This is a genomic window from Amycolatopsis sp. NPDC102522, assembly GCF_055584485.1.
Genome location: NZ_JBVJLY010000035.1, coordinates 1 through 53031, shown reverse-complemented (window position 1 = coordinate 53031; position 53031 = coordinate 1). Strand labels below are relative to the sequence as shown.

Below are 53031 nucleotides of genomic sequence, written 5' to 3'. Positions count from 1 at the left end.
ACGGACCTGCTCCAACTCCACCGGTTTCACTCCAGCAGCAGATCACACCAGCACCCTGACCAGCCACAACGACACACCTAACAAAGCACTACTAGTGCCCGTGAGGAGGTTGAACCGAGGGGAGAAGCGACCGCACCGGCCGTGCGAGTGCCTGGGCGATGGAGGCGGGGAGCCGCAGCGGCGCCAACCGGTGCAACTCGTCTTCGAGGCCGGGGTCGACCCAGGCGCAGTCGCAGTCCAGGTAATCCACCACACCGTGGCAGCGGACGGCCAGATCCGACTCGAAGTCCGGGTGCGCGAGCTTGGCCAGCAGGCGGATCATCGGTGCGGTGACCGAGGCAGGCCGGACGCGAAGTTCGCCTGCCATCAGCCGGGCCAAGAGATCCACCGTCTCACCCTCGTCGGGGAACGAGACGCCGTGCCGTTCGCAGACGGCGTCGACCAACGGCGCGGTGTCCCATCCGCTCGCCTGACTGTTCAATCCGGCCAGCACGGCGATCTCTGGATCTTCGTTGCCTTCCAACAGCATGGCGACCGCCACGTCCGGCCAGCCGCCCGGCGCCAGGCGGCCGCGGCGTTCGGCCGCCCTCGCCACCGAGAGCGTCATGCGTACCGAAGCCTCGTCCACCTCGCCGACGATAAGGCTTCAGACCGGCGCGGACACCCGGGTTTCTTCGTTGAACATCCCACGCCGGGCGTCGCCGAGGCCTAGGATCTGCCCAGCCCGGACGTCTCGATCTCCGGCGGAGAGCACTGGAAGGCAGTCATGTCACCCCTTGTGTACACGAGCATCGAAGCCGTCCCGCGAGTGTTGCTGCTCGTGGTGGGCCTGCTTGGCCTGATCTTTTCGATCAAAGGGCGCGCCAGGGGAGTCTCCGGCCTGATGGTGGGCGCCTTCGTGGTCATGCTCTTCTCGACGGTGATCAGCATCGTGTGGCAGTTCGTGGTCTTGGACCTGCCGTCCTGGGCCGACGGCCTCACCGCCGACGAGATCCGGTTGATCTTCATGGGTGTCGGCGTTCCGCTCGATCTCATCACGGCGCTTTCCTGGCTCCTGGTCGCGATCGGGGTCGTCAAGAGCCGGCGAAACCCTGGACCGGCCGGCTACCCCGTGGCCGGCCAGCCCGGTTTCCCGCCTCCCCAGGCTGGGTACGCCCAGCCCGGTTATGCCCAGACCGGTTATGCACAGCCCAACCCGCAGGCTCAGCAGCCGCCGAGCTAGAGCGGCATACCGAACCAGCGGCTGAGCGCCGCTTCGAGGCCGTCCGGGTCGCCCGCCCAGCACACATAGCCGTCCGGGCGGATGAGCATCGGTTCGATGCCGGCGCCCTGACCAGCACGGTCCACCCGGCCCCGCCAGAGGTCGGCGACCTTGGCGAACCTGTCGGCCGGGTCGATCAGGACGCCGCGCCCGGAGCGCAACAGTTCAGGTGTCCGAACCGGACCGAGGTCCAGATCCGGCGCGGAACGGCCGACGAGCGGATGGGCTTCGGAACCCGGCATCGGGTAGCGGATGGCCATCCCGGACAGCAGGTCGCCGAGATACCGCTGAACCTCCGGAATTCGCGTCATGGCGGCGAAAAGTTCCTTGGCGGCCAGCACTTCCGGATCACGGGCGCCCACCCAGTCCATCAGCAGGCTTTGCGCCTGGACGTTGCGCAGCACCGCGGCGCCGACCAGGTGCCGTTCCGCGTGATACGTGTCCAGCAGGTCTTCCGGTGCCCAGCCGTGCACGGCACCGCCCAGCTTCCACCCGAGGTTGAGCGCGTCCTGGATCCCGGTGTTCATGCCCTGCGCGCCGAGCGGGAGGTGGACGTGGGCGGCGTCGCCCGCCAGGAACACCCGCCCGTGCCGGTAGTGCTCGACCTGCCGGGCCGCGTTGGTGATGCGGCGGGCGTAGCGCAGTTCGAGCAGTTCCACCCGCGATCCGAACACTTTGCGCAGGCCGTCGCGGATCTCCTCTTCGGTGATCGGGACCTCCCGGGGCAGTGAACGCCCTGGCCCGCCGACGACCAGCCTGCGCAACTCCCGGCCCTGCGGGTCGGTACCGAGCGCGAACAGCGCCACCCAGTCCCCGTCGTCGGTCCAGGTGTGCGACATCACCTGGTCGGCGCCGCTCAACCGGACGTCGGCGGCGATCACGGTCGCGGTGCCCGCTTGACCGGGAAACCCGGCCCGCAGTAAGGACCGGACCGTGCTGTGGGCGCCATCGGTGGCGACGAGGTAACGGCAGCGGAGGGTGGTGCCGCCCTCGAAGGTCGCGGTGACCCCGCCATCGTCCTGGGCGAGGCCGATCAGTTCGTGCTCACGTCGGACGTGGATGCCTTGTGCGGCAAGGTGTTCCTCAAGAAAACCTTCGATGACCACCTGCGGTACGGATCGCCACGGCAGGCGGTGCCCGGCATGTTCGGGCGAGAGCGGGACGCCGGCGAAATGACCGGCGCTGGTGGGATAGTTTCCGGTGGCCAGCAACGGTTCCATCAGGCCGCGCTGATCGAAGGCCTCCAGTGTGCGCGGCTGCACACCGCCCGCTTTGGACAGGTCGCTGCGTTGCGCCAGCCTGTCTGCCACCACTGTCGGCACACCGGCGACAAGCAGTTCGTTGGCCAGCGTCAGACCGGTCGGGCCTGCGCCGACGACGAGTACTTCGGTATCCATGGAATTCTCCTCTGGTCGGGTCGATCAGGACGAGAGCAACGTTCCGTCTCGCCGAGCCGATCAGGCCAGAAACAGGCATGACTGTGCCGATATCCGACACTCGCTACCCTTGGATCCGTGGAATCCGACTACGACGAGCTGGATCGACGGCTCGTGCACGCCCTGCAGATCAACGGCAGGGCCCCGTTCAGCACGATCGCCGAGGTACTCGGCGTGTCGGATCGCACCATCGCCCGCCGGTACGCCCGATTGCGGTCGACGGGGGCGGTGCGGGTGCTCGGCGGCGTCGATCCGACAGCGCTGGGTGCGGTGCTGTGGTTCCTGCGAGTGCGCTGCGCGCCCGCCGCGTCGGGCGCGGTCGCCGAGGCGCTGGCCAGGCGCCCGGACACGTCCTGGGTGAGCCTGACCTCCGGCGGCACCGAGATCACCTGCACGGTCCGCACGGAAAGCGAGGCCGACAGCGAGGCGCTGCTGCTGGCCAAGCTTCCGCGCACCCCGCGCGTGGAAGGGGTGACCGCGCACTCCGTGCTGCATGCCTTCTACGGCGGTGCGGACAGCTTCGTCGCCAAGATCGGCTCGCTGGACGACGAGGCGATCGAGCGGCTGCGCCCGCCACCGGTGCCGCACCGGCCGGGACCGGTGCGGCTCGACGACGAAGACCGGAAGCTCCTGGCCATGCTCGCCACCGACGGGCGGGCCGAGCTCTCGCAGCTGGCCGCGGTGACCGGCTGGTCACCGACGACGGTCCGGCGCCGGATGACCGAACTGCGCGAACGCGGCGTTCTGTACCTCGACATCGACGTCGACGGGAACCTGTTCGACATCACCACCCGGACCGTGCTCTGGCTCTCGGTGGCCCCCGCGTACCTGGAGGAGGCCGGTACGGCGCTGGCCGGGCATCCCGAGATCGCGTTCGCCGCGGCCACGACCGGGCCGACGAACCTGTGCGCGACAGCGGTGTGCGCGAACCAGCGGGAGCTCTACCGCTACCTGACCACCCGGGTGGCCGCGTTGCCCGCCATCACGCACATCGAGACGGCGCCGGTGATCAGGACCGTCAAGCGTGCCGCGAACCGGAGTCGCTGAGGTGGTGGGTCCAGGTGGTCGTGAGTGGCAAGTGTCGTTCTAACCCCACTTGCCACTCACGACCATCCAGAGGCAGGCCCAGCGTCAGTTCTTCCCGCTCAGGTAGGCGAGAACAGCCAGAACCCGCCGATGCCCGCTGTCCTCCGGCAACCCGAGTTTCGCGAAGATGTTCCGGATGTGCTTGTGCACCGCGCCATCGCTCACCACGAGCAGTTCGGCGATGGTCGTGTTGTTGTAGCCCTCCGCCATCAGCCCGAGCACCTCGCGTTCCCGCGCGGTCAGCCCTTCGAGCGGATCGGTCGCCCGGCGGTGCGCCATCAGCTGGGTGATCACCTCGGGGTCCATGGCCGTCCCGCCCTTGACGACCCGGTCCAGCGCGTCGAGGAACTTCTCGACCTTCCCGACCCGCTCCTTGAGCAGGTACCCGACAGCGCCCTTGCCGTCGGCCAGGAGTTCCGCCGCGTAGCCGGTTTCGACGTGCGCGGACAGCACGAGCACGGGCAGCCCGGGGTACATCTTCCGTGCCTTGACGGCGGCGCGGAGGCCTTCGTCGGTGTGGGTCGGCGGCAGCCGGACGTCGGTGATCACCGCGTCGGGCCGGTCCTTGGTGACGATTTCGAGGAACTCGTCCACATTGTCCACCGCCGCGGCGACGTCGATGCCCGACGTGTTCAGCAGCAGCACCAGGCCTTCACGCAACAGCGCGTCGTCCTCGACGATCACGACCCGCATGGCAACTCCACTTTCAGTACGGTCGGCCCACCGGCCGGGCTGGTCAGCTTCAAGGTCCCGTCGAAGGCCTCGGCGCGTTTGCGGATCCCGGACAGGCCGCTGCCGCCGGATTCGTCGGCGCCGCCGTGGCCGTCGTCACGGATTTCGATGAGGAGGGTGTCGGCGGTGCCGTCGAGGGTGATCGAGGCGTGTTCGGCGCCGGAGTGCTTGGTGATGTTGGCCAGCATCTCGGCGACGACGAAGTAGGCAGCGGCCTCGACAGCGGCCGGGCGGCGGCTGCTGCTGAGAACGTCCACAGTGCACGGAACGGGGCAGCGGTCCGCCAGCGCGGTGACAGCGCCGTCGAGGCCGCGGTCGGTCAGCAGCGGCGGATAGATACTGCGCACGACGGTCCGCAGTTCGGCCAGCGCGCCGGTCGCGGTGTCCTGCGCCTTGCCCAGCAACTCCCGTGCCTTCTCGGGATTCTTCTCGAAGATCGAGTCGGCGATCCCCAGTTGCAGCACCACCGCCGCGATCCTCGCCTGTGTCCCGTCGTGCAGATCCCGTTCGAGGCGCCGGAGTTCGGCGCCGTGCGCTTCCAACGCGGCGGCACGGGACGCGGCCAGTTCGACGACGCGGTCGGTCAGCACGACTCCGGGCGCGGGCGCGAGCAGCTTCCGCGCGGCGGAGGCCTGCCAACGGGCCACCCGCGGGAACAGGAACGTGAGCGCGATCATGCCGGCGCCGGTGATCACGCTGGCCGCCGCCAGCGGCCAGGACGTCACCATGAACCCGAGCGAGCTTTCCACCCCGCCGTCCACCGACGGCCAGACGAGAGCCGAGACGATCTGCCGGAGGCCGCCGAGCGGCAGCGCGACGGCGAACGCCCCGATGACGAAACCGGTGGCACCGTGGAAGGCGAGCCACCCGAGATCCCGTCGCGAGGCCGGATCGGTCACCGGGTTCCCGGAGCGGTACGGCTCGGGGATCGGCTCGTCCAGCAGGCGGGCGGCCCGGCGGCGTTCGAAGTTGACCGGACGCCGGATCAGCTTGAGCGCGATCGGCAACGCCGGGATCCCGACGCCGAACGGGCACATCAGCAGGACGAACAGCATGCCGACGAGGACGAACCAGGAGACCATCGAAGAGGCCGCGCCGATGGCCAGATACCGGATCGCGGACCAACAGGACCGCAGCCGGGTAGTCACCCGGACAGTGTCCCATCCGGACTCCGGCGGCCTGATGGTGGTGCCAGCCCTACCACGAGTCTTCCCTCACGCGGGATCGATCGAGGCCCTCGCCGACCGTAGGTTTTGTCGAGAGAGATCACCACCGGTTAAGGGGAAATGATGAATGCAGGGGGCACGTGCGCCTTGGCACTGGAATCCGTGAGCAAGGTCTACGGATCCGGTGACGGCGCGGTCACGGCTTTGAACGGGGTGACCGTCGGGGTGCGCAAAGGCACGTTCACCGCGGTGATGGGGCCGTCGGGATCGGGCAAGAGCACCTTCCTGCACTGCGCGGCGGGGCTGGACCGGCCGACTTCGGGACGGGTGCTGCTGGGGGACACGGAACTGAGCAGGCTGAAGGAGAAAGCGCTCACCGAGCTGCGGAGGACCCGGATCGGCTTCGTCTTCCAGGCCTACAACCTGTTGCCGTCGCTGAACGTGCTGCAGAACATCACCCTCCCGACGAGGCTGGCCGGGCAGAAACCCGATCCGCAGTGGCTGCGCGAGGTCGTCGAAGGTGTCGGGATCGCGAAGCGGCTCGAACACCGTCCGTCGGAGCTCTCCGGCGGCCAGCAGCAGCGGGTCGCGATCGCCCGCGCGCTGGTCACCCGGCCGGAGGTCGTCCTCGCCGACGAACCGACAGGGGCGTTGGACACGCGCACCGCGCGCCAGGTCCTCGACCTGCTCCGCTCCATTGTGGACGAGATGGGGCAGACCGTGCTGATGGTCACACACGACCCGGTCGCGGCGTCGGCCGCGCACGGTGTGCTGTTCCTGGCCGACGGCAAGCTCGCGGGGCACCTCCCGCAGCCGACGCCGGAACGCGTCGCCGAGCGCATGACCCACCTCGGGGAGTGGTGACGGTCATGTGGGATTTGGCATGGCAGACGATGAGGACCCGGCTGAGCGGTTTCGTCGGCGCGTTCGTCGCGATCCTCTGCGGGACGGCGCTGGTCGCCGGCTGCGGCATCTTGATGGAATCCGGCCTGCGGGCGGGGGTCCCGACCCAGCGGTACGCCGACGCCGCGGTCGTCGTCGGCGGTCAGCAGACGGTCGACCCGCCCGGGGCGGGTCCGCTCGAAGCCAAGCAGGTCGCCGAGCAGGCCTCGGTGCCGGTGACGCTCGCCGGCGCGATCACCGCGGTTCCCGGCGTCCGGGGCGTCGTGGCGGAGCAGAGTTTCCCGGCCAACGTGGTGACGGCCGACGGCCGGGCGCTGAACGGGCCGGAAGGCGGCCAGTCGTGGGGTCACAACTGGGACGCCGCCGCGCTGGCGCCGTTCTCGCTGCGTGACGGCAGGGCGCCCGCCGGTGCCGACGAGGTCGTCCTCGACGCGGAACTGGCGGCTCGGAGCAAGGCCGTCGTCGGCGGGCATGTGAAGATCGCCGTCCGCTCGACCCCGGTGGACTTCCGGGTCTCCGGGATCGCCGCCCCGAAGTCGGGTGACGGCCTCTCCCGGCAGTCCGCGGTGTTCTTCTCGCCGGAGAAGGCCGTCGAACTCGCCGGCACACCCGGCCGGGCGCACGCGATCGGCGTGCTGGCGGACCCGGGCGTCAAGCCGGGCGACCTCGCCGAGAAGATCCGCGACGCGGTGGGCACCGACAAGGTGACCGTGACGACCGGGGTCGAGCGCAGCACGGTCGAGTTCCTCGACGTCAGCCAGACCCGGATGCTGCTGATGGCGCTCGCCGGCTCGTTCGGCGGGTTCGCCCTCCTCATCGCGGTGTTCGTCGTGGCCAGCACGCTGGCGCTGGTCATCAACCAGCGTCGCCGGGAGTTCGCCCTGCTGCGGGCGATCGCGGCGACCCCTCAGCAGATCCGCAAGCTCATCGGCGCCGAGACCATGCTGGTCGCGGTGATCGCCGGGGTGCTGGGCAGCGGCCTCGGCGTGGCGGTGGGCTTCGGGCTGAGGAACGCCTTCGGAGCCATCGGGGTGATCCCGCCGGACTTCGAACTGGCGCTCAGCCCCATCCCGCTCGTCGCCGCGCTGGTGCTCGGCCTGGGCACGGCCCGGCTGGCCGCTTGGTCCGCCTCGCGGCGCCCGTCGTCGATCCGCCCGGTGGAGGCGCTCGGCGAGGCCGCCGTGGAACGGCGTGAACTCGGCCAGGTGCGCGTCATCGTCGGCTGCGCGCTGGTGGCGGCCGGTCTCGGCGGCTCACTGGTCCCGATGTTCCTGCGCGGTGAACCGGGGCTCGCGGCTTCGTCGGGGTCCTCGCTGATCATCGTGATCGGGCTGGCCGTGCTGAGCCCGAAGGTGGTCGCGTTCATGGCGCGGCTGATCGCCCCGGTGCTCAACCGGACCTCGCGGATCAGCGGGTACCTGGCCGCCGCCAACAGCCAAGCCAACTCGCGCCGCCTGGCCGCCGCGGTGACGCCGGTGATGCTGGCGGTCTCGTTCGCGCTGACGATGTTCTACAGCCAGACCTCCGCGGCCGCAGCCAGGCAGGAGGAAACCGTCGAGTCGACCACCGCGGACCACGTGCTCGCGAGCGGTACGGGCGGACTCTCCCCGGAGGTGGCCGCGGCGGCACAGCGGATCCCCGGCGTCGCCGCCGCGACCCCGGTCGTGCACACCGAGGTGATGAACACGGTGCAGGAGCAGGAAAGCCTGCGCGTCGAGCGATACGCGGCGCAGGGGCTCGACGGGTCGCAGGTCCGTGGGAACGTCGACCTGGGCGTCGTGTCGGGCAAGATCACCGACCTGACCGGGAACACCGTGGCGATGAGCGAATCGGAAGCCGACTGGTACGAGAAGAAGATCGGCGACGAGGTCGAGTTCTACTTCGGCGACGGCGCCCCGGCGAAGCTGCGGCTGGTCGCCACCTACACCCGTGACCAGGCTTTCGGCCGCTACGTGCTCCCCGCGGACCTGGCCAGGGCGCACACCGGCGACAGGATGGACGACTCGGTGCTGGTGCGGCAGCAGCCGGACGCGGATTCCGCGACCGTGACCGCCGCCCTGCGCGACCTCGCCACCCGCTATCCGGGGCTGGTCGTGACGCCGGGATCGGCGATCGCCGCGCCCGCCGGCGGTCAGCAGCAGGCCCAGTTCTACGTGAACCTGGTGGCGGTCGGCGTGATCCTCGGCTACGTCGTGATCTCGGTGGCCAACACGCTGGTGATGAGCACGGCGCAGCGCTCGAGGGAGTTCGCGCTGCTGCGCCTGATCGGCACCACCAAACGCCAGGTGGTGCGGATGATGCGCTTCGAAGCACTGGCGACGGTGGGGGTCGCGGCGCTGCTGGGGACCATGGTGGCGGGGGTTCCTCTGATGCTGCTGAACCTCGGCCTGCGCGGGACGCCGCTGCCGTCCGGCACGGTCGCCGTCTTCGGCGGGGTCATCGCCGGGGCGATCCTGCTCGGCCTGGTCTCGCTCGGCCTCGCCACCCGGGTGGCGCTGCGGTCGAAGCCGATCGAGGCGATCGGCCTCCGCGAATAGACGGGCTCCCCGTCGTCCGGTCAGCCCTCCGCGGCGGGCCGGACGGCGGGGATCTTCCCACCGCGGAAGGCGTCCACGAACAACCGGTGGTCCTCCCGTGACTGCTCGGCGTAGGCCATCCCGAACTCGGTCAGCGCGCGGACGAACTCGTCTTCGCGGTCACCGATCACTTCGGCGATGGCCGCTTCGCTTTGGAAGTCGACCAGGGTCTGTTCGGAGTCCGAATCGGACACGCAGTGCATCTTCGCGGTGGCCCGGCCGAGGTAGTCGAGTACCGGACCCATCTCCGACGGCTCGGTCAGCTCCGACCAGTCCAGGTCGTCGACGTAGGGCGACAACTCCGAGACGACGAAACCGGTCCCGTCGATCTCGGTGTACCCGAGCCAGGGATCCGCGTGCGCCTGCAGCGCGCGCTGCGAGACGGCGGTGCGGTGCCCCTCGTTGGTGAAGTAGTCGCGGATGCTCTTCTCGGACACGATCCGGCTCGGCGCCGCGACGTTCCCCTGTTTCATCGACAGGACGACGTCGTTCTCGAGCGCCTGGGTCCGGCCTTCGACGAGGATGTTGTACGCGGGAAGCCCGGCCGAGCCGATGCCGAAGCCGGTCCGGCCGACGATGTCCTTGACCCGGTAGGTGATGCTGCCGAACCGCTTGTTCTCCGGGATCGTGTCCAAATAGGACTCGAAGGCGGCGATCGCTGTCTCGCGTTCGGCCTCCTCCAGGACCCGCACGCCCGGACCGTGCCGGAACCTGCGGTCGTAATCCTCCACAGTGGTCACTTCGTCGAGCAGGGCGATCCGCGTCTTGAGCCGGGCCCGGAGCAGGACACTGTGCAGAACGCCTTCGGTGCTGTCCAGCTGGAGCCGGACGAGTTCGTCGCCGGGGCGCTCGGCGTACTCGCGGACCTGCTTCACATAGGCGCGCAGGTAGGTGCCGATCAGCGTCTCGATGTCGTCGTCCGAGATCGCCTTGCTCCACGCGAGCAGCGCGACACTGGCCGCCAGCCGTTTGAGGTCCCAGGTGAAGCAGCCGAGGTACGCCTCGTCGAAGTCGTTGACGTCGAACACCAGCGTCCCGGACGAATCCATGTAGCTGCCGAAGTTCTCGGCGTGGAGGTCGCCCTGGATCCACACCCGGCTGGTCTCGTCGTTCGCCCACGGGTCGTCCTCGCGCGCCATGTCCGCGTAGAACAGGCACGCCGAACCCCGGTAGAAGGCGAACGGAGCGGCGGCCATCTTGCGGAACTTGCGGCGGAACGCGTCGGCGTCCGCGCGCATGAGGTCGTCGAAGGCCTCCACCAGTACCTCGACGATCCGCGCCTGCCGATCGTCCTCGCCCCGCTCGCGGATCCGCTCGACCACACCTGCCATCACGACCTCCAGACGGGTCTCACGGTGCCACAGGTCGGTTCGCCGGGCAGATCAGATCTTGCGGAATCTGGCGTCCAGCACCGCGAAGGCCCCGAACGCGGCGATACCGGCCGCGAGCGCGAGCAGCATCGGACCGCCGTAGGGCTGGGCGACGAGCGTCTTCAGCGCGACGTCGAGCCCGCTCGCCTTGGCGGGGTCGAAGGTGACCGCGGCGATGACAGTCAGCACCCCGACGGTGCCGTACGCGATGGCGACCGCGATCCATCCGATCTGCCCGAGCCGGATCGTCGTGGTCCGGGTGGGTCCCGAGGCGCCGCCGAAGTCGAGTTCCCGCACGAAGGTCTTCCGGACGGCGCGCGAGGCGAGGAACACCGCCACCCCGACGACGGCGATCCCGGCGACGGTCACCAGGACCTGGCCGTAGGACTCCGCGAGGACTTCCGCGACCAGGGACGTCTGACCGTCGTCCGCGCCCGCGATGGCGATCTTCACCGCACTGTAGGACACGAGGCCGTACAGCACGACCTCGATCCCGCTGACGATCCTGCGCACCGTCCGTCGCCGCGCCTTCACGTGCCGGTGTCCGGTGAGCGCCTCGCTGAGCTGCCACAACGCCAGCACGGCGAGGCCCGCCGCGATCAGCCACAGCAGCCACGCGCCACCTTCGGCGACCACCACCTGCAGGGCGCCCGCCTTGTCGGCCTTGGCCGTGTCGCCCAGCGCGACCCGTGTCGCGAGCCACGCGACGAGCAGATGCACGACGGCGTAACAGACAAGCCCACCTCGGGCCACCAGATCGAAGGCCTTGCTGTCGCGCATCGGGCGATCCTTGTCGAGCGGGCGCCCGTCCACCAGGGCCGGCCGGAGCAATGTGTCCGATCTGTCAGGTTTCGCGCCCGGTCGGCCGGGCGTACCACTCGTCGCCACCTTGATCATGCTCGCCGGTGCGATCGTGGCGCCGTTCGTGGCGTCAATCCCCGATATCCGGCAGGCTGATGTAGGTCGCGGACGCCGAGGACCCCTGCACGATCCCTTCGACCCGCACGGCACGCCAAGGTCCAGGCGCCGCCCACGAGGGCCGAAAGTCCCGGTCCGAAAAGGACCACGGCCACTCCCGGTCTTGGCTCCCGCACGACAGGCTGAGAGGAGACCCGCCCTAGGAGCCGCGATGATCCTCACTGAAGCACCGGTCGTCACCGCCGCGCTGGAGGCCGCTGTCCGGGCGCCGTCACCCCACAACAGCCAGCCGTGGCTTTTCGAACTCGGACCGGACGTCATCGACCTCGTCCTCGACGAGGACCGCGTGCTCACGGTGTGCGACCCGGATCGGCGTGAGGCGCGGTTGTCCTGCGGCGCGGCGCTGCTGAACCTCGAACTCGCGATCGCCGTCGCCGGGCAGGCCTGCGACGTGGAGTTACTGCCCGAGAAGAACCGGCCGGAACTGCTGGCCAGGATCACCATCGGGCCCCGGCACCGGGCGACCGCGGCGGAGCAGCGCTTGGCGGCGTCGATCCGCGTGCGATACAGCAACCGCCGGCCGTTCGCCTCGACCCCGGTCCCGGCCGGGACCCGGTACGCGGTGCGGCAGGCGGCCCGGGAAGAGGGCGCGAAGCTCATCCTGCTCGACGAGGTCGGCCTGCTGGAGGCTGTCGCGGGGCTCATCCGGCGGGCGGATCACCTGCAGACGCTCGACGAGGGCTTCCAGGCGGAACTTCGCGCGTGGACCAAGGAGAACGGGAGCTTCGACGGTGTCCCGGCCTACGCGGGCGGGCCCCGGCCCTCCGGTGGGCTGCTGCCGGTCCGGCACCACGGGGAGAGCGACCAGGTCCGCGAGTTCGAACGTGATCCGGTCGTCGCGGTCCTGACGACGCCGACCGACGGGCCACTGGCCCAGATCCGGGCCGGGCGGGCGATGCAGCGGGCGTTGCTGACGGCGACTTCGCTCGGCCTCAGCGCGTCGTTCTATTCGCAACCCGTGGAAATCCCGTCCGCTCGCGCCGTCCTGCGGTCACTGCTCGGTGAGAACGAGTACCCGCAGGCCGTTTTCCGGCTGGGCTACGGCTTCCCGGGCTCCACCACCCCGCGCCGCCCGGTCGGCGCGGTCACCCGGATCCTGCCGGGGGAGGGGCACCGGTGAGCGAGGCCACCGTCCTCGACACACACCGGTGGACGGCCGAGGAGACGCGGATCCTGGTGCGGGCCGCGCGCTGGGTGCCCCGCCGGTGGCTGCGCGGCGAATGGCCGCTGGAGGTCCGGGGCGAGGGCGTCGACGTGGTCGAACGGCCGGGAGACGACAGCAGGGGAAGGCTCATCGCTTGCGGCGCGCTGCTCGTCCATCTCGAAGTCGCGGTGCGGACGCTGGGCCGGCTCCCGGAAACCGAGTTCTCGCACGACGAAGCCGATCCGCGGCGGATCGCGCGGATCACCGCCGCCGCGCGGAAACGTCCGAGCGCCGGTGATCTCGCCTCGTTCGGGGCGATGTCCGGGCGCGCGTCGTACTGGTGCCACGGTTCGCCGGTCCTGAGCGTGGACAAGGAACCCGCCGACGGTGTCCGTGTGACCCCCGTTTCGCCGCGCCGGATCCGGTCCTTGCCGAGAATCGGCGGCGCGATCGCCCGGACGATCGCGCCACCCGGTGAGGATCCGGAGGTTCCGTGGTCGGCCTTCCTGGTCACGACCGTCTCCGAAGCCCGCCACCATCTCGTGCGGGCGGGCCTGGTGGCGCAGCGGCTCCGGCTGCTCGCCGTCGAGTCCGGCCTGCGGTGTTCGACCGTCACCGAGCCGTTCGATCCCCCGAAGGTCCGCGTCTCGCTGTTCGGCCTCACCGGGCTGCCCGGGATCCCGCAACTCGTGGTCGGTGTCCATCACACGCGGCGGCGATAGAGCGCGCGGATCCCGAACGCCGCGAGCAGCCCGAGGACGGCCAGCCCGAACGGCCGGAGCGTGCTCGTCCACGGCCACGCCGCGCCGGTGAGCGCGAGGTGCTCTGTCCGGTATTCCAAGGTCCTGGCCGTCCAGCGCGTGGTCGCGGTGTCGGTGGTGCGCACCAGGTCTTCGAGGACGGCGTCGAACGGGAACCCCGGCGCGGCGTGCAGGTACACCGGTGAGAGCGCGGAGTACCGATCGGCCACGTGCCTCGCGGCCGCGTCGGCGCCGGGGACGATCAGCCGGTCGAAGTCGTCCGCGGCGGGCTTGCCGCGTGGGGCGAAAGTCAGTCCGTGCCGGGACTGGATCGGCGTGCCGTCGAGACCGACGGCCGTCGTTTCGACCGCGAGCGACTGGCCGTAGGTGTCGAACGCCGCAGCGAGTTCCAGTTCCCGGATCCCGGTGGTCAGCAGGACTCCCAGCCTCGGCTTGTCCCATCTGAAGGCGGTGTTGAACCCGACGACGGTGTCCGCCGCTTCGAAGGTGTTCTGCGTCATCGGCGGGCTGGAACCGGGGGAATAGTGCGTCCAGCCGAGGGTTTCGGCCGTTTTCCGCGCGGTTTCCGTACCGGCGAAGCGTTCGGTGATCCGGAGCGCCCCGTCGATCCCGGACAGGATCCCGGCCGTGGTCAGGACGTTCCCGTCGTCGACGTAGCGCGTGCCGCGAATCCAGTCCACGGCGGGGAATTCGTCGTCGAAGCCGTCGATGCGGATCCAGTGCGCGGTGGCTTTCCGCCCGTCGAGCAGCCCCGCCGAGGAGAGTACGCCCGAACCGTTGCAGACGCTCATGAGCAGCGAGCCCCGCGACGACTGCCGCTTGAGCCAGTCGGTCACCGGTCGCGTGGTCGGCTCGCCGAGATCCGGCAACGCGGGTACCACCACGACATCCGGTGCGGCGGAGGCGAGCAGCTTGTCGAGATCGGCGAAACTCAGGTCGGGGATCAGGTCGAGCCCGCCGGTCAGGGTGACCGGGCGGGCTTCCGGCGCGACGGTGTAGAGGTTGAACGCGCCCGCCGTCGCCAGGATCTCGTAGGGGACGAGCGTGTCGGAGACAACGGCGCCCTGGTTCCCCACGACGACCACCGCGGTGGGTTTGGCGGGATCGTGCGCCCGGTGGACCGGTTGCGGCGAGACCCCGTCGGTTCTCGGCGCGTAACGGTTTTCGAAGCTGGAACTGAGCGTGACACCGCCCAGGGTGAGCGGCAGGGTCAGCGCGGCGACGGTGAAGGCCAGCGCGGTCAGCGTGACACGGACGAAGGTGCGCATGTCAGGCTCCGTACTCGGCGCGGCGGCGGACCATGGCGGCGAGCATCGCGGGCACCATCAGCACGTGCCCGGCCGTCATCAAGGTCGCCCCGGAGATCAGGCCGGTCCAGAAGAACGGCAGGAAGAGAACGTAGGGCAGGTACATCGCGGCCGACATCTCCGCGATCGAAGCCCAGCCGTGGCGCCGGATCCGCATCCACAGCGCCATGCCGAGCGACATGTTCGTCGCCATCACCAGCGCGCTCGCGGTCACGTTCTTCGCCAGATCCGGCCACAGGAACGACCAGACCGGTTCGAGGACGATCATCCCGGCCACCATCGCGAGGAGCATTTCCACCGCGTGGCGGGTGAAGCGCAGGACGGCCCGGTTACGGGTCTTCGGTTCTGTCGTGTGGTTCATTTCCGGCTCCCTCGATCGGTGCGACGGGAGCAATGTTCGGCCGAGAAGGGGCACGACGGCAGGTGCCGGAAGTCATGCGCGGGGTCATGTGACCGGGGGTCAGAGCAGGCCGAGTTCCCTCGCGCGCAGGGCGGCCTGGGTCCGGTCCCGTACTTGGAGCTTGGACAGGACACTCGTCACGAGGTTCTTCACCGTGCCCTCGGCGAGGAACAGGGTCTTGGCGATCTCCCGGTTGCTGCGGCCGTCGGCCAGAAGCCGGACGACTTCCAGCTCCCGCTCCGAAAGCGGTGTCACCAGCGGCTGGGCCCGGGGTGTCTCGGCAGGCAGCCGCGCCACCCTCGCGACGAGCTTCGCCGCCACCGACGGCTGCAACACCGACTCACCCCGTTCGGCCGCGACCAGCGCCTCCACCAGCCGCGTCGACGAGACGTCCTTGAGCAAGTACCCGACGGCGCCCGCTCGCAGCGCGGCGAACACGTCCTCGTCGTCGTCGAAGGTGGTCAACGCCAGGACCTGTACGCCGGGCTGCTCGGCCCGGAGCCGGGCGGTGGCCGCGATCTCGTCCAGCACGGGCATCCGCAGGTCCATCAGCGCGACGTCGGGACGGAGTTCGGCGCAGAGCCGGACGGCCTCCTCGCCGTCGGCCGCCTCACCGACGATCTCGATCTCCGGCTGGACCTCCAGCAAAGTCGCCAACGCCTCGCGGAACAACGCCTGGTCGTCGACGATCAGAACCCGGACGCTCATCCCGGTACCTCCACGGTCAGCGTCAAGCCGTGCCCTTCCGCCGAGTCGACGGACACCCGGCCGCCGAGCCCGGCGACACGCTCGCGGAGCCCCACGAGCCCGAAACCCTTGTCCAGCGGGGAATCCCCGCAGAGTCCGAGACCGTCATCGCGGACTTCGAGTCGGACCCGATCGGCCCCGGCATAGTCGAGCACCACGGTCGCGGCCTGGGCCCGCGCGTGCTTGCGCACGTTGGTCAGTCCCTCCTGGGCCGCCCGGAACAGCGACTCCTCCACCTCGGGGCGTGTGGCCCGGGTGGTGCCCTTGAGCTCCAGCCCGGTGGGAACGCCGGCCGCGGACGCCTCTTCCGTCAACGTCCGCAACGCGTCCGCGAGCGGCTCGGAACGTGGCTCTCGCAACGCCGACACCGACCGCCGGACCTCGGCGAGGGCCTCGCGCGACTGGTCCTGTGCCTTGGCGAGCATCCCGTCGGCCCGTTCCGTGTCCCCGGCGCCGATCACCGCGCGGGCGGCCTGCAACATCATCTGCACGACCGTGAGGTGATGACCGAGCCCGTCGTGGATGTCGCGCGCGACCCGGTTGCGCTCCTGGATCGTCGCGAGCTGTTCGGCCTGGGCGGCGTGATCGCGAAGACGTTCGTGCGCCTCGGCCAGTTCCTCCCGCGCCCGCTTCTCCCGGACGACCAGTTCGGTCACCACGGCGGCGAACACCATCACCGCCAGCGTCCCGAGCCCCTCGCGAAGCCCGTCGATCGGCGCCATCGGCAGGTGGACCAGCGGGATCAGCACCGCGACCCCGAACGCCACGGGGAGAGGCAGCAGCAACACCGTGTGGCAGACGAGGACCACGAGAAGCAGGACCGCGCCGACAGCGGCACCGGAAAGCGAGAACAGCGTGAAGCCGAGCGGTAACTGAACGCAGACATACGCGATCGCCCAGGCACGTCCGTGTTTCTGGACCCAGGGAAAGCCGGCGATCGCGATCGCCGCGTAGACCAGCCCGGCGACGAGCGTCGGCAGCACGAGCGTCTCGTAATCGGCCGAGCCGAGGGGCAACGTCACGTACGCGACGAGGGTCAGCACGGCCAGAGCCCGGTTCACGGACACACCATGCCACGCACTTCGCGTTTCGTCCTCTGAATGCCGTACTTGCCCACGCAAGTACGGCATTCAGAGGACGAAACGCGGGACTCAGGCGACGGTGCTGTTCCGGATCTCCAGTGAGAAGGGCGTCTGGACGTCCTCGGGTTCGAGGTCGCTCCCGCCCGCGATACGCCGTCGCAGCAGATCGACCGCGGCCCGCGCGATCGCCGCCTTGTCCGGGGCGATCGTCGTCAGCGAAGGAAGGCTGTACGCGCTCTCCTCGTTGTTGTCGAAGCCGACGATCGCCATGTCCGACGGCACCCGGACCCCGCGCTCGGCCGCGGCGCGAAGGGCGCCGATGGCGAGAAGGTCGTTGAAGCAGAAGACCGCGTCGGGCGGGTCCGGCAGCGCGAGAAGGTGCGCCATCGCCTCGGCGCCGTTGGCGCGGTGGTAGCGCAGCGCGGGCAGGACGAGTTCCGGAATGGGCGCGAGCCCCGCTTCGTCGAGCGCGGAGTGGTAGCCCTCCAGCCGTTGTGCGGCGGTGTGGCGCTGCGGATGCGCGCCGATCGCGGCGATCCGGCGGCGGCCGAGCGAGATCAGGTGCCGCACCGCGATCCGGGCGGCTTGGACGTTGTCGATGCCGACGTGGTCTATCGGGACGTCGACGACGTGCTCGCCGAGCATCACCAGCGGAACACCCGGCGCGAGGTCTTCGAAGTCGTTGGTGTGCAACGCTTCCGGGCTGATGATCGCGCCGTCGATCAGATGCGGGCCCAGCGCGGACAGCGTGTTGCGCTCCCGCTCGCGGGTGCCGAGGGTCTGTTCGATGAGCACGTTCCACTCGTGCTCCTGTGCGGCCTGCAGTACCAGGCCCGCCAGCTCGCCGAAGTACGGGATGCTCAGTTCGGGCAGCATCAGCCCGAGGAACCCGGTGCGGCCGCGGCGGAGGTTGCGGGCACCGAGGTTGGGCCGGTAGCCGGTCGACGCCAGTGCCTCCTCGACGCGCTTGCGGTTCTCCGGCTTCACGAAGTCGTAGCCGTTGACCACGTTCGACACGGTCTTGACGGAGACGCCCGCAAGCTTGGCGACGTCCTTGAGCGTGGCCACCCTCGCTCCCCTCTGCAGTGGTCCGGCACAGATCCGGCACAGCCTAGCCGCGCGAACGGCGGATTTACAACGTTGTACCAACGATGTAAATCTGGCATCGTCCTTATGAGTGACATGGGTCACCGCAGGCCCGTGTGCTCGACTTTCCCCGAGGAGCGATCGATGTCCCTGCCCATCCGCCGCACCCTGCTCCTGGTGACCGGCCTCGCGCTCGCGCTGACGGCCTGCACCAGCCGCGAGACCCAGCAATCCGCCCCGTCGGGGGCGGGACCGGCCGCTTCGGCGGCGCCGAGCCAAGCCGCGACCGGGCCGGGATGTGCCCGCGAGAAGACCGGCTACCCGCAGGTGGACGTGAAGAACGCGGTCGTCGGCTTCTCCCAGTCGGAGAAGGAGGCGAACCCGTTCCGGATCGCCGAGACGCAGTCCATCAAGGACGAAGCGACGAAACTCGGTATCCCGGCGGACAAACTCCTGGTCACCAACGCGCAGAGCGATCTCAACAAGCAGGTCAGCGACATCAAGTCGTTGCTGGACCGGGGCGCGCAGCTGCTCATCGTGGCGCCGCTGAACTCCGACGGCCTGCAGCCCGCCCTCGACGCGGCGAAGGCCAAGAAGGTCCCGGTCATCACGATCGACCGCAAGGTGACTTCGCAGCCGTGCTCCGACTACCTGACCTTCATCGGGTCGAACTTCGTCGAGCAGGGCAAGCGCGCGGCGCAGGAGATGGTGAAGGCGACCGGCGGCACCGGCAAGGTCGCGATCCTGCTCGGCGCGTCCGGCAACAACGTGACCACCGACCGCACCAAGGGTTTCAAGGACGAGATCGCCGGCACCACGGGCATCTCGATCGTCGCCGAGCAGACCGGTGAGTTCGACCGGTCCAAGGGCCAGTCGGTCATGGAGCAGCTCATCCAGAGCAACCCCGAGATCACCGCCGTCTACGCGGAGAACGACGAGATGGGCATCGGAGCGGTCACCGCGCTCAAGGCCGCGGGCAAGACTCCGGGCAAGGACGTGAAGGTCGTCTCGATCGACGGCACTCGCAACGCCGTCCAGCTCACCGCCGACGGCAGCTACAACGCGGTCATCGAGTCCAACCCGCGCTTCGGCCCGCTCGCCTTCTCCACCCTGGCGGACTTCGCCGCCGGCAAGGAGATCCCGCCGACCGTGGTGATCTCCGACGACCAGTACGACTCGGCGAACGCCGCGCAGAAGCTCGGAAACGCGTACTGACGATGGAACCGGTTCTCGAGGTCGAAGGCGTGACGAAGACGTTCGCCGGGGTGCGCGCGCTCGACGACGTGTCGTTCGCGCTGCGGCCGGGCGAGGTGCACGCGCTGGTGGGTGAGAACGGCGCCGGGAAATCGACGCTGATCAAGGTGCTCACCGGCGTGCACAGGCCGGATTCCGGCACGATCCACGCGCGGGGCGCGATCTCCACGATCTACCAGGAGGTCAACCTCATCCCGCTGATGAGCGTGGCGAGCAACGTGTACCTCGGCCGCGAGCCGAAGAAGAGGTTCGGGCTGGTCGACTGGGCGCGGATGAACTCCGACGCGGCGGCCCTGCTGGCCGACTACGGCATCGACGCCGACGTCCGCCGTCCACTCGGGACACTCGGCGTCGGCGCCCAGCAGATGGTCGCGCTGGCCCGCGCGGTGTCGGTCGACGCCGACGTGGTGATCATGGACGAGCCGACGTCCTCTTTGGAGCCGCGTGAGGTCGAGACGTTGTTCGAGGTCATCGGCAGGCTGCACGAGCGCGGGATCGCGATCGTGTACGTCAGCCACCGGATGGACGAGCTGTACCGGATCTGCGAACGGGTGACGGTGCTGCGGGACGGCAAACGGGTCCACACCGGACCGCTCGCCGACCTGCCGAGGCTGGAACTGGTGTCGATGATGCTCGGCCGTAGCGTCGGCGACATCCGGTCGCATGGCGCCACAGCCTTCGAGGGCGATCACGAAGCGGGCCGGGAACCGGTGCTGCGCGCGGAGAACCTCACCAGCGGGAACAGGCTGAGCGGTGTCTCGGTGGAGATCAAACCCGGTGAGATCGTCGGTCTCGCCGGGCTGCTCGGCTCCGGCCGGACCGAGACCGCGCGGGCGATCGTCGGCGATCTGCCGCTGTCCGGTGGCACCGTCCTCGTCGGTGGAAAGCCGGTCCCGCAAGGGAATGTGGCGGCCGCGATGCGCGCGGGTGTCAGCATGCTCGCCGAGGACCGCAAGACCGAGGGGATCATTCCCCATCTCTCGGTGCGGGAAAACATCGCGCTCGCCGCGCTGCCGAAGCTGTCCCGCTTCGGCCTGGTCAGCCGGGCACGGCAGGACAGGATCGTCGACACCTTCGTGAAACGCCTGCGCATCAAGGTGTCCAGTCCAGATCAGAAGGTCGCCGAACTCTCCGGCGGTAACCAGCAGAAGGTGCTGCTGGCCCGCTGGCTGTGCACCGAGCCGAAGGTGCTGCTGCTCGACGAGCCAACCCGGGGCATCGACGTCGGCGCGAAGGCGGAGGTGCAGGCGCTGATCGACGAACTCGCCAAGGACGGGCTCGCCGTCCTGCTGATCTCTTCGGAGATGGAGGAGCTCCTCGACGGCGCCGACAGGCTGGTCGTGCTCAAGGACGGCGCGGTGGTCGGCGAACTGGCGGGAGACCGGCTGACCCAGGACCACGTGCTGGCCGCGATCGCCTCGGGTGGCGCGGAATGACCAGCACCCAGCGGACAACAGAGGAACCGGGAACCACCATGACGGACACGGCGAAAACGGTGGACCGGACCAAGGTGGCGCGGTGGCTGCAGGAGTACGGCGTGTACGTCGCCGTCGTCGCGCTCGTGCTGTTCAACATCGCGTTCACGGCGAACTTCCTGACCGTGGGCAACTTCCGGACCCAGCTCATCCAGGCGGCGCCGGTACTGGTGGTCGCGCTGGGGATGGCGCTGGTGATCGGCACCGAGGGCGTCGACCTCTCGGTGGGCGCGGTGATGGCGCTGTCGGCGGCGATCATCCCGTTGTACCTCGGTGCCGGGACGCTGCCCGCGGTCGCCATCGCGCTCGTGGCCGGACTGGCCGCCGGGACACTGAACGGCGTCCTGGTGGCGAGGATCGGGATCCAGCCGATCGTGGCGACACTCGCCTTGCTGGTCGGCGGGCGCGGGCTCGCGCTGGTGCTCGCCGACGGCCAGCTCGTCCAGCTGCACGATCCGGGTTTCCTGGCCTTGGGCACCGGCGAAGTGCTCGGGATCCCGGTGAGCGTGCTCATCGCGGCGGTGCTGGCCGTGCTCGTGGCGGCGCTGGTCGGGAAGACCGCGTTCGGCAGGCGGCTGGTCGCGATCGGCGGCAACCGCCGGGCGAGTGTGCTGGCCGGACTGCCGGTCAACCGCGTCCTCATCGGCGTCTACGCGATCTGCGGACTGCTCGCCGCGCTGGCCGGGGTGCTCTCCACCGCCCGGCTCGGCGCCGGCGACCCCGCGGACGCCGGGTTGCTGATGGAACTGTCCGCGATCACCGCGGTCGTGGTCGGCGGCACCCCGCTGACCGGCGGACGCGTCCGCATCCTCGGCACGGTGATGGGCGTTCTGCTCATGCAGCTCGTCCGCGCCACGCTCATCAAGCACAACCTGCCGGATTCCACCGCGCAGATGATCCAGGCCGCGATCATCGTCGGCGCGGTGTACGTCGCACGGGAACGGAGCAGCCGATGACCGCGGCGCCCACGATGGCCGCCCAGGACTCCACGCGGCGCGAGCTGATGGCCGGAGTCCTGCAGAAACAAGGCGCGGCGATCGCGCTGGTGCTCATGGTCGCCGTCGCGTGGCTGCTGTTCCCGCGCTTCGGCAGCCTGGACAACCTGCGCGACATCGCTTTGCAGAGCTCGTTCCTCGCGATCATCGCGCTCGGGATGACCTTCGTGATCATCACCGGCGGGATCGACCTGTCGGTGGGGTCGGTCTACGCACTCGGCGGGGTCCTCGCCGCGTACGGGTCACAGTGGGGTTTCCTGGTCGCGCTGCTGTTGCCGCTGGCGGTGTGCGGGCTGATCGGCCTGATCAACGGGCTGCTGGTCGCGAAGACCGGGATGGCGCCGTTCATCGTCACGCTGGCGTCCCTGTTGTTCGCCCGCGGATTGCTGCTCGCGATCACCAGCGAGGGCGCGACGACGTACAAGATCCCGGAAGGGGAGGCGTTCGTCGAACTCGGGCGCGGCACGCTCTTCGGGTTCGGCTATCCGGTGTTCATCGCGGCTGCCCTGTGCCTGATCGGCGGCCTGATGCTGCGGCGGACCCGGTTCGGGCAGTCGGTGTTCGCCACCGGCGGCTCGGAGCAGTCCGCGAAGCTGATGGGACTCCCGGTGGCGCGCACCAAGGTCACCGTCTACGTGATGAGCGGTGTCCTTTCCGGACTCGCGGGCGCGCTCACCGCGGCCTATCTGCAATCCGGTGTCACGGTGATCGGGGTCGGCCTCGAACTGGACGCCATCTCCGTCGTCGTCATCGGCGGCACCCTGCTGACCGGCGGGATGGGCACGATTCTCGGAACGGTCATCGGGGTGGGCATCCGAACGGTGATCCAGAACGTCATCAACCAGATAGGAACTCTCGACAGCAACTACCAGTCGGTGGTCAGCGGTGCGTTCCTGCTGGTGGTCGTTGTTCTGCAGCGGTCGCTGGCCCGCACGACCGCCCGGAGATAGGGAGATCGCATGCACCGAAGAACCGCGCGCGCCCTGAGCGTCGTGGCCGGTCTGCTGGCCGCCGCGACGACACTCGTCCCCGTCGCCCACGCCGCGCCCGTCCCGCTCCCCACCCCGTGGGCGGACCAGGTCTCGCCGTCGAACGCGCTGCCCGAGTACCCGCGCCCGCAACTGGTGCGCTCGGAATGGCTCAACCTCAACGGGACCTGGGGGTTCACCGGCGCACCGAACCTGAACTCGCCACCGATCGGCAGGCCACTGAGCGAGAACGTCCTCGTGCCTTACCCGATCGAGTCGATGCTTTCGGGGATCAAACGGCATGAGGACAACATGTTCTACCGCCGGACGTTCACCGTTCCGTCCACTTGGGACGGTCGCAGGGTGAAGCTCAACTTCGGCGCCGTCACCTGGGAGACCAGGGTCTGGGTCAACGGGACCTCGATCGGGAATCACACCGGCGGTTTCGACGCCTTCTCGTTCGACATCACCCCGGCGCTGAAGGCGGGGGAGAACGAGATCGTCGTCGGCGTCGCGTCCCCTGTCGACGGCAGCCGGTACCCGGTCGGGAAGCAGCGCAAGACACCCAGCGGCATCTTCTACACGGCCGCGTCGGGGATCTGGCAAACCGTGTGGCTGGAACCCGTCCGGGCCGAGAACATCACCAGGCTCGACACCACGCCTGACGTCCCGGGCGGCGCGCTCGACCTCGTCGTCCAGGGCACGGCCGGACAGCAGGCGACCGCCGAAGTGCTTTCGGGCGGTCAAGTCGTCGGCACCGCGACCGGCGCCGTCGGGTCTCATCTGCGAGTTCCGGTACCGAACGCGCGGCTCTGGTCGCCGGACGATCCGTTCCTCTACGACCTGCGGGTGCGGCTGCCCGGAGGCGACGTCGTCACCGGGTACTTCGGCATGCGCTCGCTGGGCAAGGCGATGGTCGGCGGCGTGATGCGGCCGCTGCTCAACGGCAAGTTCGTCTTCCAGCTGGGCACCTTGGACCAGGGATACTGGCCGGACGGGATCTACACCGCGCCGACCGACGAGGCGTTGCGGTTCGACCTCGAACGCCAGAAGGCGCTGGGCTTCAACATGGTCCGCAAGCACATCAAGGTCGAACCGGCGCGGTGGTTCTACCACGCCGACAAACTCGGGCTGATGGTCTGGCAGGACATGCCCGCGCTCGACTCGATCGACGAAGTCCCCAATGGACACGCGAACTACGAATCCGAACTGCGGCGGATGATCGACCAGCACAAGAGCATCACGTCGATCGTGCAGTGGGTGCCGTTCAACGAAGGCTGGGGTGAATACGACGCCGGCCGCATCGTCGACCTGGTCCGGTCGATCGACAACACGCGCTTGATCAACCACAACTCGGGTTCCAACTGCTGCGTGTCCGATCCGGATCCGGGCAACGGCGACGTGATCGACGACCACGCGTACCAGGTCTCCACCGGCACGAGACAGCCCGACGCGAAACGGGTCGCGGTGCTGGGGGAGTACGGCGGTCTCGGCAGACGCGTCACCGGACACGAATGGGAACCAGGCAAGGGTTTCGCGTACGGCGCGCTGTACCCGGACGAGACGTCGCTGACGAACCGGTACGTGGAGATCACCAGGCAGGTCGGGCGGTTCGTGCACGGACGTGGGCTTTCCGCTTCCGTTTACACGGAACCGTACGACGTCGAGAACGAGGTCAACGGCTTCTACACCTACGACCGCCGCGTGCTGAAGATGACCGAGGCGCGGGTGCGCGAGATCAACCAGAAGGTGCTCGCCATCGCCAAGGGCACCGAGGTCGGCCGAGGTGAGCCGGTCTCGCTGCGGGTCACCACGGCCGGATACACCGACCGGTACCTGAGGCATCAAGACGACTTCGTCCGCACCGACGTCCTCGGGGAAGGCAGCGCGGACGTCGCCAAGAAGGACGCGACGTTCTGGGTCCGGCAGGGGCTGGCCGACGCGTCGTGCCTGTCGTTCGAATCGCGGAACTACCCCGGGCAGTTCCTGCGGCACGCGTCGTCGCGGATCCGCAAGGACGCGAACGACGGTTCGGCCCTGTTCGCCGGGGACGCGACCTTCTGCGCGAGGGAAGGCGCCGGGGGAACGGCACTGGAGTCGTTCAACCAGCGTGGCGCCTACATCCGCCACTACGCCGAGACCGTCTATCTCGCGCGCAGCGGCGGGGCGAACCCTTGGGACACGCCGTCGAGCTTCGCGGCGGACACGACGTGGGCGGCCTCGGTCCCGCTCTGGCGCAGCGGCGCCGACCTGCCGCTGGACCAGGCGCGCTCGTTCAAGGTGACCACTCCCGGCTTCACCGACCGCTTCCTGCGGCACCGTGACGGCGTCGCGCGGACGGACGTGGTGAACGCGTCGAGCGCGGCGTTGCTCAAGGCGGACGCGACGTTCTTCGTGCGGCGCGGACTCGCGGATCCGTCGTGCTACTCGCTGGAGGCCCGCAACTATCCGGGCCAGTTCCTGCGGCACGCGGACTTCCGGGTGCGGCTCGGCGGGAACGACAACACCGACCTGTTCCGGAAGGACGCGACGTTCTGCGCCCAGCCCGGTGCCGGTGGGGTGCGGTTGGCGTCGGTCAACGAGCTCGGCACGAACATGCGGCACTACGCCGAGGAGGTCTTCGTCGCCGCCAGCGGCGGTGGCCACCCGTTCGACAATCCGGTCTCGTACGACCAGGACGTCACCTGGACGGTCTCGGCGGCCTGGGCTCCGTAGGCGGACTTCCGTGATCGCGACTCACGACCACCCCGACCGACGCGTCACCGCGGCTTTGGCTGCCTGAGGTACGTGAAGGACCCCTTCATTGCGCCTAGCGCAATGAAGGGGGCCTTCACGTGGTGGGAAGGTGTAAAGGTCGAGTTTCCTCGGCTGAGCCGAGGGAAGGGGTCCTTCACGGACTGGACCTAGGACCGACCGCTGCCAGAATCCAGTAGGTACCTAAGACATCTCTGGCTCTGACCCGAGTCGTCACTTACGACCGCCGCGGCCAGTGAGATCACGCCCGGTAACCTTGCGTCCATGACCGGCCCGGACACACCTGCCTCCTTCAAGCTCGCGTACGTCCCCGGCGTGACGCCCTCGAAGTGGGTCCGGATCTGGGCCGAGCGGTTGCCCGGCGTCCGGCTCGACCTCGTCCAGACGACCGCCGCCGACGCCGCCGCGCTGGTCCGGGACCGCGAGGTGGACGCCGTCCTGCTGCGTCTCCCGATCGACCGCGAGGGCCTGCACGCGATCCCGCTCTACACCGAGACGTCCGTGGTCGTCGTCCCCAAGGACCATCTGGTCGCCGCCGCGGACGAGGTCTCCGTCGACGACATCGCCGACGACGTCGTGCTGCACCCGCTCGACGACACACTGGACTGGGACCGGCCGCCCGGGAAACCCGCGCTGGAGCGACCCGCCACCACGGCGGACGCCATCGAACTGGTCGCCGCCGGTGTCGGGCTCCTCGTCGTCCCGCAGTCCCTCGCGAGGCTGCACCACCGGCGTGACCTGACCTACCGCCCGATCTCCGGCACACCGGAGTCCGGGGTCGCGCTGTCCTGGCCGGACGACGAGACCACCGACCTGATGGAGCAGTTCATCGGGATCGTCCGAGGGCGCACAGTCAACAGCACCCGGGGGCGGCCGCAGGTCCAGGAAAAGCCGGAAAAGAAGGCTCCGGCGAAACAGGACCAGGCGAAGGGCAAGCGCCCCCAGCCCGGCGGCCGGAAACCGCAGGCCGGGCAGCGTGGCGCCCCCAAGGGCGGGAAGCGCCGTCGCCGCGGCTAGCGCTCGCTGTGGGCGGCCTTCAGGCGCGCTTCCTCCTTGCGGACCTCGGCCTGGGTCTCGCGTTCCCGCTTCAGCCAGTCGGGGTTGTCGGTCTTGACCGCGTCGATCTGCTCGGTGGTGAGGGCGTCGGTGATCCCACCTCGCGCCAGGCCACTGATGGAGATGCCCAGCTTCGCCGCGATGACCGGACGAGGGTGCGGCCCGTTGCTGCGCAGATCCCGCAGCCACTGGGGCGGTTCGGCCTGCAGAGCGTTCAGTTCGTCGCGGGAGACGACACCCTCCTGGAACTCCGCCGGGGTGGCCTCGAGGTACACACCCAGCTTCTTCGCCGCTGTCGCGGGCTTCATCGTTTGAGGGGTTTTCTGCGACGTCATTGCATCAGGGTAACGAGCGGCTCGGGCACCCCTGATCACACCCGGTGATCAGGCTCTCCCTGGTCTTCGAGGTGGTCCGGTAGTGGACGGCGTGGTTCGCGTACGCCTGTCGGGATCGGGTCCTTGCAGAAGCAAGCCCGCCTCATGCCCGGACAGCCAGGCATCGAGCGCCTGCTTCCCCACGAAGTCCGGCACCACGGCCATGGTTCCTCACCCGCAGCCAGGGTACTCCTCAAGCGCCCTTGGCCGGGAGGGTCACGACGCCGAATCCGGCGAGCACCCCGGCCACGGCGACGGCGCCGAGAACCAGCCACGCGACCGGATGCCCGAGGTTGAGCGTCCAGTACGTCCCGACCCGCCGGTGCACCAGCAGCGCCGGATCGTTCCGGTTCAGGTAGACCATCCCGGCCGCGTGCCAGTAGCGGTCGTCGTCGCGTTGTTCGCACCGGGTTTCCGGTTCGCCGTCGGTGGGGGACAGCCGGTGTCCGGCGTCGCCGGACCGGACGGAAAAGCCGATCCACGCGATGAAGGCGGCGAGAAGGGGAAGATAGGCCACGATCGTGACCGGCACCGTCGTTTCGACGACCTCCCACAGCTGGAGCGAAACGACGAGCAGCGTCGCGTTGGCACAGCCCGCGGAGACCAGCAGCAGGCTGAGCACGCCGTGCAGGTACTCCCGATAGCGCGAAGCCGACATCGACGGTCGTGCGGCGTCGATCTCCGGGCGGGCCCGTGAGATCGCGACGGTCATGAGCGACACCAGGACCACGACCAGGACCTGCGCGAAGACCGTCGAGAAGCTCGTCGTGTCCTTGACCAGGCCGATGACCGCCGTGACGACGGCCATTAGCACCGCCGGCACCAGAAGAATCCACTGTGGACGAACCGGATCCGTGCGCAGTGAGGTATCGGTGGCGACAGCCTGCCGAGTCCCCGCGTACCAGCCGCCGTCGCGTTTCGCTGCGACGATCGATCGATGCGCCAGGCTGCCGAGCAGTGAGTACGCCACGACGAGACCGACGATGACGAGGTCGGTTCGCGCTGTCCAGCCGGAGAGAACGACTGCGCAGGCGACGACGGCACCTGCCGCGACGCACCGGTTGTAGCGACGGCGCGCCCGGGCGATGGCGGGTTCACCGGTGCGCCCGGCCGGGATCCGGACGCCGAAGGGGAGTGTCGGCCGCGCCAGCGCGGGCCCGGAGCCGAAGGCGGCCGCGGTGAACGCGATCAGGGCCAGGTGCAGCCACACCGGACCGGTCATCGCCGCGCGCTCACCGCGAAGGAGTCCAGCACGGTCTCGCACCGGCTTGTCACTTCGCGCGGGCCGACGCCGAGCGCGACGGCCTCGGCGAGCAAGGTGCGCAGCCGCTCCTGCCACTCGTCCGCGTAGCCGTCCTCCGCCGGTCCGGAGGCCGGGTCACGCCGGACGACGGCGCCGGTCTTGCGGTTGATCCGGATGAGGCCCTGTGTCCGCAGCAGGTCGTAGGCCTTGTTCACGGTGTGGAAGTTGATCCCGAGGTCGGCGCCGAGTTGCCGGGTGGAAGGCAGGGCGGCGCCCTCGGCCAGCCCGCCGTCGGCGATGGCTTCGACGATCCTGTCGCGGATCTGCTGGTAGATCGGAACCTCGCTGTCGAGGTCGAGAGTCAGCAACACCCGCCAAGGATATCTGCTATACACTTGCTATAACAACTACATCAGCTAGCTATCAGGGGAAGGTGGTCGTGATGACGAAGGTGGACATCACCGATGGTGGCGTGCGAGTGAGGTTCTCGTCCTGGGAGCGGCTGGCCGTGTGGCGCGACGAAGTGGTCGTGCCGGGAGCGGCGATCAAGGCCGTCGAGCTCGTCGAGGCGCCGGTGGGGCAGGCGCGCGGTGGACGGGCCGGGGTGCTGGTCAGCGGAGTGCTGAAGGTGGGTTACTGGGGGCTGGGGACAGGAGTCCGCCAGCTCGTGTCGGTCCGCAGGGGAGTGCCGGCGCTGCGGATCTCGATCGATCGCGGGGTCGCCGGTCTTCCCTTCGACGAGGTGCTCGTCAGCGTGCGGAACGCGGCCGAACTCGTCGGCGGGCTCGCGTCGAGCAGGGTCTGATCGAGCAGTGTCTAGAGGTAGTCGAAGAACCGGTCCCACCACGACGGCGGCCGGTCCGGCGGATAGAGGGCGTCGAATCCGCTGATCCCGGTGTACTTGGTCCACAGCGGGTGTTCGGAGACGGGCAGGTAGCCGAGCGCTTCCAGCTCGTCTTCGACCCGTCTTCGATCCTGGGCCGGGAAGAGTTCCCGTTCCTCGTCCTCGTCGTAGCTGCCCGGATTCCCCAGTGTCACCGCGACGAGACCGCCGAAATTGCTGATCGTGACGGTGACCTGGTCCTGTGCGGAGGTCGCGCTCGCCGGGATCACGATCCTGCCGAGATGGCTGGCGTCCTGGACATGGCGATCGACGTCGCAGGAGCAGGCGAATCGCTGTTCGAATCGCTCGGCCAGCAGCTCGAAGCGTGCCCGGGCGGCAGGGCCGTCGAAGTCGTGCGGCACCTCCCAGTGGCCGGGTTCGTCCAGCTCTCGCAGCAGAGCCCAGGTTTGCTGTTCGTCGAGGGGCATCGTCGCCTCCCGGCCTCGGGTGGTCTAGTCCACTTATCGAACTGACCTTAGCGAGCCTTGTCCCGCTCGGACAATGGTGGGACGAATTCTGACCCGAAAAGATACTCGCGGTAGCGTCAGCGCTACCCGGGATCCGGCGGTCTGCCCTCCTGATCTTCGTGCCCGATTCGACCAGTGTCGTAGGTGTTGATCCGGTCGAACAAGGAGTGCGAATGACGGTACGCAAGGGCGTTGTGGTCCTCACGGTCGCGGGGTTGATGGGCGCCGCGTGGACCACCACGGCGGACGCGGCCCCGGCCAAGGGGCAGGAGCTGCAGAAGAGCCTCGACTCGTTGGTGCGTCAGGAGAAGTTCCCGGCCGCGCTGGCCTATGTGGCCGACAGGGGACGCGGGACGTCGCTGGTCGCGGGGTCGTCGCGGATCGATCGTCAGGTCCCCGTCCCCCGTGACGGCGCGGTCCGGGCGGGCAGCAACACCAAGACGTTCACCGCGGTCGTGGTCCTGCAGCTGGTGGCCGAGGGCAAGGTGGAACTGGACGCGCCGATCGAGAAGTACCTGCCCGGGATCGTGCGCGGGGAGGGTATCGATGCCAACAAGATCACCATCCGGCACCTGTTGCAGCACACCAGCGGACTGCCGAACTACACCGAACACCTCGGGCTGCGGGACTTCGAGCAGGTCCAGCACCGGTACTTCCCGAACCACGAACTGCTCGCCGCGGCCTTGAGTCACCCGGCGAAGTTCGCGCCCGGCACCAGCTGGGAGTACAGCAACACCGGCTACCTGCTGGCGGGCATGGTGATCGAGAAGGTGACCGGACGCCCGGTCCAGGAACAGATCACCGAACGCGTGATCAAGAAGGCGGGACTGAAGCGCACTTACTGGCCGCAGGTCGGCGACCAGACCATCCAGGGGCGGCACCCGCAGGGGTATGCCATCGGCAACGTCGCCACCGGCAAGGTGATCGACGCGACCGAGATGGATCCGTCGTGGGCGGGTGCCGCGGGCCAGCTGATCTCCACGCCCAGCGACCTCGGCAAGTTCACCCGTGTCCTGCTCGACGGCAAGCTGCTGCCCGCCGCGCAGCTGGCCGAGATGCGGAAGACCGTCGACGCGCCGCTGTTCCCGGGGACGAAGTACGGGCTCGGCCTGATGAGCAACCCGCTCAGCTGCGGCGGGGTGTACTGGGGACACGGTGGCGACATCGACGGATTCGAAACCCGCGGCGGCGCCACGGAAGACGGCCGCACCGTCGGACTCGCCGTGACCGCGATGCCGGGGGCCTTCGGTGACGCCGAAAAGGGCGCGAAGGCCGTCATGGCCACTGTGGACACCGCTTTCTGCAAGTGACCGACGCCGGCCCGCCCACGACAGTCGTGGGCGGGCCGGCGCTCGATCCACTGTCCTCCGGCGATCGGGCGCCGGGAGACAGCGGTCTTCAGCCGGTCACGGCGCGGGATGCGGCGGACGGCAGTTCTGCCGCGGCAGCGCGTGCGAACCGTTGGTGTACACGCCGTCCGCGATCGTGTCCTCCATGATCGAGCGGTGATCGGTGGGACGGGCCCACTGGTAGCAAAGGTGCTGGGCGAAATACCCGCCAGGTGCTTCGAGGGTGTCGAAGTGGCAGACGCCGTCGGTCTCGATGCAGTAGCGGATGAACGGGATACCGCCGAAGTCGGTGCGGCCGGGCCCGAACGAGACGTAGCCACCGAACGGCGACGGCGCCCCGGTGCCCGCCGGGAGGACCGCGCTGATCCCGCGTCCGGGCGGACCGACCGGCTGCATCGGGTCGGCGAAGATCTTCGCGCTGAACCGGGACTTGTCGACGGCCAGGTTCCCGTCGGCGATGTCGTTCAGCACCTTGTTCGCGACCAGCGCGCCCTGCGAGTAGCCGACGACGGTGAATTCCGCGCCGGGGTTCTCGTCGAAGGAGCTCTGGACGACACGACGGGCTTCTTCGTGCCCGCGTGCGACGCTCTGGTCCATCGGTGTCTGGTCGCAGTTGGGCAGTCCGGCGGCCCCCGCCGGGTAGCGGACCACCTTCTTGATCCCGCCCCGCAACCAGGCGTCGTTGTAGACGGTCGCGGCTCCGTCGCAGGTGCCGCCGATGAGGATGTAGTAGTGCGCCTGGTCGGCCGTCTCGGCCTGGGCCGCCGGCGCCACGGCGCCGATCAGCCCGGTGGCCAGTGCGGCCGCCGCCAGGACCCCCCTGAATTTCTTCACATTCATCGTCCCTTCCGCTCGATTACGGTGCGTGTTCGAACGTTAGGGATGCGTCATGAAATTTTGATGAAATCCGCCGTCAGGCCTAGCGAGCTGGGCCGAACGGCGTCAGTGGGAGAGCACGTTGACCACGTGACCGCTGGGATCGCGGACGAAGAACCGCCGGACGCCCCACTCCTCCTCGGTCAGTTCGTGCACGATCTCCGCGCCGGAGGCCTTGGCCGCCGCGTACACCGCGTCGACGTCGTCGACCTCGATCGAGGCGACCGGGACGACGGGCGCTGTTTCGTCATGGGTCATGAGGCTCAGCTGGACCTCCGGCCGATCCGGGTCCGCCAGGGTCACGATCCAGCCGTGGTCCATCACCACCTCGAAGCCGAGGACCTGTATGTAGAAGGCTTTCGCCTGCTCCAGGGTCTGGGTTTCGAGGTCGGTGACCACTCTCTTGATCGACATGCGCTGATACTGGCACAGGGGTCCGACGCTTTCGGGGGAGCAGGAGCGGCGTCGCGAGCATGAGCAGCCCGGCGATGCCGACGGCGGCACGCGGGCCGGTGAAGGCGGCGAGCAGGCCCCACAGCGCTGTCAGGGCCGCGGTGGTGAGCTTGCCCGCGATCGACCAGGCCGACAGCGTGCGCGCCGCGCGGTCGAGGGGCACCAGTTCGAGTCTGCTGGTGGCGAGCACCGGGTTGAACACGCCGATGCAGGTGATCAGCGCGAATTCGACGACGATGACCAGGATCAGCCCCGAGACGCCGGGATGGATGAAGACCAGTCCGACGGGCCAGCAGACCCGCAGCCAACCGGCGACGAAGAGGACCCTGTCCCGGCCGTATCGGGCGACCACGTTCCGGGAGAGCCTCGACCCGATCAGGCCGCCCAGACAGGGCACGGCGAAGGCCACCGCGTACTCCCACGGGGCGAAACCGAGCTGCCCGAGCATCAGCACGGCGAGCAGCGGCGCAGTCGCCATGATCAGGCCGTTGACCACGATCGTGTTGACGAACAGGGGTCGCAACAGGGGATGGGTGAGGATGAACCGCCAGCCTTCCCGCAGGTCGCGGCCGGTCAGCCGGGGGCCGTCCGGCTTCGCGGGTGGCGGCTCCGAACCGCCGACGGCGCGGATCCCGAGCGCCGAGAGCAGGTAGCTGACCGCGTCGGCGGCGATCGTGATCACCGGTCCGAACAGGCCGACGGCGAAACCGCCGAGCGGCGGTCCGAGTACGGTCGCCGTCCAGGTGGTCGACTCGAACCGCGCGTTCGCGACGAGCAGATCCTCCCGCGGCAGCAGCGTTTTCAGGAACGCGCCACTGGCGGCGAGGAACGTGATGTCGGCCGCGGCGACGACGATCGACACGGCCAGAAGCTGCCCGAAACCGAGCAGTCCCAGCGTGTACGCCACCGGGACGGTCAGCAGCGCCACGCAGCGGATCAGGTCCATCGCGATCATCACCGGCCGCTTGCGGCGGAACTCGACCCACGGGCCGAGCGGCAGCGCGACCACCGCGCCCACGACGAGACCGGCGGCCGCCAGCAGTGAGACCTCGGTGGTGCCCGCCCCCAGCGCCACGATGGCTATCAGGCTGAACGCGTCGAACGCGAACCTCGTCCCGAACGCGCTCGCCGCGTAAGCCGCCCAAAGCCAGCCGAATCGTCGCCCCAGCGATCTCCCACTCACCGCGAGATCAAAGCAAGCCGGGACGCGCAAGTCGAACAACGGGTCGTTGGCGGGTCACAACCGGCGGTTGTGCGCCCCGCTCAGAGATCCCCGAGCGCGGTGACCGGCGACTCGACACAGTCCGCGACGAACCGCAGGAACCCGCCGGCGGTCCCGCCGTCGCACACCCGGTGGTCGAAAGCCAGGGTCAGCTCGCAGATCTTCCGCGCCACCAGCGCGCCGTCGACCACCCATGCCCGATCGATGATCCGGCCGATGCCGAGGATCGCCGCCTCCGGGTGATTGATGATCGCGGCGGAGCCGTCCACCCCGAACACGCCGTAGTTGTTCACCGTGAAGGTCCCGCCGGTGAGGCCCGCCGGGCCGAGTTTCCCTTCCCTGGCCTGTGCGGTCCGCTCGCCGATCGCCGCCGAAAGCTCCCTTGTGGACAGTGAACCCGCGTCGCGGACGACAGGGACGACGAGACCGCGGTCGGTCTGGGCCGCGAAGCCGAGGTTGATGTCCCGCAGCTGGACGATCTCGTCGCCTTCGACCCGCGAGTTCAACTCGGGGTGCCTCCGCAGGCCCGCGACGGCGAACCGGGCGACGAGGCCGAGGAGGCTCACCGGGCGATCGGGTGCCGAGGCGTTGAGCGACTTGCGCGCGGCGACGAGTTCGGTCGCGTCGACGTCGACCCAGACCGTCGCCTCGGGGATCTGCCGCCGCGAGGTCGTCAGCTTGTCGGCGACAGCCTTGCGGACCCCGGTCAGCGGGATCCGCGTCTCGCCGTCCCGCGCTTCGGGGACGGCGGTCAGGACGGCCTCGACGTCCGTGCGCCGGATGATGCCGCCAGGACCGCTGCCCGTCAGCTTCGCCAGGTCGATCTTGTTGTCGGTGGCCATCTTGCGGACGAACGGCGAGATCACGCCCGGTGCTTTCGAGGGCTTCCCGGGTGTGGTGGTGACGACGGTGCGCGTCCGGCGGCGCCTCGTCGCGGTGGTCGTGCCGTAGCCGATGAGGACATTGCCGCTGCCTTCGCTCGCCGTGGTCACGCCGGGTTCGGCGAAGCCGGGACCGATGGTGAGCAGGGGAGCGCCGACCGGCAGCGACTGACCGGGGTCGCCGTGCAGGCGGGTGACGACGCCCGCGAACGGCACCGGCACCTCGACCGCGGCCTTCGCGGTCTCCACCTCGACGACGGGCTGGTCGACGCCGACGGTGTCGCCTTCCGCCACGAGCCAAGTGACGATCGTGCCCTCGGTGAGTCCTTCGCCGAGGTCCGGGAGCAGGAAGTCAGGCACCGGCCACCGCCGGTTCGTCGTTCCACTGCAGCCGGGCGACGGTGTCCAGGATCCGGTCGACGTCCGGAAGCTGATGGCGCTCGAGTTTCGGCGGCGGATAAGGGATGTCGAGCCCGGTGACCCGCAGGACGGGCGCGTGCAGCTGGTGGAAGCACTGCTCGGTGACCCGGGCGACCACCTCGGCGCCGTAACCGCCGAACCCGGCGGCCTCGTGGACGACGACCGCGCGCCCGGTCCGGCGCACCGAAGCGGTGACGGTCTCGTCGTCGAACGGGCTCAGCGACCGGAGGTCGACCACCTCGACGTCCCAGCCTTCGGCCTTCGCGGCTTCCGCGGTCTCCAGCGCGGTGGCGACCATCGGGCCGTACGCGATCAGTGTGACGTCCTTGCCCGCACGGCGCACGACCGCGCGGTCCATCGCCGCGCCGTCGCGGGTGAAGGACACGGTTTCCTTCGACCAGTAACGGCATTTGGGTTCGAGGAAGATCACCGGGTCCGGCGAGTCGATCGAGTCGCGCAGGAGGTCGTAGGCGTCCTGGGGAGTGCCGGGCGTGACGACGCGCAGGCCGGGCGTGTGGGTGTAGTAGGCCTCGCTCGAATCGCAGTGGTGCTCGACTCCGCCGATCCCGCCCGCGTAAGGGATCCGGATGACCATCGGCAGGGAGAGGGCACCGCGGGTGCGGTTCCGCAGTTTCGCGACGTGCGAGGTGATCTGTTCGAAAGCGGGGTAGGCGAAGGCGTCGAACTGCATTTCGACCACCGGGCGGAACCCGCCCATCGCCATCCCGACCGCGAAGCCGACGATGCCGGATTCCGCCAGCGGCGTGTCGAAACAGCGCTCCTCGCCGAAGTCGGCGGTGATGCCGTCGGTCACCCGGAACACGCCGCCGAGAGGGCCGACGTCCTCGCCGAAGATCAGTACCCGGTCGTCGTCCTTGACCGCGTCACGCAGGGCGGCGTTGAGCGCCTGAGCCATCGAGATCTCGGTCATCAGCCCTCCACGGCTTCCAGTTCGGCCGCGACCAGCGCGCGCTGAGCGGCCAGCTGACGGGTCGGAACGGCGTACACATGCTCGAAAAGCGACATCGGATCGGGTTCCACGTCGGCGTTCAGGGTGTCGCGCACCCCGGCCGCGAACGTCTCCGCCTCGGCGCGGAACCGCTCGATGTCCTTGTCGGACAACAGGTTCTTGGCGGTCAGGTAAGTCTCGAGGCGGCGGACCGGATCGGCCGCGCGCCATTTCTCGACCTCGGCCTGGTCGCGGTAGCGGGTGGCGTCGTCGGCGTTGGTGTGCGCGTCGATCCGGTAGGTGTGCGCCTCGACCAGGACCGGCCCGAGACCGGCGCGCGCGTGCGCGACGGCGTCGTCGAGGACCGAGAGGACCGCGAGGGCGTCGTTGCCGTCGACCTGTTCGGAGCGGACGCCGTAACCGACACCCTTGTAAGCGAGCGCGGGCGCGGCGCTCTGCTTCTCGAACGGTACGGAGATCGCGAACCCGTTGTTCTGCACGAAGAACACCACGGGCGCCTTGAACACGGCGGCGAAGTTGAGCGCCTCGTGGAAGTCGCCTTCGCTGGTGGCGCCGTCCCCGATGAGCGCGAACGCGACGGCCTCCTCGCCGCGACGCCGCATCGCGTGCGCGAGCCCGGCCGCGTGCAGGGTCTGGGTGGCCAGCGGGGTGCACTGGGGGGCGACCCGGGTCGCGGCGGGGTCGTAGCCACAGTGCGCGTCGCCGCGAAGCAGCGTGAGGATCTCGCCCGGTTCGAGCCCGCGGGCGACCAGCGCGACCGAGTCGCGGTAGGTGGGGAAGAGCCAGTCGGCTTCGGTGAGGGCCAGCGCGCTCGCGACCTGGCACGCCTCCTGGCCGGCGCTGGACGGATAGACCGCGAGACGGCCCTGTTTGGTCAGCGCGGTCGCTTGCGCGTCGAACCGGCGGCCGAGCACCATCAGCCGGTAGGCCTCGACGAGCCGGTCGGACGGCGGCTCGGCGTAGCCGCCGTGCTCGTCGACGCGCGTGCCGTCCTCGGCGAGGAACCGCACCGGGACTCCGGACGGCAGCAACGCGGCGGCAGAGATCTCCCGCGACATGGCGCAGCACCACCTTTCACAGACATATGATGCTGAGATCGTGGTTTCTGGAGTCCCGGTGTTCAAGAGGTAGGCGAAATGAGCGACAAACTGTCCACAGGATCGGTTCAGCCGAGCCAACCGTCCAGCAGTGGCGTGGCTCACGGACCCGATCCGGGACGAACGGTCCTTGCCCTCGACGACATCGATCGGGCGATCCTCGCCGAACTGTCCGTGGACGGCAGGCTCGCCGTCCGCGCGCTGGCGGAGCGACTCCACATTTCGCGCACCAACGCCTACGCGAGACTGGACCGGCTGATGTCCGAAGGCGTCATCACCGGCTTCGGCGCCCGGATCGACCCGCGGCGGGCCGGACTCGGGACGAGCGCGTACATCCTGATCACCGTCGAGCAGACGTCGTGGCGCACGATGTCGGCGGAGTTGCGGGAGATCCCGTTCGTCGAGCACGTGTCGCTGGTCGGCGGCGACTTCGACATCCTGCTGCTGGTGCGGACACCGGACAACGCGTCGCTGCGGGACGTCGTCCTGGAACGGCTGCAGGCACTGGACGGCGTGCGGTCGACCCGGACCTGGCTGATCTTCGAGGAACGGCAGGGCGCCGGCCCTCGCCTTTAGTCCTCTGGACGCGTTACGGCAGGCGAGCGAACGTGGCGTGAGCTGAATGGTCTATTCCACCGGACAGGTCGCTGAACAAACCTGGCTCCGCCGTTGGAAAATCTCATACCCTCCAGGGCAGGCCGAAGGGAGCTGACCTGATGAGGTGGACCTGGGTGCGCGCGGCGGTGGCCTTGGTGGTCGCCGCGGCGAGTGTCGCGATCGTCCCGACGAGTCCAACGAGCGCCGCCGAAGCCCAGGCGGCACCCGCCGCGGCAGGCCGGTCCGCGATCTACGGCGGGGGACCGTTCTACCAGGACGGACAGGGGGTCATGGACACCCTCCGCTCATCGGGATTCACCACGGTCATCCTGTGGAGCATCCACGTCCACGACAACGGGGACCTCTACTACAACGACCACCTCGTGGTCTCCGGAGGCCGGTACGTCGGCGACGCCGGATGGCCGGCGCGATTGCGGACGCTGAAGCAAGCGCCGACGTCGGTCAACCGCATCGAGGTCTCGGTCGGCGCTTGGGGCACGCCGGACTGGGAAGCCATCGACAAGCTGATCACGCGCGACGGCACCGGAAGCGGGACGGTGCTGTACCGCAACTTCCTGGCGCTGAAGAACGCCACCGGCGCGGACGCGATCAACAACGACGACGAAGCGCACTACGACGTCGACTCCACCGTCACCTTCGCGCGGATGGCGAACGCCATGGGCTACCGGAACTTCACCCTCGCGCCGTACACCGCGGTCTCGTACTGGCAGGGCGTGAAGAACGGGCTCGGCGGCCTGGTCGATCGCGTGTACCTGCAGGCGTACGCGGGCGGGAGCGGGAACAACCCGGCGACGTGGTCGCGGTCGCTCGGCATGCCGGTGGATCCGGGGCTGTGGAGCAAGAACGGCTCCGGCTGCACCTCGGGGGACTCGCCCGCGCAGGTGGAGAGCCGGATGCGGGCATGGAAGTCGTCCGCGGGGATCCCCGGCGGCTTCATGTGGCTGTACGACGACATGAAGAAGTGCTCGGCGCAGGGCAAGGCCGCCGACTACGCACGGGCGATCAACACCGCCACCACCAGCTGAACCCTTGCCGCGCCAGTGGGTCCCGGGCGACGCCTCATCTGCGTCGCCCGGGACCCTGTAACGCTCTTCGCCGTTCCGCCGAATACAGGCGGGTTCGATGGTGGAGGCGGAGGAATCGTGGCGCGTGTCCTGCTCCTGATGTCGGCCGCCGTGTTCTTCTTCGGAGCGGCCGCCTGCGCGATGCCGGAGCTGCCCGCACGCCCTGCGGTCACGATCAGGACGAGCGTCGTGCCTGCCACGACCGTCCCGCCGAGCACGGACGTGACCACGACGGTCGCCACCACCTCGGTCACCGCCGCGACGGCGACGAGCAAGGCGCCTGCCAAGATCAAGGTTCCCTCCAAGACCAAGTCGGACCAGCGCGCGGCGGCCTGCCGCAAGGATGCGAGCCAGTGCTACGAGCCGGGGACGACCACCCAGTGCCAGACCGGCGGCTGTGTCAACGCCGCCCGCGGGATGACCCAGCGCGACGTCGAGAGACAGCGAGACCGGTGGCTGCGCGAGCATCCGGGTTGGTGTCCCGCGGGCGAGACCGGAGCCGTGGCACCCTGTTGACCGAGAGGCACCGCCGATCACTCCATTCGGGTGGTAACGGTTCGGCATTCGATGTATCCGAGCTACTTCCCATTGACACCTTTCTACGATCGCGGCGACTGGGTGGAGGTATGCGGTGACGGTGGAGGGCGCGGGTCAGGACTACCTGACGCGGCAGGTCGGGGCACTGCTCGAAGCGATTCGCGAGGAGGGGCCGGTCGGTGAGGGCAGACGCAGTTTCCGGCTCGCCGGGCATCTCGCCGCGGAGGGCGGGTTCCATCTCGGCGACATCCTCGCCGCGACGGCGCAGCTGCTGGCGGTCCACGCTTGGAACAACGGTTACCTCGGCGCGGCGGAACTGCTGACGCGCCGCATGCGGGACTTCGGTGCCGAGTCGGCGGAGCTGGTGCAGCACCTGGTGAGGCTGGAGACCGGGAGCGAGCAGGGGTGGCTGCCGCAGGAAGACCGGGAAGCCCTCATCGAGTACGCGCGGCGGACCCAGCGTCCGGACATCGAGCAGCGGGCGCAGGCGATCGCGCCGCTGCTGCCCGACGTCAGCGATCCCGAGCGTCCGGATCGGATGGCCAGTGAGTCGTGAGATGGTGCTCGGGATCCGCGAGGATGCCGCGGATCACCGAGCCGGCCGCACCGCGTACGGCGGCTCCCGTGCCGAGCGCCGATCGGATGACCCGCACCGGCGACCAGGCGGTGCTCGGTACGCGGCGTTCCAATTCGGCGAGGAGTGGCTCACGCAGCCAAGGCTCAAGTCTCGCGTAGGTTCCGCCTAGCACCACGGCGGGGACGTCCATCAGGTTGACCACGGTGGACAGTCCGACGCCGAGGTGCCCGGCGGCCGTGGTGACCGCCGAAAGCGCCGCACCGTTCTTCGATTCCAGCGCGGAGACCAGGTCGTCCACCGTGTCGGCGCCCGCGAGCCGCAGGATCTCCTCCTGTCCGGCCATCCGTTCCAGGCAGCCGTTCGCGCCGCAGGAGCACCGCGGACCGTCGGGGGCCACCGGCAGGTGGCCGATCTCGCCGCCCGCGCCGCGGACGCCCTCGAACAGGGCGCGGTCGAGCACGATCCCGGCGCCGATCCCGATCTCCCCGGACACGTGGACGAAATCCGGCAACGCCGAGCCGTGCCAGAGTTCGGCGAGCGCGGCGAAGTTGGCTTCGTTGGCGACGGTGAACGTATCGCCGAGCCTCTCGGCGAGGTCGACGTCGCGCCAGCCCAGGTTGGGGGCGAGCCGAACGAGGCCGGATTCGACCAGGCCCGGAACCGCGATACCGACACCGCCGACGGGTACTCCCAGCGTGTCCGCCTGCTTCCGCGCCTTGCGCAGGAACGCCGACACCCGCTGGAAAACGCGCGGCGTCCGGTTGTCCGCGTACCGGACCTCCTCGGCCCGGACGGTGCCGGTCAGATCGACCAGGCAGGACGCCAGGTAGTCGACGCCGATCTCGATGCCGAGCCCGTGCGGGCCGGTGGGGGACAGGGAGACGACGGTGCCGCGCCGTCCGGGGCCCACGCGTCGTTCCGGCTCGCCTTCGGCCACGAGATCCGCCGCGATCAGCCGGTCGACCACGATCGACACGGTGGCCTTCGTGAGTCCGGTGGCGGCGGCGAGGCCGGCCCGCGACGTGCCCGGGCCGTCCGCGATCGCGCGGAGGACGAGGGCGGCGTTGTGCTGCCGCACGGTGTGCTGTCCTGCCGGGCGCGTGCCGATCATCGCGCGATTGTATTCGTTCGATGCCTGAACGAAAGCCTTGACCCGTCGGGGTGGGCGTCGATAAGTTCAGGCATCAAACTAATAGGTGGAGGCGAGATGGTTCAGGCACCGACGCGCGAGGACAAGTTCAGCTTCGGGCTGTGGACCGTGGGCTGGCAGGCGAACGACATGTTCGGTCCGGCGAGCCGGGGCCCGCTCGACGCGGTCGAGGCCGTGCACCGGCTCTCGGACCTCGGAGCCTGGGGGATCACCTTCCACGACGACGACCTCATCCCGTTCGGCTCGGCCGACGCGGAACGCGAGCGGCATCTGAAGCGCTTCCGGGACGCGCTCGCCGAAACCGGGCTCGTCGTCCCGATGGTGACCACGAATCTGTTCAGCCACCCCGTTTTCAAGGACGGCGGCCTGACCAGCAACGACCGCGACGTCCGTCGTTACGCGCTGCGGAAGGTGCTTCGGAACCTCGACCTCGCCGCCGAACTCGGCGCGTCGACGTTCGTGCTCTGGGGCGGTCGCGAAGGCAGCGAGACCGACGCCGCGAAGGACGTCCGCGCGGCGATGGACCGCTACCGGGAGGGCATCGACTTCCTCGCCCAGTACGTCATCGACCAGGGCTACGGCCTTCGGCTCGCGCTCGAACCGAAGCCGAACGAACCGCGCGGCGACATCCTGCTGCCGACGGTCGGGCACGCGCTCGCGTTCATCTCCACGCTGGACAACCACGAGATCGTCGGCGTGAACCCCGAGGTCGGGCACGAGCAGATGGCCGGGCTCAACATCGTCCACGGCATCGGGCAGGCCCTGTGGCAGGGCAAGCTGTTCCACATCGACCTCAACGGCCAGCGCGGCCCGCGGTTCGACCAGGACCTCGTGTTCGGCCACGGCGACGTGCTGTCGTCGTTCTTCCTGGTCGACCTGCTGGAGCACGGTGGCTACGACGGGCCGCGCCACTTCGACTACAAGCCGCTGCGCACGGAGAACATGGACGGCGTCTGGGCCAGCGCCGAGGCCAACATGGCCAGCTATCTGCTGTTCGCCGAACGCTCCCGCGCCTTCCGCGCCGATCCCGAGGTGCGGGCCGCTCTGGACGCCGCCCTCGTCCCGGAACTGGCGACGCCGACGCTCAACGAGGGCGAGACAGCGGCCGATCTGCTGGCGGACCGGTCGGCGTTCGAGGACTTCGATCCGGACAAGGCGGCGGAACGCGGCTACGGCTTCATCCGGCTTTCCCAACTGGCCCTCGAACACCTCACCGGGGCGCGCTAGAGCCGGTCGACGTCGATGACGGCCTTGGCGAACTCCTCCGGCGCCTCCTGCGGCACGTTGTGGCCGATCCCGTTCAGGACGCGGTGCTCGTACTTGCCGGAGAACTTCGACCGGTAGGCCTTGCCGTCGGTGTTCGGACCGTCGAAGTCGCTGCCGATCGTGATGGTGGGCACCGAAACCGCCGGGCCCTGCGCGAGCTTCTGTTCGAGGGCGTCGAGTTTCGGGTCACCTTCGGCGAGGCTGAGCCGCCAGCGGTAGTTGTGGATCACGATGGCCACGTGGTCCGGGTTGTCGAAACAGGCCGCCGAGCGGTCGTAGGTCGCGTCGTCGAAGGTCCACTTCGGCGACGCGATCTTCCAGATCAGCTTGTTGAAGTCGTGACGGTTCTTCGTGTAGCCGAGGATGCCGCGCTCGGTGGCGAAGTAGTACTGGTACCACCAACCGAGCTCGGCGGCAGGGGAGAGCGGCTCCTTGTTCGTCTCCCGGTTGGTGACCAGGTAGCCGCTCACCGAGACGAGCGCCTTGCACCGCTCGGGCCACAGCGCGGCGATGATCACGGCGGTGCGGGCGCCCCAGTCGAAGCCGCCGAAGACAGCCTTCTGGATCTTGAGAGCGTCCAGCAGCGCGACGACGTCGGCGGCGATCGCGGACTGCTGGCCGTTGCGGAAGGTGTCCTTCGACAGGAATCGCGTCGGCCCGTAGCCCCGCAGGAACGGCACGATCACCCGGTACCCGGCCGCGACCAGGCGCGGGGTGACGTCGACGTAGCTGTGGATGTCGTAGGGCCAGCCGTGCAGGAGGACCACCACCGGGCCGTCGGCGGGGCCGGCCTCGGCGTACCCGATGCTGAGTTCCCCGGCGTCGATCTGCTTGATCGGGCCGAACGAGGTGTTCCCGCCGGTCGTGACGGGAGCCGCCGCCGGTGCCGTAGCGGGCTGGGCCGAACAGCCCGCTACACCGGCTCCCGCCGTCACGGCGACGATGGCCTGCGCGAACCTTCTCCTGCTGAGCATCCTGATCCCTCCCGCGAAACACCTGGTACGGGATGAAATTACGGAGGCGGAGCGGGGCGCGGCGACCGTCGGACGACGTCACCGGTGTACGTCACCTGGCTAAGCGACGTCCGGTTCGACTTCGAGGAAGGCCGCTTCCAGCCGGTGGATCCGGCCCCAGAACTCGGCCTCCCGGCCGGACTCGAGCACGCCGAGGTATCCGCCGGGGACGACGCGGCCCACGAACGGGCCGGACGTCCACACCCGCCAGCCGCCCGTGGCGTCGTCGCCCGAAGCGGAGGCGGGATCGTCGGTGCCGCGCATCGCCGCGATCGGGCACGAGAGCCGTGTCCTGGTGGGTCCGCGATAGGCGTTCAGCAACTGGAGGTCGCCCACCAGCAGGTCCAGGGCGTACTCCCAGCTTTCGGGCGAGTCGCGATAGCCCGCGACAGGGGTGAGGCCGGTGCGGCCGAACACCCGTCCCATGGCCGACGCGCCCGCCTTGGCGTTCTTGTCCGGCGAGCGCCGCTGCGGGGCGCACGCGTCCACGACGATCAGCGCGCCCGGGGAGACGCCCAGCCGCTGAGCCGTTTCCAGCGCGACGAAGGCGCCCATTCCGAAACCGATTGTCACGGCGCGGGAGAACCAGTCCACCGGCATCGCATCGGCCAAGAACGTGGCGAGTTCTTCGATCGAGGACGCCGGTGCCTGCGCGAGCCGTTCCCCGTGCCCGGGATATTCGGCACCCCAGACGTCCGCGCCAGCCGCGACGGCGAGTGGTCCGAACGCCTGAAGTGTCCCGCCGGCGGGTGGAAGCAGCAGGTAGTCGCGGCCACGACCGTCCGATGTGGACAGTTTGGTGAGTGTGGCCGTCATGATCCGAAAGATACGCGCGGTTAACCCGAATGGGGTAACGGTTTGGAGTCGACCAAGATCAAGTCACCCGGCAGGGGGAGCCCTTCGGCGAAATGCCGCCCGGCCGTGTCGTATCTGGCGTTCCCCGTTCGACGTCCTGATAAGAGCCGGAGGGAGAAAGCGATGAACACCACGACACTGGCCTCGACCACGCGGCTGCACCCGGTGAGCCGTACCCTGCCGGTTCTGCTGGCGATGGAGGACGACGCGGAAGACGTCGGCCGCCTGTCCCCGGACGACAGGCTGACCTGCCACGTGCACGGCCGCTGGATCCACCAGTGCGTCGCCTCGCCGCTGCACGTCAACCCGATCACCCGGCACCGCTGGTGCCGTTCCTGCGCGACCGCGCTGACCGTTTCCGTCGACGAACTGTCCGGCACCGTCACGATGTCCTGTCCCCGGTGCGGCCACGGCGAAAGCGCCGCCTCGGCTCGGCTGATCCTCGCGTGCCGGGCCAGCTTGGCCGCCGCGCGCGCCCAAGCGGCCGCTCGCGCCGCCTAAGCGACCCACTCGAGGACGCGGTCGATGATCAGTTCGCGATCCTCCGGGCGGAGATAGAGGTAATGCCCGGCGTCCGGCAGGATTTCGACGTCGGCATGGGGGAGCAGGCTTCCCAGTCGTGCGGCGGCAGCGGCCGAATCGTGCACGGCGCTCCGTCCGCCGAACAGGGCGAGCGTGGGCACTTCAAGGGACCGCAGCGCCTCCTCGCTCGGGCACACCTGGAACGGCACCCGCGCGCGATACGACCGGATTCCGGCGAGGATCAGCCGCGCCGCGGGCTGGTCGAGAATGTCCTCGCCGGCGGACCACGTCACGAAACGCCGCCACAGGCGTTCGCTGTCGAGCACGGACGCGGGCAGGCCGTACCAGAACACCTTCCTGGCGAACGGAGCCGAAACGGTGGTCGCGTCCAGCAACCCGATGGACGCGAGCCTGCCGGGGAAGTGGATCGCCTGGTTGACGGCGTGCCAGCCGCCCGTAGATCCGCCCACGAGATGCAGCGAGGACAGATCCAGGCTCTCGAAGACGTCGTCGAGAGCGCTCGCACGGTCGCGAATGTCCTTGAAGGGCGCCCTTTGCGCACTGCCGCCCGCCTCGCCGAGAGTGTCGATCGCGTAGACCGTGTGGCGCTCGGCCAAGGCGGGAAGCAGCGCCGCGTAACAGGCGGAAGTCGCCATGAGCCCCGGAAGCAGGGCGATCGGCGGGCCGTCGCCGTAGCGGTAGACCCGCGTGGTGCCGTGGCGTGTCCGGACGTCGAAGACCGCGCCCGGCTCCGGGCACTCGGCCATCGCGCGGTCATAGGCGGCGAAGTACCGCTTTTCGGCCGCCGGATCTTTGAAACCCCCGATTTTCTTCATGGGGAGGACGCTAGGCAGAACCGCGTTTCCGGTCTTGAACGAAAGTAAGATGGCGGGATGGACGGGTGGGGGCTCGTGGTGCCGCGGAGGGAGATCGTCCGCGCCCCCGGTGAGCGGGTTCTCCGGTTCCCCCATCCCGCCCTCGCCGCTCATGTGTCGAGCTACGTCGCGCACGACCTCCCCGACGCGGGCCCGAATTCCTGGCAGGTCACGCCGTTGTCCGTGCTCACCTGGGTGATTGATTTCGAAGCCCCGGCCCGGCGCCCCGAGGACGACGGCGAGATCCCGGATTCGCCCGTGCTGGGGTTGCGGGACCGGCCGTTGCGTGTCGGGCAGGCCGGGGCTTCGCGCGGGATCGCCGTCAGCCTCACCCCGCTCGGCGCGTACGCGTTGTTCGGGATCCCGTTGCGGGAGCTGACGAATTCGGCGATCGCGGCGTCCGACCTGCTGCCCGCCGGAGAGCTGACCGAGCGGCTCGCGGAGGCGGCGGACTGGCAGGAGCGGTTCGGGCTGCTCGACGACTACCTGGCGGCGAGGCTGGCTCGCGGGCCGGGACTCGCCGCACCTGTCCGATACGCGTGGGAGCGGCTGGCGGCGGGCCCGGTCCGCATCGGCACCCTCGCGTACGAGATCGGCTGGAGCCGCCAGCATCTCAACGCCCGGTTTCGCGAACAGATCGGACTGAATCCGAGCACGGTCGGGCGGATCACCCGGCTCAATCGCGTACTGGCACTGCTGAACCGGGCGTCGTCCCTTGCGTGGGCGGAGGTGGCGCACCTGGGCGGCTACAGCGACCAGGCGCACCTCGTCCGCGAATTCCGGGCGTTGACCGGGTACCGCCCGACCGAGGCCGGGAAACCGGCCGGACTATTTGTTGCGCCAAGTCACGGAGCGTGAATCAGCGCTTTCGTAAGGCTGTGACGTATAGGCCAGGGACGTGATCGGGTCCGACGCGACCCCGAAGTGCAGCTGGCAGGATTCGAAGACCGCTCCCTTGACCGAGAAATCCTTCGGCGCGAAGTTCTGGTCCTCGCAGCCGGCGACGTCGGCTTTCCCCATGCCGAGGAGGGAGCCCGGCCAGCCGCCGCTCCTGGTCTTGGCGGTCAAGGTCGGCACGGTCACTTCGGCGAGGTTCGTACCGTCGATGTTCGTCAGCTTTTCGTGAACGAAGAAGAAGTTCTTGCCACGCAGCTTGGCTTTGTCCTCTTCTTTGAGCGGCAGGCTGTCGACATCGGAGTCGGGCGCCTTGACCGATTCGACGGTGACCGTGAGCCCGACGACGCCCTTCGCGTAGCGGCTGTAGAACGGGACGATCGCCTGCTCGCCGAACTTCAGTTTCGTACCCGGTTTGACCGCGTCGCCGGAGACCTCCAGCGTGGGCGTGGTGGTCAGATACGGCATCTCGGTCGTCGTCGGCTTGGCGGCCGACGTCTCCTCGGACGTCGTCGCGGCGGCGCTCTTCGCCTGGCCGATGTTCGATGGCGAAGTGCAGCCGACCAGCGTGGCGCCGAGCATCGCGGCGATGACGGCATGACGAACTCTCGGACGTGTGGGCACGACCGATCTCCCCTCGAAAGTGAAAGAGCGTGGATTTCCCCCGGTGAGCACTCTAGACAACGAGCGTTCACTCGATCGGCGGAGGTAGGTTGCGGACATGACCCAGGTTTCGACGCCTGCAGAGGCGGCCACGAGGATCACCGGACGAGCCGTCGCCGAGCAGAGGGGTCTCTCGGGCTCGGTGACCGAAGTCGTACTGGACAGTGGCGACACGGTGGTCGTCAAACGGGGCCACGCCCCGAACGCGACGCCCGTGGAGGCGGCGGGACTGCGCTGGCTGGGCGAGGCCGGTGCCGTCCGGGTGCCCGAGATTCGCGGCCACGACGACGAATGGCTGGTCACGGAGCTGGTCGGCGGCGGGCGGCCGACGCATCACGCGGCGGAGCGGCTGGGGAGAGGGCTCGCCGCGCTACACGCGGCCGGAGCGCCCGCGTTCGGCGCGGCGCCGCCGGAGGGGCCTGTCGACGCGTGGATCGGCCTCGCCCCGATGGAGAACACGCCGGGGGACGACTGGCCGCGGTGGTACGCCGAGCACCGAGTTCTGCCTTACGTACGGCGCGCTGTCGACGAGGGCACGCTGGACAATGACGAAGCAGCTGCCCTGGAGCAGGCCTGCTCCAGGCTTCCCGAGGTGGCCGAACCTCCCGCCCGGCTCCACGGAGATCTGTGGAACGGCAACGTGTTGTGGGGAGCCGTCGAGGCCTCGCTCATCGACCCTGCCGCGCACGGCGGCCATCGCGAGACCGATCTGGCCATGCTGCAGTTGTTCGGCTGCCCGTTGCTCGACCGGGTTCTGGCCGCCTATCAGGAAGTCGCTCCGCTCGCGGACGGCTGGACCGACCGGATCGGGGCGCATCAGCTGTTCCCCCTTCTCGTGCACACTGTCCTTTTCGGACGGTCTTACGCCGGGCAGGCTGTCGCGGCCGCGCGGGCTGTCGGCCGGTAGCTCACCTCGCGAGGCGATCGAGCCATTCGGCGAGCATCGAGTGCTCGGCCGGGGTCAGTGAGGCATCAGGTTCCTTCTCCAGTGCGGCCTTGAGCGCGATCGCGCGGCTGGGGATGTCCGAAGACTCGTCAGCCTCGTCCGCGCTGTCGATGGTGATGGTCGTGATCACGTGTTCGCGCGCGGTGGCGATCAGATCAGGATCACGGTCCTCCGGCGGGCTCGCGATGAGGGAGAGGATCACGCCCATCCCGGTCGCGTGCACCAGTTGCGCGGCCTGCTCGACCGGGACACGCAGGCGGCCGGCCTCGGCGATGCGTTCGACGATCCGGCGGAGTATCGCGTCCGCCTCCTGCCGCGCTTCGCGGACTCGGGGCTCGCCGTACATGAGCATGTAGAAAGCGGGCTGGGACAGCCCGAACTCGACGTGCAGGTCCCAGCCTCGCCGGAGATCGCCCACCGGGTCTTCGGTCTCGCCGAGGCCATGCTTCTCACATAAGTAACTCTGAAAGCCATACGTGGCGACCGCGTCGAGCAAGCCGTCTTTGTCGCCGAAGGTCCGGTAGAGCGTCGGCGCCTGCACTCCGGCAGCGGCGCTGACCGCACGCGTGGACAACGCGTCGCGCCCGCCGTCCCGCAGGAGGTCCGCCGCCGCGCGGACCATCCGGTCTTTCGTCGTCAACGTCATGTATCGACGATAACATGATTGCGGTAGCGCTGGTTCGATATCGATGCTACCTTGATGGTGTTATCAGCGGAAACACCTGATGGGAGCAGATCATGACACGCGTAGCGATCGTCACCGGCGGGTCGCGGGGCATCGGCAGGGAGTCCGCCGAAAGGCTCGCGTCCGACGGGTTCGCGGTCGTCGTCGTTTACGGCGGCAACAAGGACGAGGCGCGGGCGGCGGTCGAGGCGATCACCGCCGAGGGCGGTCAGGCGGTCGCGGTCCAGGCCGACGTCGCTGACGAGCACGCCGTCGAAGCCGTGTTCGACACCGCGGAGAAGGCCTTCGGCGGGGTTGACGTCGTGGTCCACGCCGCCGGGACCATGTACCTCGCGCCGGTGGCCGAGCTGGATCTCGACCGGCTGGACCGGTTGCACCGCACCAACATCCGCGGCACCTTCGTGGTCGATCAGCAGGCCGCCCGCCGCGTTCGCGACGGTGGCGCGATCATCAACTTCTCCACCTCGGTGCTCGGTCTCGCCCTGCCGGGATATGCCGCCTATGCCGCGACGAAAGGGGCGGTCGAGGCGATCACCCTGGTCCTCGCCCGTGAACTGCGCGGCCGCGACATCACCGTGAACGCGGTCGCCCCCGGCCCGACGGCCACGGCCCTGTTCCTCGACGGCAAGGACGAGGAGACCATCGCGGGCATGGCGGCCCAGCCACCGCTCGAACGGCTCGGCACCCCGTCCGACATCGCCGAGGTCGTCTCGTTCCTCGCCGGTCCCGCCCGGTGGGTCAACGGGCAGGTCCTCCGCGCGAACGGCGGCATCGTCTGAGTTTTCTTCATCCGGAAGGGATTCTCGTCTTGGAGACGCTCGCTACGGCCTCCCGTTTCGTGGCGGCCCGTCGTCGCGCTGGATCGCTTGACGTCCCCGTTCCCGGACCTGGTGGAACGTCGACTGAGCCTGCTGGGAAAGCTGCTGGACCGGTGGCGCCTGCCAGACCTGCCGGGCGAACGTCGCGCCGCCGTCGAGGGCACGCTGCTGGAACTCGCGTGCCTGCCGCAGTTGTTCCGTCCAGGTCTTGGGGACCACGACCGACCCGGCCCGCCGGTCGTGCCAGCAGGTCTTGCCGTCCGGCGACATCCGCAAGAGGCCGCATTCGACGGCGGAGAAGATCAGGAGCGCGACGCCTGCCAGCATGAGCAGCACGCTCAGCTGGAGGATCGCCGCGATGAGCAGCACCCAGCCGAGGCCGGGGACGAGGACGGCGATGGCGGTGCGGGCGCAGATCTGGCCGAAGTTCAGCCGCCCGCCGTCGGTGCGGCGCACTGTCAGCGAGAAGGCCGCCTTGCCCAGGGTGTGTCCCCAAGCTCGGACGAGGAGCACCTCGTACACCGTGATCAGCAGGACCTGGACAGCCAATGTCAGCGCGATCAGCAGGACGACGGTGCCCCACAGGCCGGCCACCTCGTCGTCGGCGGCGTCCCCGAGAGTGCCCCATCCGCCGAACGCGGCTTTGAAGAGTCCTTTGCCCGCCAAGGCGAAGCCGTGCTGCCCGGCCTCGACCTGGATCCGTTCGGCGGTCAGGAACCAGAGCGGTGAGGTGACCAGCCACGGTACGAGCCAGTCGATCCATCGGGCGCCCCAGCGGCGGGCCGACGTCGGATGCGGCGGTAGCGGGCCGACGGGCGGCTGGATCATCGTCCCACCGCCAGCCGGGCTTGCCTGTCCCACAACGGGTTCTTGACCGCGTCCCACCACATCGACGCGGCGAGCAGGCCGGCCGCGATCTCCAGCGGCTCGAACTTGAAGACGAGGTTCACGCCGTCGATTTCAGCGACGGACTCGACCAGACACGCCACACCCGCGATGGCTGCGGACCAGTGGCTGCGGAGGAGGAAGGCCAGTAGGCCGATGATCACGACGATCGTGGCGTCGACGACGAGCATGGCCAAGGTGGCCATGACGATCTTGACCAGGAGGACACGGAGCATGGCGAGCTGGTTCCGTTCCTCGTCCGGGAGCCTGCGCCGTGAATCGCCTGGGGGCCGGGTGAGCTGGAACCGTTCGTCGAACTTGTCCAGCATCGCCGGATAGGCGGCGCCCCAGGCCAGGAAGACGAGGAAGCCGACCAGGACCAAACCCGTGTGACCGCTCTCGGCCGCCTTGTACTTCCCGAGGAAGAACGTGGGCACCAGCGCGGCGAGCCCGGCGACCACCAACAGTGTGGACGAGACCCTGCCCAGGCCGTGGAACCTGGCCCTCAGGAGCAGGATCAGCGGGGGAGCGATGACCAGTGCTCCGTAGACCAGACCCGTGCTGAGGAACCAGAAGGCGAGGATCGCTGTCGTCAGCCAGAAGACGGGGTACAGGAGCCAGCGGCCGAAGCGATCGATCACCTCCGGGACGCCCTCGTCGATCAGTTTGTGCAGCCAGTCGGCCATGACCCGCCCCCTCGTGCAAATATTGCATTCTGCATGGACGCTAGCGAGCCGTGTCCGGTAGTGCAAGAGTTGCATTATGTAGTTTTTGCTTCGATGGGAGTCTGGGTGGCAGGGGCGTCTGACGCGGTGGAAGACCGCCGCCGGTTCGGTGGCGAACTCCGGAACCTCCGGGAAAAAGCGGGTAGAACGCTCGACGAAGCGGCCGCGCGCCTGGAGTGCTCGGCCGCCAAGATCAGCCGCATCGAGACCGGTCAAGTCGCAGTCCGGCCGCTGGACCTGCGCGAACTGCTGGACTTCTACGCGGTGACCGGCGCCCGCCGGGCGGCGATGCTCACGGTGTCGAGGCAGCGAGGCAAACGGCCGGATCTCGAAGGCGTCATCTACGACGGCTACAACCTCTACCTCGGTTACGAGGAAGAGGCCGGCGACATCCGCGAGTACCAGCCGCAGTGGATACCCGGCTTGCTGCAGACTCGGGAGTACGCGCACGCGCTGTCCCTCGCCGCCGGCTCGACGCCCGAAGTCGCCGAGCGCCGGGTCGCACTGCGAATGGACCGCCAGGCACTCCTTCACCGGGAGAATCCGCCGCGGCTGTCGGTCGTCGTCGACGAAATCGTGCTCCGCCGTCCGGTGCCCGAGCCGGGCCTGATGGCCGCGCAAATGCGGCACCTGGCCGACTCGGCGGGGAGCCCGCACGTCACCGTGCGGGTCCTGCCGTCGTCCGCGGGGATGCATCCCGCCCAGGCGGGCGGATTCATCATCTTGGGCTTCCCGCGTCCCGAAGATCCGCAGTTCGTCTACACCGACGACCTGACGGAGGGGCGGCTCACCCAGGAACCCGGCCGTGTGGGGCAGTACGTCACCGCGTTCGAACGGGTCGAGGCGCTGGCGCTGACGCCTTCGGAATCGGTGGATTTGATTCACGACGTGGCGGAGTCGCATGCCTGATCATCCGTCGTCCCGGAACAATGGCGGACGAAAGCCGACCAGTTCCCGGGACTGACGACGAAGGCGGGGCCCGGGTCCTTGGCGTCCCGGACGCCGACCCACGTTTCCAGGAAAGCGACTTCCACACAGGTCGGGCCGCCTCCGCAACGGCTGCTCTTGAACCACGCCGCGCCGGTGAGATCGTGTGTCACAGGAGTTCCTTCCTCATTTGTTTCGCCGGATGAGGAAAGATCGTGGAATGTCCCTTCGTCGCGACGTCGGGAGAATTTGTCGCGACATCGCACGTCCTGTCCACCAGTGCAAACGTGGCCGCGGGCGCCTGTCGCAGGCGGTGTCGCTAACCTACGTCTGCACGGTCGAAGAGCGCTGAGGGACAGGGGAGCGCTATGGAAGCCCGAAGCGGCGACACCGGGGACATCACCGGTGTCGAAGAGCTCGGCGCACTGATCAAACGGCTCCGGGACGAACGGCGCCTCACCCAGGACAACGTCGCGGGCCGCGCGGCGAAACACGGGCTCAGGATCAGGCGTGAACGAATTTCGGAAATCGAGAACTGCAAGCGTGAACCGCCGACCCAAGGCGAGTTGCGTGCCATTCTTCTCGGCTTGGGTCAATCCGAAGAAACGGTGAAAGGGCTGCAGGGCGTCCTCGCCAGGTCGGCCGCCCGGCCGACCGAAGGCGGCGTCGTGGAACTCACCTTCGGTGATCCCGTGCGGCAGGCTCCCTCGGCACCTCGCCGGATCGGTTTCGGCCACAGGCTCTTGCTGCTGCTGTCCGGTGCGGTGGCGGGCGTGCTGATCGCGACCGGTGTCGCCGGGGTATGGCCGTGGACGATCCTCACCTACGAACCGGACCTGCAGGTGAACGTCGGGCGGCCGAGTCCCGCCGACGCTCCCGGCACCTGCCCCCGGCGGACCACGGACGTCCGCGATCACCGCGACGACACCGCCGGCTCGATCTGGTACCGCGAATGCGCGGACTACCTGGAGATCTGGGTGACCGACCATATGAAGGACGGCCGGTGCGTCTGGGCGATCGTGCACTGGAACAACGGTGTCGTGGACGCGTCGAACCGGGCCTGCCCGGCGGGCAAGATGGAGTTCTCGAAGATCGCCAAGTACGCGCCGGACTTCTGGATGGAGCTGGTCGCGAGGGAGACGCCCTAGTAGTGCTTTGTTAGGTGTGTCGTTGTGGCTGGTCAGGGTGCTGGTGTGATCTGCTGCTGGAGTGAAACCGGTGGAGTTGGAGCAGGTCCGT

The 53031-nt window shown here is 69.1% G+C and carries 55 protein-coding genes; 25 read left to right on the top strand and 30 right to left on the bottom strand.

Annotated elements, in window-relative coordinates; all coding sequences use genetic code 11:
• Positions 1–91: 91 nt before the first annotated feature.
• Positions 92–628: a hypothetical protein gene (locus ACZ6YV_RS42065; RefSeq protein WP_465514976.1), complete on the bottom strand. Its 537-nt coding sequence runs from the start codon at positions 626–628 to the stop codon at positions 92–94.
• Positions 629–766: 138 nt separating this feature from the next.
• Between ACZ6YV_RS42065 and ACZ6YV_RS42060 the strand changes: the two genes are divergently transcribed.
• Positions 767–1222 carry a hypothetical protein gene (locus ACZ6YV_RS42060; protein WP_465514975.1) on the top strand — a complete coding sequence of 152 codons (456 nt, stop codon included), beginning with the start codon at positions 767–769 and terminating at the stop codon, positions 1220–1222.
• Here ACZ6YV_RS42060 and ACZ6YV_RS42055 read toward each other — a convergent pair.
• Positions 1219–2658 carry an FAD-dependent monooxygenase gene (locus tag ACZ6YV_RS42055; protein WP_465514974.1) on the bottom strand — a complete coding sequence of 480 codons (1440 nt, stop codon included), beginning with the start codon at positions 2656–2658 and terminating at the stop codon, positions 1219–1221. The two genes, ACZ6YV_RS42060 and ACZ6YV_RS42055, sit on opposite strands and share 4 nt — an antisense overlap.
• A gap of 117 nt (positions 2659–2775) precedes the next feature.
• Here ACZ6YV_RS42055 and ACZ6YV_RS42050 point away from each other — a divergent pair, with 117 nt between their 5' ends.
• Complete coding sequence (locus ACZ6YV_RS42050) at positions 2776–3744, top strand: Lrp/AsnC family transcriptional regulator (RefSeq protein ID WP_465514973.1); 969 nt, start codon at positions 2776–2778, stop codon at positions 3742–3744.
• Positions 3745–3828: 84 nt separating this feature from the next.
• Here ACZ6YV_RS42050 and ACZ6YV_RS42045 read toward each other — a convergent pair whose 3' ends face one another.
• Both ACZ6YV_RS42045 and ACZ6YV_RS42040 read right to left on the bottom strand, forming a co-directional pair.
• Entirely contained in the window at positions 3829–4476 is a 648-nt protein-coding gene (locus ACZ6YV_RS42045) for a response regulator (protein WP_465514972.1), read from the bottom strand.
• The gene (locus ACZ6YV_RS42040) at positions 4464–5663 is read right to left on the bottom strand and encodes a sensor histidine kinase (protein WP_465514971.1); all 1200 of its coding nucleotides are present in this window, start codon (positions 5661–5663) and stop codon (positions 4464–4466) included. Before ACZ6YV_RS42040 ends, ACZ6YV_RS42045 begins: the two co-directional genes overlap by 13 nt.
• A gap of 141 nt (positions 5664–5804) precedes the next feature.
• Here ACZ6YV_RS42040 and ACZ6YV_RS42035 point away from each other — a divergent pair, with 141 nt between their 5' ends.
• Together ACZ6YV_RS42035 and ACZ6YV_RS42030 are read left to right on the top strand one after the other, a co-directional pair.
• Positions 5805–6545 (top strand): ABC transporter ATP-binding protein, encoded by a 741-nt coding sequence (locus ACZ6YV_RS42035; RefSeq protein WP_465514970.1) that lies wholly within the window; start codon positions 5805–5807, stop codon positions 6543–6545.
• Between the two features lie 5 nt (positions 6546–6550).
• A complete protein-coding gene (locus ACZ6YV_RS42030; RefSeq protein ID WP_465514969.1) occupies positions 6551–9121 on the top strand; it encodes an FtsX-like permease family protein in 2571 nt (856 codons plus the stop codon).
• Between the two features lie 20 nt (positions 9122–9141).
• Here ACZ6YV_RS42030 and ACZ6YV_RS42025 read toward each other — a convergent pair whose 3' ends face one another.
• Together ACZ6YV_RS42025 and ACZ6YV_RS42020 are read right to left on the bottom strand one after the other, a co-directional pair.
• Positions 9142–10491, bottom strand: a complete 1350-nt coding sequence (locus tag ACZ6YV_RS42025) for a DUF2252 domain-containing protein (protein WP_465514968.1) — start codon at positions 10489–10491, stop codon at positions 9142–9144.
• Positions 10492–10542: 51 nt separating this feature from the next.
• Positions 10543–11310 (bottom strand): DUF1206 domain-containing protein, encoded by a 768-nt coding sequence (locus ACZ6YV_RS42020; RefSeq protein ID WP_465514967.1) that lies wholly within the window; start codon positions 11308–11310, stop codon positions 10543–10545.
• A 349-nt stretch (positions 11311–11659) separates the two neighbouring features.
• Here ACZ6YV_RS42020 and ACZ6YV_RS42015 point away from each other — a divergent pair, with 349 nt between their 5' ends.
• A complete protein-coding gene (locus tag ACZ6YV_RS42015) occupies positions 11660–12628 on the top strand; it encodes an Acg family FMN-binding oxidoreductase (RefSeq protein ID WP_465514966.1) in 969 nt (322 codons plus the stop codon).
• On the top strand, positions 12625–13374 hold the full coding sequence (locus ACZ6YV_RS42010) for a hypothetical protein (protein WP_465514965.1): 750 nt from the start codon (positions 12625–12627) through the stop codon (positions 13372–13374). The genes ACZ6YV_RS42015 and ACZ6YV_RS42010 overlap by 4 nt, the downstream gene beginning before the upstream one ends.
• Here ACZ6YV_RS42010 and ACZ6YV_RS42005 read toward each other — a convergent pair.
• The 5 genes from ACZ6YV_RS42005 to ACZ6YV_RS41985 form a co-directional block, all read right to left on the bottom strand.
• Positions 13356–14681 carry a DJ-1/PfpI family protein gene (locus ACZ6YV_RS42005; protein WP_465514964.1) on the bottom strand — a complete coding sequence of 442 codons (1326 nt, stop codon included), beginning with the start codon at positions 14679–14681 and terminating at the stop codon, positions 13356–13358. The two genes, ACZ6YV_RS42010 and ACZ6YV_RS42005, sit on opposite strands and share 19 nt — an antisense overlap.
• A gap of 1 nt (position 14682) precedes the next feature.
• On the bottom strand, positions 14683–15081 hold the full coding sequence (locus ACZ6YV_RS42000) for a hypothetical protein (protein WP_465514963.1): 399 nt from the start codon (positions 15079–15081) through the stop codon (positions 14683–14685).
• Positions 15082–15180: 99 nt separating this feature from the next.
• Positions 15181–15828 carry a response regulator gene (locus tag ACZ6YV_RS41995; RefSeq protein ID WP_465514962.1) on the bottom strand — a complete coding sequence of 216 codons (648 nt, stop codon included), beginning with the start codon at positions 15826–15828 and terminating at the stop codon, positions 15181–15183.
• Positions 15825–16928: a sensor histidine kinase gene (locus tag ACZ6YV_RS41990; protein ID WP_465514961.1), complete on the bottom strand. Its 1104-nt coding sequence runs from the start codon at positions 16926–16928 to the stop codon at positions 15825–15827. Before ACZ6YV_RS41990 ends, ACZ6YV_RS41995 begins: the two co-directional genes overlap by 4 nt.
• A gap of 90 nt (positions 16929–17018) precedes the next feature.
• Positions 17019–18017, bottom strand: coding sequence for a LacI family DNA-binding transcriptional regulator (locus ACZ6YV_RS41985; protein WP_465514960.1), 999 nt, complete (start codon positions 18015–18017; stop codon positions 17019–17021).
• A gap of 162 nt (positions 18018–18179) precedes the next feature.
• Between ACZ6YV_RS41985 and ACZ6YV_RS41980 the strand changes: the two genes are divergently transcribed.
• The 6 genes from ACZ6YV_RS41980 to ACZ6YV_RS41955 all read left to right on the top strand — a co-directional run bounded on the left by ACZ6YV_RS41980 (position 18180) and on the right by ACZ6YV_RS41955 (position 26498).
• Complete coding sequence (locus ACZ6YV_RS41980) at positions 18180–19250, top strand: ABC transporter substrate-binding protein (protein WP_465514959.1); 1071 nt, start codon at positions 18180–18182, stop codon at positions 19248–19250.
• 2 nt (positions 19251–19252) lie between these two features.
• Positions 19253–20725 (top strand): sugar ABC transporter ATP-binding protein, encoded by a 1473-nt coding sequence (locus tag ACZ6YV_RS41975; RefSeq protein ID WP_465514958.1) that lies wholly within the window; start codon positions 19253–19255, stop codon positions 20723–20725.
• A 38-nt stretch (positions 20726–20763) separates the two neighbouring features.
• Positions 20764–21720, top strand: coding sequence for an ABC transporter permease (locus ACZ6YV_RS41970; protein WP_465514979.1), 957 nt, complete (start codon positions 20764–20766; stop codon positions 21718–21720).
• Positions 21717–22709, top strand: a complete 993-nt coding sequence (locus tag ACZ6YV_RS41965; RefSeq protein ID WP_465514957.1) for an ABC transporter permease — start codon at positions 21717–21719, stop codon at positions 22707–22709. The genes ACZ6YV_RS41970 and ACZ6YV_RS41965 overlap by 4 nt, the downstream gene beginning before the upstream one ends.
• Positions 22710–22718: 9 nt before the next feature.
• On the top strand, positions 22719–25442 hold the full coding sequence (locus tag ACZ6YV_RS41960) for an AbfB domain-containing protein (protein ID WP_465514956.1): 2724 nt from the start codon (positions 22719–22721) through the stop codon (positions 25440–25442).
• A 303-nt stretch (positions 25443–25745) separates the two neighbouring features.
• Positions 25746–26498, top strand: a complete 753-nt coding sequence (locus tag ACZ6YV_RS41955; protein ID WP_465514955.1) for a LysR family substrate-binding domain-containing protein — start codon at positions 25746–25748, stop codon at positions 26496–26498.
• Here ACZ6YV_RS41955 and ACZ6YV_RS41950 read toward each other — a convergent pair.
• The 3 genes from ACZ6YV_RS41950 to ACZ6YV_RS41940 all read right to left on the bottom strand — a co-directional run bounded on the left by ACZ6YV_RS41950 (position 26495) and on the right by ACZ6YV_RS41940 (position 28525).
• Entirely contained in the window at positions 26495–26845 is a 351-nt protein-coding gene (locus ACZ6YV_RS41950) for a DUF5997 family protein (RefSeq protein ID WP_465514978.1), read from the bottom strand. The genes ACZ6YV_RS41955 and ACZ6YV_RS41950 overlap by 4 nt on opposite strands.
• A 259-nt stretch (positions 26846–27104) precedes the next feature.
• Complete coding sequence (locus ACZ6YV_RS41945; RefSeq protein WP_465514954.1) at positions 27105–28133, bottom strand: DUF1648 domain-containing protein; 1029 nt, start codon at positions 28131–28133, stop codon at positions 27105–27107.
• Complete coding sequence (locus tag ACZ6YV_RS41940) at positions 28130–28525, bottom strand: GntR family transcriptional regulator (RefSeq protein WP_465514953.1); 396 nt, start codon at positions 28523–28525, stop codon at positions 28130–28132. The genes ACZ6YV_RS41945 and ACZ6YV_RS41940 overlap by 4 nt, the downstream gene beginning before the upstream one ends.
• 71 nt (positions 28526–28596) lie before the next feature.
• Here ACZ6YV_RS41940 and ACZ6YV_RS41935 point away from each other — a divergent pair, with 71 nt between their 5' ends.
• Positions 28597–28959 (top strand): hypothetical protein, encoded by a 363-nt coding sequence (locus ACZ6YV_RS41935; protein ID WP_465514952.1) that lies wholly within the window; start codon positions 28597–28599, stop codon positions 28957–28959.
• Positions 28960–28970: 11 nt separating this feature from the next.
• On the opposite strand, the gene ACZ6YV_RS41930 is transcribed toward ACZ6YV_RS41935, so the two are convergent.
• Positions 28971–29465, bottom strand: coding sequence for a hypothetical protein (locus tag ACZ6YV_RS41930; protein ID WP_465514951.1), 495 nt, complete (start codon positions 29463–29465; stop codon positions 28971–28973).
• A 212-nt stretch (positions 29466–29677) separates the two neighbouring features.
• On the opposite strand from ACZ6YV_RS41930, the gene ACZ6YV_RS41925 reads away from it, so the two are divergent.
• Entirely contained in the window at positions 29678–30814 is a 1137-nt protein-coding gene (locus tag ACZ6YV_RS41925; protein WP_465514950.1) for a serine hydrolase domain-containing protein, read from the top strand.
• A 96-nt stretch (positions 30815–30910) separates the two neighbouring features.
• Here the strand turns inward: ACZ6YV_RS41925 and ACZ6YV_RS41920 are convergent, their stop codons facing one another.
• From ACZ6YV_RS41920 to pdhA, 6 genes are all read right to left on the bottom strand, one after another.
• Positions 30911–31693, bottom strand: coding sequence for a PE-PPE domain-containing protein (locus ACZ6YV_RS41920; RefSeq protein ID WP_465514949.1), 783 nt, complete (start codon positions 31691–31693; stop codon positions 30911–30913).
• Between the two features lie 102 nt (positions 31694–31795).
• Positions 31796–32077: a VOC family protein gene (locus ACZ6YV_RS41915; protein ID WP_465514977.1), complete on the bottom strand. Its 282-nt coding sequence runs from the start codon at positions 32075–32077 to the stop codon at positions 31796–31798.
• Positions 31977–33365 carry an MFS transporter gene (locus ACZ6YV_RS41910; protein WP_465514948.1) on the bottom strand — a complete coding sequence of 463 codons (1389 nt, stop codon included), beginning with the start codon at positions 33363–33365 and terminating at the stop codon, positions 31977–31979. Before ACZ6YV_RS41910 ends, ACZ6YV_RS41915 begins: the two co-directional genes overlap by 101 nt.
• Before the next feature lie 80 nt (positions 33366–33445).
• The gene (locus ACZ6YV_RS41905) at positions 33446–34645 is read right to left on the bottom strand and encodes a dihydrolipoamide acetyltransferase family protein (RefSeq protein ID WP_465514947.1); all 1200 of its coding nucleotides are present in this window, start codon (positions 34643–34645) and stop codon (positions 33446–33448) included.
• Complete coding sequence (locus tag ACZ6YV_RS41900) at positions 34638–35636, bottom strand: alpha-ketoacid dehydrogenase subunit beta (RefSeq protein ID WP_378241321.1); 999 nt, start codon at positions 35634–35636, stop codon at positions 34638–34640. Before ACZ6YV_RS41900 ends, ACZ6YV_RS41905 begins: the two co-directional genes overlap by 8 nt.
• Positions 35636–36733 (bottom strand): pyruvate dehydrogenase (acetyl-transferring) E1 component subunit alpha, encoded by a 1098-nt coding sequence (pdhA, locus tag ACZ6YV_RS41895; RefSeq protein ID WP_465514946.1) that lies wholly within the window; start codon positions 36731–36733, stop codon positions 35636–35638. Before pdhA ends, ACZ6YV_RS41900 begins: the two co-directional genes overlap by 1 nt.
• A gap of 78 nt (positions 36734–36811) precedes the next feature.
• Here pdhA and ACZ6YV_RS41890 point away from each other — a divergent pair, with 78 nt between their 5' ends.
• From ACZ6YV_RS41890 to ACZ6YV_RS41875, 4 genes are all read left to right on the top strand, one after another.
• On the top strand, positions 36812–37348 hold the full coding sequence (locus ACZ6YV_RS41890; protein ID WP_465514945.1) for an Lrp/AsnC family transcriptional regulator: 537 nt from the start codon (positions 36812–36814) through the stop codon (positions 37346–37348).
• A gap of 140 nt (positions 37349–37488) precedes the next feature.
• Positions 37489–38415, top strand: coding sequence for a lysyl endopeptidase (locus tag ACZ6YV_RS41885; RefSeq protein ID WP_465514944.1), 927 nt, complete (start codon positions 37489–37491; stop codon positions 38413–38415).
• A gap of 117 nt (positions 38416–38532) precedes the next feature.
• Positions 38533–38970: a hypothetical protein gene (locus ACZ6YV_RS41880; protein WP_465514943.1), complete on the top strand. Its 438-nt coding sequence runs from the start codon at positions 38533–38535 to the stop codon at positions 38968–38970.
• A gap of 115 nt (positions 38971–39085) precedes the next feature.
• Positions 39086–39547 carry a hypothetical protein gene (locus ACZ6YV_RS41875; protein ID WP_465514942.1) on the top strand — a complete coding sequence of 154 codons (462 nt, stop codon included), beginning with the start codon at positions 39086–39088 and terminating at the stop codon, positions 39545–39547.
• Here the strand turns inward: ACZ6YV_RS41875 and ACZ6YV_RS41870 are convergent.
• A complete protein-coding gene (locus ACZ6YV_RS41870) occupies positions 39504–40679 on the bottom strand; it encodes an ROK family transcriptional regulator (protein ID WP_465514941.1) in 1176 nt (391 codons plus the stop codon). The genes ACZ6YV_RS41875 and ACZ6YV_RS41870 overlap by 44 nt on opposite strands.
• 96 nt (positions 40680–40775) lie before the next feature.
• Here ACZ6YV_RS41870 and xylA point away from each other — a divergent pair, with 96 nt between their 5' ends.
• Entirely contained in the window at positions 40776–41945 is a 1170-nt protein-coding gene (xylA, locus tag ACZ6YV_RS41865; protein WP_465514940.1) for a xylose isomerase, read from the top strand.
• Here the strand turns inward: xylA and ACZ6YV_RS41860 are convergent.
• Complete coding sequence (locus ACZ6YV_RS41860; RefSeq protein ID WP_465514939.1) at positions 41942–42958, bottom strand: alpha/beta fold hydrolase; 1017 nt, start codon at positions 42956–42958, stop codon at positions 41942–41944. The genes xylA and ACZ6YV_RS41860 overlap by 4 nt on opposite strands.
• A 99-nt stretch (positions 42959–43057) precedes the next feature.
• Complete coding sequence (locus ACZ6YV_RS41855) at positions 43058–43813, bottom strand: thioesterase II family protein (RefSeq protein WP_465514938.1); 756 nt, start codon at positions 43811–43813, stop codon at positions 43058–43060.
• Positions 43814–43975: 162 nt separating this feature from the next.
• Here ACZ6YV_RS41855 and ACZ6YV_RS41850 point away from each other — a divergent pair, with 162 nt between their 5' ends.
• Positions 43976–44353, top strand: a complete 378-nt coding sequence (locus ACZ6YV_RS41850; RefSeq protein ID WP_465514937.1) for a hypothetical protein — start codon at positions 43976–43978, stop codon at positions 44351–44353.
• Here ACZ6YV_RS41850 and ACZ6YV_RS41845 read toward each other — a convergent pair.
• A complete protein-coding gene (locus ACZ6YV_RS41845) occupies positions 44350–45210 on the bottom strand; it encodes an alpha/beta fold hydrolase (RefSeq protein ID WP_465514936.1) in 861 nt (286 codons plus the stop codon). The genes ACZ6YV_RS41850 and ACZ6YV_RS41845 overlap by 4 nt on opposite strands.
• A gap of 57 nt (positions 45211–45267) precedes the next feature.
• Here ACZ6YV_RS41845 and ACZ6YV_RS41840 point away from each other — a divergent pair, with 57 nt between their 5' ends.
• Positions 45268–46107 (top strand): helix-turn-helix domain-containing protein, encoded by an 840-nt coding sequence (locus tag ACZ6YV_RS41840; protein ID WP_465514935.1) that lies wholly within the window; start codon positions 45268–45270, stop codon positions 46105–46107.
• Here the strand turns inward: ACZ6YV_RS41840 and ACZ6YV_RS41835 are convergent.
• Positions 46078–46767, bottom strand: a complete 690-nt coding sequence (locus tag ACZ6YV_RS41835) for a hypothetical protein (protein ID WP_465514934.1) — start codon at positions 46765–46767, stop codon at positions 46078–46080. The two genes, ACZ6YV_RS41840 and ACZ6YV_RS41835, sit on opposite strands and share 30 nt — an antisense overlap.
• 97 nt (positions 46768–46864) lie before the next feature.
• Between ACZ6YV_RS41835 and ACZ6YV_RS41830 the strand changes: the two genes are divergently transcribed.
• Entirely contained in the window at positions 46865–47713 is an 849-nt protein-coding gene (locus ACZ6YV_RS41830) for a fructosamine kinase family protein (RefSeq protein WP_465514933.1), read from the top strand.
• A gap of 1 nt (position 47714) precedes the next feature.
• Here ACZ6YV_RS41830 and ACZ6YV_RS41825 read toward each other — a convergent pair whose 3' ends face one another.
• On the bottom strand, positions 47715–48398 hold the full coding sequence (locus tag ACZ6YV_RS41825) for a TetR/AcrR family transcriptional regulator (protein ID WP_465514932.1): 684 nt from the start codon (positions 48396–48398) through the stop codon (positions 47715–47717).
• Positions 48399–48490: 92 nt separating this feature from the next.
• Between ACZ6YV_RS41825 and ACZ6YV_RS41820 the strand changes: the two genes are divergently transcribed.
• Positions 48491–49216, top strand: coding sequence for an SDR family oxidoreductase (locus ACZ6YV_RS41820; protein WP_465514931.1), 726 nt, complete (start codon positions 48491–48493; stop codon positions 49214–49216).
• Positions 49217–49258: 42 nt separating this feature from the next.
• Here the strand turns inward: ACZ6YV_RS41820 and ACZ6YV_RS41815 are convergent, their stop codons facing one another.
• Together ACZ6YV_RS41815 and ACZ6YV_RS41810 are read right to left on the bottom strand one after the other, a co-directional pair.
• Entirely contained in the window at positions 49259–50083 is an 825-nt protein-coding gene (locus tag ACZ6YV_RS41815) for an RDD family protein (protein WP_465514930.1), read from the bottom strand.
• Positions 50080–50826: a hypothetical protein gene (locus ACZ6YV_RS41810; protein ID WP_465514929.1), complete on the bottom strand. Its 747-nt coding sequence runs from the start codon at positions 50824–50826 to the stop codon at positions 50080–50082. Before ACZ6YV_RS41810 ends, ACZ6YV_RS41815 begins: the two co-directional genes overlap by 4 nt.
• Positions 50827–50931: 105 nt before the next feature.
• On the opposite strand from ACZ6YV_RS41810, the gene ACZ6YV_RS41805 reads away from it, so the two are divergent.
• A complete protein-coding gene (locus tag ACZ6YV_RS41805; protein WP_465514928.1) occupies positions 50932–51774 on the top strand; it encodes a helix-turn-helix domain-containing protein in 843 nt (280 codons plus the stop codon).
• On the opposite strand, the gene ACZ6YV_RS41800 is transcribed toward ACZ6YV_RS41805, so the two are convergent.
• The gene (locus tag ACZ6YV_RS41800; protein ID WP_465514927.1) at positions 51747–51965 is read right to left on the bottom strand and encodes a DUF397 domain-containing protein; all 219 of its coding nucleotides are present in this window, start codon (positions 51963–51965) and stop codon (positions 51747–51749) included. The two genes, ACZ6YV_RS41805 and ACZ6YV_RS41800, sit on opposite strands and share 28 nt — an antisense overlap.
• A 195-nt stretch (positions 51966–52160) precedes the next feature.
• On the opposite strand from ACZ6YV_RS41800, the gene ACZ6YV_RS41795 reads away from it, so the two are divergent.
• Positions 52161–52940 (top strand): helix-turn-helix domain-containing protein, encoded by a 780-nt coding sequence (locus ACZ6YV_RS41795; RefSeq protein ID WP_465514926.1) that lies wholly within the window; start codon positions 52161–52163, stop codon positions 52938–52940.
• The last annotated feature ends 91 nt before the right edge of the window (positions 52941–53031 follow it).

What these genes read in the sequence shown, in the direction of transcription:
- ACZ6YV_RS42060 (WP_465514975.1), top strand. Translation starts at nt 767, where the DNA reads ATGTCACCCCTTGTGTACACGAGCATCGAAGCCGTCCCGCGAGTGTTG.
- ACZ6YV_RS42055 (WP_465514974.1), bottom strand. Translation starts at nt 2,658, where the DNA reads ATGGATACCGAAGTACTCGTCGTCGGCGCAGGCCCGACCGGTCTGACG.
- ACZ6YV_RS42045 (WP_465514972.1), bottom strand. Translation starts at nt 4,476, where the DNA reads ATGCGGGTCGTGATCGTCGAGGACGACGCGCTGTTGCGTGAAGGCCTG.
- ACZ6YV_RS42035 (WP_465514970.1), top strand. Translation starts at nt 5,805, where the DNA reads ATGAATGCAGGGGGCACGTGCGCCTTGGCACTGGAATCCGTGAGCAAG.
- ACZ6YV_RS42030 (WP_465514969.1), top strand. Translation starts at nt 6,551, where the DNA reads ATGTGGGATTTGGCATGGCAGACGATGAGGACCCGGCTGAGCGGTTTC.
- ACZ6YV_RS42025 (WP_465514968.1), bottom strand. Translation starts at nt 10,491, where the DNA reads ATGGCAGGTGTGGTCGAGCGGATCCGCGAGCGGGGCGAGGACGATCGG.
- ACZ6YV_RS42020 (WP_465514967.1), bottom strand. Translation starts at nt 11,310, where the DNA reads ATGCGCGACAGCAAGGCCTTCGATCTGGTGGCCCGAGGTGGGCTTGTC.
- ACZ6YV_RS42015 (WP_465514966.1), top strand. Translation starts at nt 11,660, where the DNA reads ATGATCCTCACTGAAGCACCGGTCGTCACCGCCGCGCTGGAGGCCGCT.
- ACZ6YV_RS42005 (WP_465514964.1), bottom strand. Translation starts at nt 14,681, where the DNA reads ATGCGCACCTTCGTCCGTGTCACGCTGACCGCGCTGGCCTTCACCGTC.
- ACZ6YV_RS42000 (WP_465514963.1), bottom strand. Translation starts at nt 15,081, where the DNA reads ATGAACCACACGACAGAACCGAAGACCCGTAACCGGGCCGTCCTGCGC.
- ACZ6YV_RS41995 (WP_465514962.1), bottom strand. Translation starts at nt 15,828, where the DNA reads ATGAGCGTCCGGGTTCTGATCGTCGACGACCAGGCGTTGTTCCGCGAG.
- ACZ6YV_RS41980 (WP_465514959.1), top strand. Translation starts at nt 18,180, where the DNA reads ATGTCCCTGCCCATCCGCCGCACCCTGCTCCTGGTGACCGGCCTCGCG.
- ACZ6YV_RS41975 (WP_465514958.1), top strand. Translation starts at nt 19,253, where the DNA reads ATGGAACCGGTTCTCGAGGTCGAAGGCGTGACGAAGACGTTCGCCGGG.
- ACZ6YV_RS41970 (WP_465514979.1), top strand. Translation starts at nt 20,764, where the DNA reads ATGACGGACACGGCGAAAACGGTGGACCGGACCAAGGTGGCGCGGTGG.
- ACZ6YV_RS41965 (WP_465514957.1), top strand. Translation starts at nt 21,717, where the DNA reads ATGACCGCGGCGCCCACGATGGCCGCCCAGGACTCCACGCGGCGCGAG.
- ACZ6YV_RS41960 (WP_465514956.1), top strand. Translation starts at nt 22,719, where the DNA reads ATGCACCGAAGAACCGCGCGCGCCCTGAGCGTCGTGGCCGGTCTGCTG.
- ACZ6YV_RS41955 (WP_465514955.1), top strand. Translation starts at nt 25,746, where the DNA reads ATGACCGGCCCGGACACACCTGCCTCCTTCAAGCTCGCGTACGTCCCC.
- ACZ6YV_RS41950 (WP_465514978.1), bottom strand. Translation starts at nt 26,845, where the DNA reads ATGAAGCCCGCGACAGCGGCGAAGAAGCTGGGTGTGTACCTCGAGGCC.
- ACZ6YV_RS41945 (WP_465514954.1), bottom strand. Translation starts at nt 28,133, where the DNA reads ATGACCGGTCCGGTGTGGCTGCACCTGGCCCTGATCGCGTTCACCGCG.
- ACZ6YV_RS41935 (WP_465514952.1), top strand. Translation starts at nt 28,597, where the DNA reads ATGACGAAGGTGGACATCACCGATGGTGGCGTGCGAGTGAGGTTCTCG.
- ACZ6YV_RS41930 (WP_465514951.1), bottom strand. Translation starts at nt 29,465, where the DNA reads ATGCCCCTCGACGAACAGCAAACCTGGGCTCTGCTGCGAGAGCTGGAC.
- ACZ6YV_RS41925 (WP_465514950.1), top strand. Translation starts at nt 29,678, where the DNA reads ATGACGGTACGCAAGGGCGTTGTGGTCCTCACGGTCGCGGGGTTGATG.
- ACZ6YV_RS41920 (WP_465514949.1), bottom strand. Translation starts at nt 31,693, where the DNA reads ATGAATGTGAAGAAATTCAGGGGGGTCCTGGCGGCGGCCGCACTGGCC.
- ACZ6YV_RS41900 (WP_378241321.1), bottom strand. Translation starts at nt 35,636, where the DNA reads ATGACCGAGATCTCGATGGCTCAGGCGCTCAACGCCGCCCTGCGTGAC.
- pdhA (WP_465514946.1), bottom strand. Translation starts at nt 36,733, where the DNA reads ATGTCGCGGGAGATCTCTGCCGCCGCGTTGCTGCCGTCCGGAGTCCCG.
- ACZ6YV_RS41890 (WP_465514945.1), top strand. Translation starts at nt 36,812, where the DNA reads ATGAGCGACAAACTGTCCACAGGATCGGTTCAGCCGAGCCAACCGTCC.
- ACZ6YV_RS41885 (WP_465514944.1), top strand. Translation starts at nt 37,489, where the DNA reads ATGAGGTGGACCTGGGTGCGCGCGGCGGTGGCCTTGGTGGTCGCCGCG.
- ACZ6YV_RS41870 (WP_465514941.1), bottom strand. Translation starts at nt 40,679, where the DNA reads ATGATCGGCACGCGCCCGGCAGGACAGCACACCGTGCGGCAGCACAAC.
- xylA (WP_465514940.1), top strand. Translation starts at nt 40,776, where the DNA reads ATGGTTCAGGCACCGACGCGCGAGGACAAGTTCAGCTTCGGGCTGTGG.
- ACZ6YV_RS41860 (WP_465514939.1), bottom strand. Translation starts at nt 42,958, where the DNA reads ATGCTCAGCAGGAGAAGGTTCGCGCAGGCCATCGTCGCCGTGACGGCG.
- ACZ6YV_RS41855 (WP_465514938.1), bottom strand. Translation starts at nt 43,813, where the DNA reads ATGACGGCCACACTCACCAAACTGTCCACATCGGACGGTCGTGGCCGC.
- ACZ6YV_RS41850 (WP_465514937.1), top strand. Translation starts at nt 43,976, where the DNA reads ATGAACACCACGACACTGGCCTCGACCACGCGGCTGCACCCGGTGAGC.
- ACZ6YV_RS41845 (WP_465514936.1), bottom strand. Translation starts at nt 45,210, where the DNA reads ATGAAGAAAATCGGGGGTTTCAAAGATCCGGCGGCCGAAAAGCGGTAC.
- ACZ6YV_RS41840 (WP_465514935.1), top strand. Translation starts at nt 45,268, where the DNA reads ATGGACGGGTGGGGGCTCGTGGTGCCGCGGAGGGAGATCGTCCGCGCC.
- ACZ6YV_RS41830 (WP_465514933.1), top strand. Translation starts at nt 46,865, where the DNA reads ATGACCCAGGTTTCGACGCCTGCAGAGGCGGCCACGAGGATCACCGGA.
- ACZ6YV_RS41825 (WP_465514932.1), bottom strand. Translation starts at nt 48,398, where the DNA reads ATGACGTTGACGACGAAAGACCGGATGGTCCGCGCGGCGGCGGACCTC.
- ACZ6YV_RS41820 (WP_465514931.1), top strand. Translation starts at nt 48,491, where the DNA reads ATGACACGCGTAGCGATCGTCACCGGCGGGTCGCGGGGCATCGGCAGG.
- ACZ6YV_RS41815 (WP_465514930.1), bottom strand. Translation starts at nt 50,083, where the DNA reads ATGATCCAGCCGCCCGTCGGCCCGCTACCGCCGCATCCGACGTCGGCC.
- ACZ6YV_RS41810 (WP_465514929.1), bottom strand. Translation starts at nt 50,826, where the DNA reads ATGGCCGACTGGCTGCACAAACTGATCGACGAGGGCGTCCCGGAGGTG.
- ACZ6YV_RS41795 (WP_465514926.1), top strand. Translation starts at nt 52,161, where the DNA reads ATGGAAGCCCGAAGCGGCGACACCGGGGACATCACCGGTGTCGAAGAG.